Raw genomic sequence first — 54,376 nt, 5'->3', positions numbered from 1 at the left:
GTCGCTCTCACAGGCCTATCTCTCGCCGGCATGAAGGGAGTTGATTATGCTCTCGACAAATCCCGAGCTCGGCTTGCGCTGCGCATCATCAACCTAGCAAACACCGCCGTTTTCGGGGCTGGCCTGCCGGCCAACTCTCCGTCCCTCATTACGAAGCTTCAGGCTTTCGTGTTGAGAGCTGGCGCCAACAAACTCGAGGAGACCTCCTGATGCCATTGCTCTATGACGTTCCCGCTCACCTCGTAAGCTTGGTCAATTCTCAACAAGCTTCAGTCGTCGGGGCCATCATCAAGGACACGGCAACCGGGCAAGTCCTCGGCCATGTTCAGCAGACTTCCGCGCTACAGCAACTAATACAAAGCGCGATTGGCTCAGCCGGTTCCAGCGGGTTCTCACCGCTCAGCGTAGTTTCGGTAGTCCAAAACGAACAGTTGAAGCGCGGCATTGCTGATCTGCAGAACAGCATGGTGCTCATGCAGAACCTTCAATACGGCACGTTGGCACTTTCCGGGCTTGGCCTAGGCGTCTCCATAGCCGGGTTTGCGGCCACCATTGCGAAGCTGAACGCGATTGAGAAGCGCTTGGACACCCTGTCCGAAGAGGTCGCTCTCGTTACAACTGAGCGTCGCGAGGACGACCTGAAGGCGACCTTTGCTGACGTAGGCGCGGACCTTCAAAATGTTGACACGCTGATTGATCGGCGAGATCCCAAGCGCGTTGCAGAACAACTCCAGCTCTCCCTCGCCCGCTCTGCGAGACGGATCGAAGTCCACTTCATGCGCGACGCCGACATAGGGAAACTCGAGTCCATGCCGATGGCGCAGCTCGATCGCATGTGGACGCTCGCTGCCGCAATCCGGCTTTGCCAAGAGGCAGCTATTCAAGCTCTCTTTGCGGCCGACGAACTAGAAGTTGCGCAGAAGCTCGGGCGCTCAGAGCTAGAGCGACAGATGGCGCTATCGGAGCAGCTCAACCCGGACGCTTATAGTCGTCTGATTAGCCGGAGCGCGGGCGAGAATGAGGATATGAGAGCACTTCGCCGCGAAGCTCTGTCGCAAGCACGTCTTCTTACAGATGGGGTCAAGGGAGGCGTGCTCGGCCTTGCCAGCCAGATCGGCATCGCGGAAACGCTTCATCATGAAGGGATCAGCGGGATCGAGTATTTGCGGGCGGCAAGCGAAGCTGACGAAGCGCCGCTGCTTTACCTGACCCCATAGGTGCCGGTGGCCCGAGCGATTTTGATACCGTTAGGTCACTACCGTTGTCCAAAATGCAAGTCGAACGACTTGGTGTGTGTTGACATATGTTGACCTCTGAAAAAGTTGCAAGCCCGCCCAAGACTCAAGCAAATCAAGGCCAAACACACTCGAAACACGGCGAAACTCTAGCGATTTTTCTTTGGGGGGCCTTATGGCGGGTAGCTATCAGAAGCCTCAAATAAATTCATTTATTTCAATTCCATGTGGCGGAGGAGGTGGGATTCGAACCCACGGTAGGCTTTCACCTACGTCGGTTTTCAAGACCGGTGCATTAAACCACTCTGCCACTCCTCCGACGGGTCTCGCTTAGACCGCTTCACGCGATTCTGAAAGTCTCGCGCGCCGATTTCCGCGCGTGGGCGTTGGGGCCGCTTTTCACGGGCTCTGCAAATCGCTAGGATCGCGCGCAAGGCATGGCGCAAGCGGTGCATACGCGCAGGCAAGAGGCGGGCGAACCGCGCGAGAAGGGGCACAGGATGAGTGAGCAGACGGGAATGACGCGCAAGCGTGTAACGGGCTTTGCCCTTATGCTGGGCGCGGGGATCGCGCTGGCGGGCTGTCAGGAGAGCGGCGGCTCCCCGTTCGGGCTTTTCAAGAAGAAGCCGACCGATGAGACCGCGGCGCCCGGTGCGGCCGAGGCCGTCACCGAGAACGGCCAGAAGATGATCGAGCGAGATGTCGAAGCGCCGCAGGTCTTCTCGGTCGACGAGAAGGGCCTGTGGGACGGGCGTCCCTCGCTCGGCGGAGTCTGGGTCGCGCATCCGAACGTGAAGGATCCCGAGCGGGTGATCATCCGCAACCCGTCGAACGGCAAATTCGTGATCGGGGCCCTGTTCAAGCGCGAAAACGACAATCCGGGACCGAAACTGCAGGTCAGTTCCGACGCGGCCAATGCGCTGGGACTTCTGGCGGGCGCGCCGACCGAGCTGTCCGTGGTGGCGCTGCGCCGAGAGACGGTTCCGGTCAAGCAAGACAACCCCGCGCCGCTCGTCGACAAGCCGGTGATCGCGGCCCCCGAGGCGGTGGAACAGAAGTCGCTCGACGAGGTAACCTCGACTGCCGCGGCCGGGATCGCCAAGGCGCAGGGCACGCCGAAGCCCACGGCCAAGCCGGTCAAACCCGCGATCGGCGCGCCGCCTGCCCCGGCACCCGCCCCGGCAGCACCGGTGGCCGCAGCGGCTCCACAACCCAGCACGCCGAAGATGAGCACTGGCGCTGGTTATATCCAGATAGGTATCTTTTCCGCCGAGGCGAATGCGAAACGCGCCCAGAGCCAGATGGCGAAGGCCGGCGTGATCGCCGAGATCGTAAAGGAACAAAGCCATTCCAAGACCTTCTGGCGCGTGATCGCGGGCCCTGCGCCCACGAAATCCGACCTCGACGCGCTCAAGACCAAAATTCACGGGCTGGGCTACCCCGACGCCTATCCCGTCTCGAAATAGGACTACGCAGAAGATATGACCTTCATTCGCCTGATCGCCGCCACACTTGCAGCCTGCCTGTTCGCCCTGCCCGCCGCCGCTTTCGACACCAAGGCTCATGCCGCTTGGGTCTATGACCTCTCGACCAAGACCGTCTTGATGGCGAAGAACGCGGATATCCCGCTGCCGCCGGCCTCGATGTCGAAACTGATGACGCTCGATCTGCTGTTCGAGGCGCTGGAAGACGGTCGGGTGACGATGGACACGACCTTCCCGGTGTCCGAGCATGCGCAATCGATGGGCGGCTCGACGATGTTCCTCAACACGACCGATCGCCCCACCGTGCGCGACCTGATCCAGGGCATCATCATCAATTCGGGCAACGACGCCTGCGTCGTGGTGGCCGAGGGGCTGGCGGGCTCGGAGTCCTCCTTCGCCGATCTGATGACCAAGCGCGCGCATGAACTGGGCATGAAGAACTCGATGTTCGCCAACTCGAATGGCTGGCCCGACCCTGGTCAGCGCATGTCGGTCCACGATCTCGGGATCGTCGCAAGCCGGATCATCACCCATTTCCCGCAATATTATCACTTCTTCAGCGAGACCCATTTCAACTACAAGGATCGCGCCCCGGCCAATGCCGAGAACCGCAATCCGCTTCTGGACATCCGCGCCGCCGACTGGAAGGCCGACGGCATGAAGACCGGTCACACGCAGGAAGCGGGCTACGGCCTCGTGGGCTCCGCCGTGATGGGCGAGCGTCGCATCGTCTTCGTCCTCGCGGGCATGGATTCCGAACAGGCGCGTCGCTCGGAAGGCGAAGCGGTCGCGAACTGGGCCTTCCGTCAGTTCGTGATGAAGGATGTTGCCAAAGCGGGCACCAAGCTCGCAGAAGCGCCGGTGTGGCTGGGCGGGAAGTCGACCGTCGGTCTCGCGCCGAAAACCGATCTGTCGCTGCTGATCCCCGCCGGCGCGAAGGACAAGGTCAGCGCCGAGGCCGTGTTCAAAGGCCCGCTGCAGGCGCCGATCAAGCAGGGTCAGGAGGTCGGCAAGCTGGTGATCACCGTGCCCGGCCTCGACAATGCCAACGAAATCCCGCTAGTCGCCACCGAGGACGTCAAGAAGGGCGGCTTCGTCGTGCGCGTGAAAGCGGCTCTGGCGCGGCTCTCGGGCAAGGCGTTCGAAGCGGCGATGGAACGGGTGAACAGCTAAACGCGCATGTTCATCAGCTTCGAGGGGATCGACGGATCGGGTAAATCCACACAGGCGCGGATGCTGGCCGAAACCCTGCGGGCTGCGGGGCGCGAAGTCGTTCTGACCCGCGAACCCGGTGGCTCCCCGGGGGCCGAGGAAATCCGTCGGCTGGTTCTCGAAGGCGATCCCGACCGCTGGTCGGCCGAGACCGAGATCCTTCTGTTCACTGCCGCGCGCCGCGACCATCTGGAGCGCGTGATCGAACCGGCACTGACCGCCGGAAAGGTCGTGATCTGCGACCGCTTCGCAGATTCGACCCGGATGTATCAGGGCCTCTCGCGCGGGGATCTGCGCGCGGTCGTCGATCAGCTGCACGCCCTGATGATCGGGCGCGAGCCGGACCTGACCGTGCTGATCGACATCGACCCCGCCACCGGCCTCGCCCGCGCCAAGGGGCGCCAGGGCACCGAAGAACGTTTCGAGGATTTCGGCGTCGGCTTGCAGGAAAAGATGCGCGCGGGGTTCCTGTCTCTGGCCGAGGAATTCGCGGACCGCTTCCGAGTGATCGACGGTGCGCGAGAGGCGGATGAAATTGCCGCCGATGTGCTGAGCGCCGTGCAGGCGGAACTGCAAAACTAGGAGCCGAGGGGGTGCGACCCGGGGCTGCTCGCCCCGCGCGATAGCCGAGCCCCGAGCCTTACGCGAAAACCCCGCTGGAAACCGCCCGCGCGCGCATTTAGAGTGCCGCCATGAGCCTCGCCGATCTCCCCGATCCGACCCTTGCGCCCGGTGCGCGACACCCGCGCGACACGCTGCGTCTGGTGGGTCAGGCGCGGGCCGAAGAGGACTTCCTCGACGCGTACAACATGGGACGGCTGCATCACGGCTGGCTGCTGACCGGACCGCGCGGCGTGGGCAAGGCGACGCTGGCATGGCGGATCACCCGCTTTCTGATGACCCAACCCGAAGAGGATGGGCCGGGCCTCTTCGGCGAACCGGAACGCCCCACCAGCCTCGAGCCCGATCCGAACCACCCGGCGCTCAGTCGTATCCACGCCGGATCGGAGCCCGGTATCTTTGTGCTCAAACGCGGGCCCAACGCCACCGAATCCGCGCTGTCGCAGGACATCCGTGTCGACGAGGTGCGCAAGCTGCGCTCCTTCCTGCATCTGTCTGCCGCCGAGGGCGGGCGACGCGTGGTGATCGTCGATGCTGCCGACGAGATGAACACGCAGGCCGCTAACGCGCTCCTGAAACTACTCGAAGAGCCGCCGCCGCGGGTGACATTCCTGTTGATCGCGCATCAGCCGGCGCGGCTGCTGCCAACGATCCGCTCCCGCTGTCGCGAATTGCGACTGGGCACGCTCTCGGCCGAGCAGATGGAAGCCGCGATTGCCGCCGCCGAGGAAGATGGCGAGCCGCCGGACCTCGACCACCACGCGCTGGCCGCGCTCTCGGGCGGCTCCGTCGGCGCCGCGATCCGGCTGATCAATCAGGACGGCATGACGACCTACGCCAAGCTCGTCGACCTGATGGGCACCCTTCCCCGGCTCGACCGTCTGGGCGCGCTGGCGCTGGCCGAAAGCTGCGTGGGCAAGGCGAACGAGAACCGCTTCATCCTCGTGCTCAACCTGATCGACCTCTTTCTCTCGCGTGCCGCGCGCGCGGGCGTGATGGGACCGCCCCACCCCGAGGCCGCCCCCGGCGAGGCACAGCTTCTCGCACGATTGTCGCCCGACGATCAGGCAGCGATGAAATGGGCCGCCCTTCATCAGAGCATGGGCGCACGCGCCGCCCACGGCCGGGCGGTCAACCTTGACCCTGCCGCGCTCGTGATGGATATCGTCTTGGAGATCACAGCCGCCGCCTCCTGATGCGGCGCGAAAGGAGCCGATTTTGACCCTCCCGCCCGAGATCACAGACAGCCATTGCCATCTCGATTTCTCCGATTTCAACGGTGAGCGCGATGACATCATCGCCCGCGCGAACGCCGCCGGCGTGACCCGGATGGTGACGATCTGCACCAAGCTGAAGAACGAGCCCTCCGTGCGCTCCATCGCCGAGGCGCATAAGGGCGTCTTCTACGCTGCGGGCACCCACCCGATGAGCGTGGCCGAAGAACCGATGGCAACCGTGAACGAGTTGGTGGCGCTTGCGAAGCACCCGAAATTCGTGGGTATCGGCGAGACCGGGCTCGACTATCACTACACCGCCGAGAGTGCCGAGGTGCAGAAAACCTCCCTGCGCCTGCATATCGAAGCCGCGCAGGAAACCGGCCTGCCGCTGATCATCCATTCGCGCGACGCCGATGAGGACATGGAAGCGATCCTGACCGAGGGGATGAAGGCCAAGCCCTATTCCTGTGTCATGCATTGCTATTCGTCGGGGCCGCGCCTCGCGCAGGTCTCTGTCGATCTGGGCTTCTATCTCTCGATGTCCGGCATCGCGACTTTCCCGAAAAGCCAGGAAGTGCGCGACATCTTCGCCGCCGCGCCGCTCGACCGGATCCTCGTGGAAACCGATAGCCCCTATCTCGCGCCGCCGCCCTATCGCGGCAAGCGCAACGAGCCCGCCTATACCGCCCACACCGCCAAGGTCGGCGCCGATGTATTCGGCCTGCCGCTGGAGGAATTCGCCGCCGCGACGCAGGCCAATTTCGACCGTTTGTTCTGGAAAGCCGCCGAACATGGCGAACGCGGGAGCGTCGCCGCATGAGCCGGATGCGCTTCACGATCCTCGGCTGTGGCTCCTCGGGGGGCGTGCCGCGCCTTGGCAACAACTGGGGCGAGTGCGACCCGGCGAACCCGAAGAACCACCGGCTGCGCTGTTCGATGCTGGTGGAGCGTGTGTCGCAATCGGGCACGACGCGGGTTCTGATCGACACTACGCCCGACATGCGCCAGCAGCTTCTGACCGCGGGCGTGGGCGAGCTGGACGCGGTGGTCTACACCCATAGCCATGCCGATCACGTCCACGGGCTCGACGATCTGCGCCAGATCGTCTTCAACATGCGCACCCGCCTGCCCGTCTGGGCCGATTCCGACACCGAGACCGCGCTTCTGGACCGCTTCGCCTATGCCTTCGTTCAGCCCTCGGACAGCAATTACAAACCGATCTGCGAGTTGAAATCGATCCATCGCGAGCGGCCTTTCCAGGTCACCGGCGCGGGCGGCTCGATCGAATTTCAGCCCTTCCGGGTCGAGCATGGCAATATCGACGCGCTCGGCTTCCGGATCGGCGGGCTGGCCTATCTGCCCGACGTCTCGGACATCCCCGAAGAGGCGTGGAAACATCTCGACGGTCTGGATTGCTGGGTGCTCGACGCGCTGCGCCGCAAGCCGCATCCGACGCACGCCCATCTGGCCCGCGCGCTGGAATGGATCGAACGCGCCCAACCCGCAAGCGCGGTGCTCACCAACATGCATATCGACCTCGACCACGATGCGGTCGCCAACGAGACGCCCGATCACATCCGCCCTGCCCATGACGGAATGGTTCTGGATTTCGGTCTCTAATGAGCGTCCTGATCAACGTCATCCTGCCGGTCTTCCTCGTGATCGGCTTCGGCTATGTCGTGGCCTTGCGCGGGCTGTTTTCCGAGGGCGCGGTCGACGGGCTGATGCGTTTCGCGCAGAATTTCGCGGTGCCCGTGCTGCTGGCGCGCTCGATCGCGAATCTGGACCTGACGCAGAGCTATAACTGGGCGATGATGGCCGCCTTCTACGCGGGGGCGCTGATCTCTTTCGCGATCGGCATCACCGGCGCGCGCGCGATGGGCCGCAACGGCCCCGAAAGCGTCGCCATCGGCTTCGCCTGCCTGTTCTCGAATTCTCTGCTGCTGGGCGTCCCGATCACCGAGCGCGCCTATGGTACCGATGCGCTGTCGGGCAACTTCGCGATCATCTCGGTCCATTCGCCCTTCCTCTACACGATCGGCATCCTCGCCATGGAGATGGTGCGGTCGTCCGGCACCGGCACGTCGCTCGGGCGCGTCGGCCTCAACGCGCTGATCGGGGTGATCCGGACGCCGCTGGTGATCGGCATCCTGACGGGCTTCGTGATCAAGATACTCACCACATTGACCGGTCAGCCCCTGCCCCATCCTCTGATGGAGGCGATGAACATGATGGCCCGCGCAGCCCTGCCAGCGGCCTTGTTCGGGCTGGGCGGCGTGCTCTATCGCTACCGCCCAGAAGGCGACGCGAAAGCCATCGCGATGATCACCGGCCTGTCGCTGGGTCTGCATCCGGCGATCACCTACGGCCTTGCGCATTTCGGCTTCGGCGTCGACACCGCGTCGCTTCGCTCGGCCACGCTGACAGCGGCGATGGCACCCGGTGTGAACGCCTATCTCTTCGCGAATATCTACGGGGTAGCGCGCAGAGTCGCGGCCTCGGCCGTGCTGATCGCGACGGCATTGTCGATCCTGACGATCTGGGGCTGGCTCGCGATCCTGCCGTGAGATTTAGGGCGACGCAATACAGGGGCTCTGCCCCTCTGGCCTACGGCCATTCACCCCGGGATATTTTCGCCAAGAAGAAGCGGCAATCAGGCCTTGCGGACGCGGATCACGACGTCGACGCGGGTAATCTCGGCGCCTTCCGGGGCTTGCGGGATCGAGGCGAGTTTCAGTTCCTCGGCCGGCGCATCCGACAGGCGATTATCGTCTTCCCAGAAGAAATGCGGGTGATCGTCCATGCGCGTATCGAAATAGCTGCGTGCGCCATCGACAGTGATCTCATGCATCAGCCCGGCATCGCAAAACGCCTTGAGCGTGTTGTAGACGGTCGCGAGCGAGACCTTTTCGCCAGCGTCGCACGCGGCCGCGTAGAGGCTTTCGGCGGTGACGTGACGATTTTCCCCATCGCCCACGAGCAATGTGGCCAGCGCCAGTCGCTGACGGGTGGGACGCAGCCCGCCGCGGGTCAGCCATTCCTGTCCGCGGCGCTGTTCGGTCGAATTCGTCACAGCCATGTCATGTCTCCTCGCTCCCTATATGAGACTTTTCCACTCAGGTTTCAATGCAACCGCGCGAGCGCGGGCCCGAGCGCGCGACCGACGACCGTCGCCCTTGCGCCGCGCGGCCACGCGGTGATAGAGGGATGCAAAAGCACGCCAAAACCGGGAAGGAGCGCCGATGGCTGGGTTTCCGACGAGCTTCGGGAAAGAAGATCTTCTGAAATGTGCAAGCGGGGAGCTGTTCGGCCCCGGCAATGCGCAGCTACCGGCGCCGCCGATGCTGATGATGGATCGCATCACCGATATCTCGGGCGATGGCGGCAAGCACGGCAAGGGTCACGTTGTCGCCGAGTTCGACATCACCCCGGACCTGTGGTTCTTCGAATGCCATTTCCCCGGCAATCCGATCATGCCCGGTTGTCTCGGTCTCGATGGCCTGTGGCAGCTGACCGGCTTCAACCTGGGGTGGCGTGGCTGGCAGGGTCGCGGCTATGCTCTGGGCGTGGGCGAGGTCAAGCTCACCGGCATGGTCCGCCCGGATCGTAAAATGCTGACCTACAAGGTCGATTTCACCAAGGCCGTTCAGACGCGTCGCTTGACCATGGGTGTCGCCGACGGGATCGTCGAGGCCGACGGTGACGTGATCTACGAGGTCAAGGACATGAAGGTCGCGCTCTCCGAGAGCTGACCCCCATAGACAGACAAGACAGGAGGCCCGCATGCGCCGCGTCGTCATCACCGGTTTGGGCATCGTCTCGCCCATCGGCAACAATGCCGAAGAAGTCACCGCCAGCCTGAAGGCCGGCAAATCCGGCATCGTATTCGCCGAGGATTATGCCGAGCGCGGCTTCCGCAGCCAGGTCAAAGGCCAGCCGAAGATTACGCTCGAGGACCATATCGACAAGCGCAACCTGCGCTTCATGGGTCCGGGCGCGGCCTACAACTTCATCGCGATGGAGCAGGCTCTGGCCGATAGCGGCCTGGAAGAGAGCGACATCTCGAATCCGCGCAGCGGCCTGATCATGGGCTCGGGCGGTCCGTCGACCTCGAACTTCTTCGAGGCGCATCGCATCGTCATGGAGAAGGGCTCGCCCAAGCGGATGGGGCCGTTCATGGTGACCCGCTGCATGAGTTCGACGAACTCGGCCTGTCTGGCCACGCCGTTCAAGATCAAGGGCGTGAACTACTCGATCACCTCGGCCTGCTCGACCTCGGCGCATTGCATCGGCAACGGCACCGAGCTGATCCAGATGGGCAAGCAGGACATCGTCTTCGCCGGCGGCGGCGAGGAGTTGGACTGGACGCTGAGCTGTCTGTTCGACGCGATGGGTGCGATGTCGTCGAAATATAACGACACGCCCGAGCTGGCCTCGCGCGCCTTCGACGCGACCCGTGACGGCTTCGTCATCGCAGGCGGCGGCGGCGTCGTCGTGCTTGAAGAACTCGAGCACGCCAAGGCACGCGGCGCGAAGATCTACGCGGAAGTCACCGGCTACGGAGCGACTTCGGACGGCCACGACATGGTGGCCCCCTCGGGCGAAGGCGGCGAGCGCTCGATGAAGCTCGCGGTCGGCACCCTGCCCGAAGGCCGCAAGATTTCCTATATCAACGCGCATGGCACCTCGACGCCCGCAGGCGACGTGACCGAGGTGCAGGCCGTGCGCCGCGTCTTCGGCGAGGAAAACGTGCCGAAGATTTCTTCGACCAAATCGCTCACCGGGCACTCGCTCGGCGCGACCGGCGTGCATGAGGCGATCTATTCGCTGCTGATGATGGAAAACAACTTCATCGCGGCCTCGGCCAACATCACCGAACTCGACCCGGCGATCAAAGCCGCAGAGATCGCGATGGAGCGGATCGACAATGTCGAGTTCGACTCGGTCCTGTCGAACAGCTTCGGTTTCGGCGGCACCAACGCGTCGCTCGTGATGAGCAAATATTTGGACTAACGAATTTATAACGGCGGCAGGGACGGGAATGGCGGAACTGATGAAGGGTAAGCGCGGCCTCGTGATGGGGGTCGCCAACGAGCGTTCGATCGCTTGGGGGATCGCGAAGGCACTGGCCGAGCAAGGCGCGGAACTCGCGTTCTCCTACCAAGGGGAGGCTTTCGGCAAACGGGTCGAACCGCTGGCCGAGAGCGTGGGCTCGAAATTCCTGCTGGATGTGGACGTGAATGACGACGCCTCGATGGACGCCGCCTTCGCCAAGCTGAAAGAGGAATGGGGCTCGATCGATTTCGTCGTCCACGCCATCGCCTATTCCGACAAGTCCGAACTCGCGGGACGGTTCATCAACACCACCCGCGAGAACTTCAAGAACTCGCTGACGATCTCCTGTTACAGCTTCATCGACGTGGCCAAGCGTGCCTCGGAACTGATGAACGAGGGCGGCTCGATGATCACGCTGACCTATATGGGCTCGCAGCGCGTGACGCCCTATTACAACGTGATGGGCGTGGCGAAGGCGGCGCTGGAATCGGCGGTGCGCTATCTGGCAGCCGATCTGGGCCCCGACGGCATCCGCGTGAACGCGATCTCGCCCGGCCCGATGAAGACGCTGGCCGGGGCCGCAATCGGCGGCGCGCGCAAGACCTTCCGCCATACCGAGCACAATTCGCCCCTGCGCCACAACGCGACTCTGGAAGCGATCGGCGGTACGGCGGTCTATCTGCTCTCGGATTATGGTGCCTGCACCTCCGGGGAGATCATCTCGGTCGATAGCGGCTATCACGTCATGGGCATGCCCGCGGCAGAGAACCTGTAAGCTCAGCCAATCGCAAGCAGGGCGCGCGCCGGCCCGTGGGGTGGCGCGGCTCACACTCTGTGCGGCAGCGCTTTATCCAAGCCACATACCTTGAACATGGCTGCGTTTCGCGCGGTTGGCCAACGCGCCAGCCCGCGGGGACGGGCCGGCGCGCGCCCTGCGGCTTCGCCGCGTTCCGGGCGCAGTCTCGTGTTTGAAGCGGACCTCCCTCCCTTCCCCCATCCCCTGCCCCGCGCTAGGCTGCCCCGAACACGCAGGGAGGCGCGCATGGCACTCGATTTCTCCATCGGCATCATCGGCTCAGGGATGCTCGGCGCAGCGATCGCCGACGCGCTTTGGCGCGCGGAACCCAGGTCGCTTCTGATGGCCAATCGCTCCGGCACCGTGCCTGGCATTGACGGCTTCCCACCCCAGAACGTGCTGACCGACCCGCAGGCACTGGCAGAGGCTTGCGACGTGGCGATCCTCTGCGTGCCGCCCGCCGCCGCCCGAGACCTCAGGATCGATGCGAAAGACAAGCTGGTGATCTCCGTCATGGCGGGCGTGCCTTTGGCCGACCTCACCCGCATCAGCGCCAGCCCCCGCGTGATCCGCGCCATGTCGAGCCCCGCCGCCGCAAAGGGCCTCGCCTATCGCCGTGGTTCGCGAGCGACGCCGTGACCGAGGAAGACCGCATCCGCGCCCGCGCCCTCTTCCAGGCCTGCGGGCAGACGGACGAACTGCACGACGAGGCACAGATCGACTTCTTTACCGCGATGACCGGCCCGGTGCCGGGATTCGTCGCCGCCTGCGCGGCTGCGATGGCGCGTCATGCCGAAGATCAGGGTGTCCCGCCCGAGATCGCAGACCGCGCGGTGCGCCAGCTATTTCTCTCGGCCGGAGAGATAATGGCCGAGGGTCCGCCCCCTCAGGCCCATGTGCAGGAGATGATCGACTACGCGGGCACGACCGCCAAGGGCCTCACCACGCTGCGCGACAATGGCTTTGCCGAGCGTCTCGCCGAAGGGCTCGTCGCCGCGACGCAAGCCTCGCGCGACATCTACTGACCCTTGCACCCGACCCCACCGACGCTAGGGTGAAGCTCGGGAGGAAATATCATGTCCATTCAGCTTTGCGTCTTCGACGCCTACGGCACGCTCTTCGACGTCGACGCCGCCGCGCGCAATCTGGCCGCCGAGGAACCGCGCCTGACCGAGATCTGGCCGCGCCTCGCCGCCGATTGGCGTCGCAAACAGCTCGAATATAGCTGGCTGCGGGAGGTGATGGGCGATTACGTCGATTTCTGGCAGCTGACCCGCGACGGGCTCGATTGGGCGATGGCGGCGCAGGATCTCGACGATCCCGATCTGGCCGAGCGGCTGATGGCACTTTACCGCGAATTGCCCGCTTTCCCGGAAGTGCCCGAGATGCTCGATGCGCTGCACCATCGCGGTGTCGGGCGTGCGATCCTGTCGAATGGCGCGCCAGACATGCTGGGGGCTGCGGTTCATGCGGCGGGCGTGGGGCATCTGCTCGACGAGGTGCTCTCGATCCACGAGATCGGCCATTACAAACCGCGCGCCGCCGTCTACGACATGATCGCGCAGAAAATGGGCGTCGAACCGGAGAAGACCTGTTTCATCTCGTCGAATGGCTGGGACGCGGCGGGGGCGGCGAAGGCGGGCTTCCGGGTGCTGTGGGTCAACCGCGCAAACGCTCCGGTCGAACGGCTGCCCTATAAACCCGCGGCGATCCTGACCGACCTGCGCGCGGTGCCCGACCACCTTTGAGCCGCGCTCACTCCTCCATCTCGCGCAGCGCGCGCCGCAGGCGCATCGTCTGCGCCTGAAACCCTTCGGCATCCGTGTATTCCACGAAATCGCGGTAGCGCAGATGCGGCCCCTTCACCCGGTGCGCGTGCTTGATCGGGCACCAGTACTGCTCGGTCCGGCCGGCGATCTCGCGCACATAGCTCAGAAGCCCGTTGCAATAGCCGCAATAGACGCAGTTCAGCTTCTGCAGCGCGTTGAGATAGGCCAGATGCTGACGGTCGACCACGATATGATCGGAGCGCTTCACCTTGGCGATACGGTAGATCGGAAAACAGATTGCCTGATAGAGGCTCACGAAAAGATCGAGCAGCACGAAGGGCACGATTAGCGAATAGATCACCGGAGCCGTCAAAATGACCATCGGGCGCGCGTAGGACAGAAAGCGCAACAGGCCCACACGCGCCTGCCGGTGCGCATCGCGCACGCCCGCCTCGAACACCACCCGGTTATGATCGAGCCGAAACGCCATAGCCTCGCGGCGACGGTCCCATTCCGCTTCGATCTCGTCTTCGAGCGCGCTCAGTCTTTCGTGTAATCTTTCCAGCGTGTCAGCCATGGCGATCTCCCTCTGACGCACTATGATCGCGGACAGGTCAGCAATCCAGAGAGGAGCGGCGTAATGGATTTCTTTACCGCGGATGATGGTGCGAAGATCGCGTATCGCGACAGCGGCAGCGGCGTGCCGATCCTGGCTTTGTCCGGTCTGACGCGGAACACCCGAGATTTCGACTATGTCGCCCCGCATCTGAAGGACGTGCGGCTGATCTGCATGGATTATCGCGGCCGCGGCGAGAGCGACTGGACCGGACAGGAAACCTACACCGTGCCGCGCGAAGCGGCGGATGCGCTCCAGCTTCTCGATCATCTCGGGATCGAGAAGGCGGCGATCCTCGGCACTTCGCGCGGTGGGCTCGTAGGCATGTATCTCGCGCTGACCGCGAAAGAGCGGATGACCGGGCTTGCGCTGAACGACGTGGGCCCCGTTCTCGACGAGACGGGACTGAACAAGATCTTCGACTATATCGGGCGCAACCCGGCGGCGAAGAGCTACGCGGAAATGGCCGAGAAGCTGCCCGAGGCGATGACCGGCTTCGCCGACGTCCCACCCAACCGCTGGGCGATGGAGGTCCGTCACCATTACGTCGAGACCGAGACGGGGCTGAAGATCAATTACGACCCCGCCCTGCGCGAGGCTTTCCTCGGCGCCTTCAAGGGCGGCGTGGAGCCCGCCTGGCCGCTCTTCGAGGCGACCGAGGGGCTGCCGCTCGTCCTGATCCACGGCGCGAATTCCGATCTGCTGAGCGACGCCACCGTCGAAGAGATGCAGCGCCGCCGCCCGGACATGATCTATGCCCGCGTCGCCGACCGCGCCCATATCCCCTTCCTCGACGAGCCCGAGGCGCTGGCCGCGCTGGAAGCGTGGATCGAGCGGATCAAAGGGTGAGCGAGGCCCGCGTCACCCTCATCGCCAGCGCGATCACGCTGATCACGGGCGCGCTTTGGGGGCTTTACTGGCTGCCGGTGCGCGCGCTGGACGGCCATGGTCTGGGGGGCGCCTGGGGCACGGTCGCGATCACCGTGGTCGCCTGCGCGGCAATGGCGCCGGTCGCATGGGCCAAACGCGCCGAGCTTACCACTGCGACGCCCGCAGCGCTGGCCTCGGTCGCGCTCGGCGGTGCGGCCTTCGCGCTCTATTCGATCGGTTTCCTCTATGGCCGCGTCGCGCTGGTGATCCTGCTGTGGTTTCTCACCCCGGTCTGGTCGGTACTGATCGGCCGGTTCGTGATGGGCTGGCCGGTCTCGCGGCTGCGGATGGCTGCGATCGTCGTGGGCCTCTCCGGGCTCGGTCTGATGCTGGGCGCGGGCGGCGGCCTGCCCCTGCCGAGCAGCCTCGGCGAATGGATGACCCTCGTCGGCGGCGTGATCTGGTCGGTCGCGACCACCGGGATGCGCACCAGATCGACACTCTCGCCCGGCCCGGCCACCTTCACCTTCGCGGCTGGCGCGGCCCTCACCGCGCTCTGCCTCGCGCCGTTCCTCGCGCCCCTTCCCGCGAGCGGGGTCGATTGGGCCGCCGCACTCGGGCTGACCATCTCTGCCGGGGTGTTCTGGTGGGGCGCTGCGACGGCAGCTCTGATGTGGGCCACCGTCCGGCTCGAACCGGCGCGGATCGGAATCTTGCTGATGAGCGAGGTCCTGGTCGGCGCGGTCTCCGCCGCGCTGATCGCAGGAGAGCTGCTCTCCGCTATGGAGATCGCGGGCGGCGCGCTCGTACTCGCAGCCGGTCTGCTGGAAGTCTGGCCCGCCCGCCCCGCGCAACGCCCCGCCTGACCTACACTTCCCATCCGTAAACAAAAAAGGCGCCCGGAAGGGCGCCTTTTCTATCAGATCGCTGCGAGGATCAGTCCTTCGCGCGCTCCACATAGGTGGTGTCTTCGGTGTTGATCACGATGCGCGTACCGACGCCGATATGCGGCGGCACCATCACGCGGATCCCGCCGGTGCAGATCGAGGGCTTGTAGCTCGACGAGGCGGTCTGACCCTTCACGACCGGCTCGGTCTCTTCGACCTCGACAGTGACTTTCTGCGGCAGGTCGATCGCGATCGCGTTTTCCTGGAAGGTCTTGAGATGAACGCGGATCCCGTCGCGCAAAAATACCTTCGCATCGCCGATCACGTCTTCCTGAACCGCGAGCTGCTCGTAGGTCTCGGGGTCCATGAAGTGGTAGCCTTCGCCATCCTCATAGAGGAAATCGTATTCACGCTCTTCGACATGGGCGCGCTCGACCTGCTCGGTCGTGCGCCAACGCTCCGACACCTTGGTGCCGTCCGAGATGCGGCGCATGTCGACCTGCGTCACGGGCGTGCCCTTGCCGGGATGGATGTTCTGCGCGGTGATCACGACGTAAAGCTTGTCGTCGATTTCTAGCACGTTGCCCTTGCGGACAGAGGAAGCGATGACTTTCGCCATGAAAGGACCCCTTTGAATTCGGATAAAACAGGCTCTGGCGCCCGGATTGCAGAGCGCCTAAACCATTTGCGCCCCGATTTCCAGCCTGAAAGGCCTTCCATGCCCCCGTTCTGGACGCCCGAGCGCCACGCCGACCGCCGCCCTGCCCTGCTCGCGCGCAACCGCATTCAGGCCGCGATCCGCGGCTGGCTGGCGGCAGAGGATTTCGTCGAAGTCGATCCCTGCGCTCTGCAGGTCTCGCCCGGCAACGAGGCGCATCTGCACGCCTTCGCCACCGACATGATCGGCAATGACGGCGCGGCGCGGCGGATGTATCTGCACACCTCGCCCGAATTCGCGATGAAGAAACTGCTGGCGGCGGGCGAGCCGCGCATCGCCGCCTTCGCCCATGTTTGGCGCAACCGCGAGGCGGGCAAGCGCCATTCGCCCGAATTCACCATGCTCGAATGGTATCGCGCGGGCGAAGACTACACCGCGCTGATGGCGGATTGCGCGGCGATGCTGCGGCTGGCCGCGGAGGCAGCGGGGTCGCCCGTGCTGCGTTATGGCACCGCCGAGTGCGATCCCTTCGCCGAACCTGAGCGGTTGTCGGTGGCCGACGCGTTCGAACGCCATGCCGGGATCGACCTGCTCGGCACCTGCAACGGAGCGGAAACGGACGTGGCGGCCCTGCGCGGGCAATGCGAGGCGATCGGCTTTGCGGTTGCCGATGCGGATAGCTGGTCCGACATCGTCTCGAAACTGCTGGTCGCGAAGGTCGAACCGCATCTGGGCCATGGCCGCGCGATGATTCTGGACCGCTATCCACTAGCCGAGGCCGCGCTGGCCCGCCCTGCCCCGGATGACGCCCGCGTGGCCGAACGGTTCGAGCTTTACGCCTGCGGGGTAGAACTCGCCAACGGCTTCGGCGAGCTGACCGATCCGGCCGAGCAGCGCCGCCGCTTCGAGGCCGATATGGACCTGAAGGAACAGCTCTACGGCGAGCGTTACCCGATCGACGAAGACTTCCTCGCAGCGCTCGAGATCATGCCCGAAGCGTCGGGCATCGCGCTCGGCTTCGACCGGCTGGTGATGCTCGCGACCGGCGCGCCGAAGATCGAGGATGTGCTCTGGGTTCCGGTGGGCGGCGCGACGGGTTGAGGCTCAGCCCTTCCCGCCCTTCTTCTCGGCCGCATGATCGGCCAGCACCTTGAACGGCACCACCCGCAGCGCATCGCGATGGGTCGAGGCCAGCATCACCTCGGGCGCGCAGCCCTCCTGCACCGCCTGCAAAAAGCGCGACGCGCACAGGCACCAGCGGTCGCCCGGCTTGAGCCCCGGAAAGTCGTATTCGGGGCGCGGCGTGCTCAGGTCGTTGCCGAGATATTTCGAGAAGGCGAGGAACTCCGACGTCATCACCGCGCAGACCGTATGCGAGCCGCTATCCTCCCAGCAGGTGTTGCAGCTGCCATCACGGAAAAAACCGGTCCGGGGCTTGAGCGAACAGGGTTGCAAGGGGCCGCCCAGAACGTTGATCGCCTCATACATCTGCATCGCGCGGCCCTCCCCTTTCAGGAAACCTCGGCGATGCGGCGCAACATGGCAAGGTTTTCCTCTTCGACGCCCTCCTCCTTGAAACGCCAGTCGGCGGCGTTAATCGCGATCACCGCGTCGGTCGCGGGGCTGACATAGATATGCTGGCCATAGATGCCGCGCGCGAAATAGTCGCCGCCGTGATCCGCCGTGTCGACGGGCACCCACCATTGATAGCCGTAGCCCTCGCCCTTCGGCGCCTGCAGCGCGGTCGATTTCGTAACCCAGTCCTCGGGCACGATCTGGCGGCCGTTCCAGAAGCCCTTTTGCAGGAACATCTGGCCGAAGCGCGCATAGTCGCGCGTCCGCAGGTTCAGCCCGCCAAGTACGAAGCTGACGCCCAGCCCGTCGGTCAGCATCACGGGCGCGGCCTCCAGCCCCATCGGCACGATCAGCAATTCGCCCATCACCTGCGCCGGGTCGGCCCCGGTCGCGCCCGCAATGACCATGCCCAGAACATGCGTGTCGATCGAGACATAGAGCATCCGCGCCCCCGGCTCCGCCTCGCGGATCTTGAGCGAGGCTGCGAAGGCGTCCATCGACCGCCCCATCGCCAGCACACGACCCATCTTGTTGATATCCGAATGGAAATCCAGATAGTCCTCGTTGAACGCCACGCCCGAGGACATCACCAGCGCATCTCGAATCGTGACGCCGTCATAGCCCGACCCCTTCAGCTGCGGTGCAAAGCGGGTGAGCGGCGCGTCGAGATCGGGGATGACACCCTGATGGTGCAGGATCCCCAGCGTGGCCGAGAGGAAGCTTTTCGCCATCGACCATGAGATCCGCAGATCCTCTGGCGCAGTGCCGCGGAAATAGCGCTCATGCGTGATCTGGCCATGGCGCAGCGTCACCAGCGCGGTGATCCCGCGCCGCTCGATCCAGTCGTCGACACCATCGGGCAGCGCATCCTCCGCTCCGCGGGGCAGGTCCGACACCGGCCCGTCGCCACGCGCAATCTCGCGCGAATGAAACAGCGCGGGCATGTTGGAGAAATTGCCGACGATCCGGTCGGGCTCGAACAGCCGGTTCACCGCGCGCAGCCGCGCGATCTCGTCGCGCTTCCACCAAGCGAGCCCCGCAATCGGCAGCGCCGCCGCCATGCCGACACGGATCGCTCCGCGCATCGCCTTTTGTCCAAGCTGTTTCATCGCACGTCCCCTCACCGCATGTCGTCACGGCAAGCAAGCACGCAGCACGCCGCCGCGGCAAGGAGAACCGGGCGTCATCGCGCAAACGCGACCTGCCCAAGGGTCAGTAGATATAACGGATCTGGTCGGTCCAGTAGCGCTCCATCCGGCGCAGCGTGTGGTTCATTTCTTCCATCGCTTCGAAGGTGATGACGCCGCGCGTCTCCATCCCGCAGGCATGCCGCTCGAACAGGTCCGCGACATTGTCGCGCAAGCCCCGTCCTTTCGGCGTCAGGCGCACCCGGACCGAGCGGCGATCGATCTCGCTGCGCTGATGGTGCATATAGCCCGCCTCCACCAGTTTCTTGAGATTGTAGGAGACGTTCGAGCCCTGGTAATAGCCACGGGTCTTCAACTCCCCCGCGGTCACCTCGTTTTCGCCCACGTTGAACAGCAACAGCGCCTGCACCGGGTTGATCTCGAGGATGCCCAGCCGCTCGAACTCGTCCTTGATCACATCGAGCAGCAAGCGGTGCAGCCGCTCCAGCAGCGATAGGCTGTCCAGATATCCCGCCATCAGCCCCGGGCTCGCCGGGACGGACGTCATGTCGCTTGCAGATTTCTGCACGGTCATAGCACTCTCCGCCAGTTGCGCTGCCCCTCAGGCAGGACAGTGGCGGGAAATGGAAAAGATACCGTTAATCGGGCCGAAATCTCTGAAAATTCGCGGAAAACCCGATGAAATCCGGGGTTTCCGCGCGGTTTTCAGCTTTTGGTAATGTGGCGCTCGCGCGCGAATTGGCCGATTTCGGAGAGCAGATCGAGATATTGCGGCGGGCAAGGCTGCGCGCCGGACACCCACGGGTAGAGGTCCTGATCGTTCTCTTCGAGCAGCTGATCGTAGAGTTCGAGAGTGTCGGCATCCAGCTCGGGCAGCCGCGCATCCGCATAAGGCCCGAGGATCAGGTCCATTTCCTTGATCCCGCGCCGCCAGCTGCGCATCTTCATCCGTTTCAGCCGCGCCTCTCGCGTCTCTGCCATCAACTCTCTCCTGCCACCAAACGCTTCTCCAGCCGCGTCAGCCGAACGTCGAGTTCCTCGAGGCCGGACCGCACTTCCCGGATCTCGCGCACAAGGGCGCGTTCCGCCTTTGCGTCTTCTCCCTGTTCGGGCGGGCCGTCAAGCCCTTCGCCCGACCCGGTGAGCAGCCACATCAGCGTGACGTTGAGCATGCCCGACAGCATCTGCAGCCGGTTCGCGCGCGGCTCGAGCACATCCTCTTCCCAAGCCTGCAACGTCTCGAGCCGGACGCCGAGCTGCGTCGCCAGGTCCTCCTGGCTCAACCCGGCCGCTTCGCGCGCCCCCGCGAGCCGGTCGCCGAATGTTGCGCTCGCCTCGCCATACCAATCGTCGACCATGATCTCTCTCCCGCTTTCACTTGAACGCTCTTGGCCCCAAGCCTAGAAGTTTGCCGAACGAGTTACAAATCAAGGGCGACCCGATGGCATTCCTTTCCGACACGCTTGCGCGGGTGAAACCTTCTCCGACAGTCGCGATGACCGGGAAGGTGGCTGAACTGCGCGCTGCGGGCCGCGACGTGATCGGTTTGTCTGCCGGCGAACCCGACTTCGACACGCCCGAGTCGATCAAGGGTGCCGCGAAAGCCGCGATCGCGGCGGGCAAGACGAAATACACGGCAGTGGATGGCATCGCCGAGCTGAAACAGGCGATCTGCGCCAAGTTCGCCCGCGAGAACGGGCTTCGCTACACGCCCGAGCAGGTCTCGGTCTCCTCGGGCGGCAAACAGGTGCTGTTCAACGCGCTGATGGCGACGCTCAACCCCGGCGACGAGGTGGTGATCCCGACGCCCTACTGGGTCAGCTACCCGGATATGGTGCTGATCGGCGGCGGCACCCCCGTCTTCGTGCAAGGTGATCCCGCGATGGGCTACAAGATCAGCCCCGAGGCGCTGGACGCCGCGATCACGCCGAACACCAAGTGGTTCCTGTTCAACTCGCCGTCGAACCCCTCGGGGGCTGCCTATTCGCGCGACGAGCTGAAGGCGCTGACCGACGTGCTGCTGCGCCACCCCCATGTCTGGGTGATGACCGACGACATGTATGAGCATCTCACCTTCGACGGGTTCGAGTTCACCACGCCCGCGCAGGTCGAACCCGCGCTCTATGACCGTACTCTGACGGTCAACGGCGTCTCGAAAGCTTATGCGATGACCGGCTGGCGGATCGGCTATGCGGCCGGCCCGAAAGAGCTGATCGCGGCGATGCGCAAAGTGCAGAGCCAATCGACCTCGAACCCCTGCACGATCTCGCAATGGGCGGCAGTCGAGGCGCTCAACGGACCACAGGATTTCATCGACACGTTCCGCGCCGCCTTCAAGCGGCGGCGCGATCTGGTGGTGGCCGGGCTCAACGCCTGCCCCGGCATCTCCTGCCCGACGCCCGAGGGCGCGTTCTACGTCTACCCCTCGATCAAGGATTGCATCGGCAAGACCTCCGCAGGCGGGTGCAAGATCGAGAGCGACGAGGATTTCGCCAACGCGCTGCTGGAGGAAAACGACGTCGCCGTGGTCTTCGGCGCGGCCTTCGGGCTTTCACCGAATTTCCGCATCAGCTACGCTACATCGGACGCGGCCCTGACCGAGGCCTGCGCCCGCATCAAGGCCTTCTGCGAAGGGCTGACATAAGGCGGACTATTCAAGGGAGATTGGCGAATGACTGACTTGCCCGAGTATTTTTTCCGGGTGAAGGAGAATGGCGCGACGGTGTTTCGCGTCGATACCGAGAACCGTCAGCGCCGGATCGAGATGGACCCGATCGCCAATATCAACATCCGCAACGGCGAGATCAAACCGCAGGGCGACCGGGTTCTGACCGAGCAAGACCGCGCCGAGATCGAGGCATGGATGGCGCATCGCCGCGAGGTGCTCGCCCAGCGCGATGTCGACGACATCCTGCGCGCGGTCGATCACCTCAATCTCGTCGCGCAATGGGCGCAGTCGAAGGCGACCGATGCTCAGCTCGAAGAGATCACGGATACGCTGTTGCTGACGATGCACGACCTGCGCAGTGTTCTGGTGCGCAAGAAGGCCGAGCGGCTGACGAGCGAGGGCTGAGCCCTGCGGCTCGGGCCCATCGACCTCAGCCTTTCGAGATGAACCCGGTGATCGGATAGACGCGGCCCAGCGCGCCGGGGTTGCTCATGACGCGCACGGCGCTCCAGTCATTCTTCTCGGAGACATCCACCACGACCATGTCGAGCGAAACCTTGTTACGCTCCCAGTTCGCGTGATCGACCCGAATCTGACGCGGCGAGTCGACGCTCGAGACGACCGCGATATGGCCCAGCGGATTGCGACGGGTCGCCGAGAAGGCCATCACCGCGCCGACCTTCGGCTGGTGACCGCGCGCATAGAGCCCCTTCGCCTGCGACCACCACGTCTTGGCATTGCCGCGAATGTCGATACCGGAGGCATTGCGCGCGAACGGCACGCACCAGACCCGCTGGCGCTTGGCGCGCATCTGCTTGGCCACCTCGACCGCGTATGCACGGCGTTCGAGATTGACGGCGCCCGCCTCATCCCGTGCGCTTGCGAAGCCCATCCTGTCGCCGGTGGTCGGGGTACAGGCCGAGACGGTCAGCGCCGCGATCAGAACAAGCGAGAGAGGGGCTGCACGGCCCGCAAGGTCAGAGATGGAGAGCATGGGCGATCACTGTCGATGTCGAATTGTTGCGTCTTCGTTACCTCGTTGCATAGCCCTGAATCAGGCTTTGACCGAAGAAGAAATTCGGCGCAGATCAGCGGGTTGGCGAATATCCGCTTACAGAAATGTAATGTAGGGAACTTTTTCGAGCCTCGCGCGGCGCGACTTCAGCGCCGATGGTCCGAGGAACAACGCGCCCGCAGGTGAATCTCGGCCCACGCGAAGCCCGGATCGATCCCCCGTTCGGCGAGCCATGCCTCCTGCAGGCGATAGGCTTCCGGCTCGGCCGCCGCAGGACAGGGCCAGTCCTTGGCTCGAAACTGAGCGCGATGAATGAGCTCATGCAAAAGCGAGGAAAGCAGCATCGGATCGTCCTCCGACCAAGGCGCGACAAGGAAGATCCGGTCCTCGACAAAATCGTAGGCCGCGCGCAGATCGGCATCGACGAGGATATCTCGCCCTTCATAGGTGATGACCTCTCCGCTCTGGCAAAGGAAAATCGCAGGCGCGCCCTCCGGCGCGGCGTAGCCGCTATGCTCTGTGATCCACGCGGTGAGCGGCGCCATCACCGCCTTTGGCACAGCGATCGGCAGCGGCGCGGGACAGGCCCCGACCGCTGCCGGACATACCAGAGCAAGCCCTATGACGATGGCTCGGATCATCCCGCCTCCTCTGAGCACAGGATAGCAGGTACCGGATGCCCTCGGAAATGACGCCGGTCATTGGGCCGGATCGTTCGAGCCGGCCCCTAGTTCGGCATCATCGGCGGCGCCATCACGATATAGGGTGTCTTGGGCGCCTCCCCCGGCGGCAAGGCCTCTGGCATCGGATCCCCCGGCTCGCCGAGCGACTTGATATACTTGTAAAGCGAGCGCAGATCGCTCTCGGGCATGGCATGCACGTTGTAGAACGGCATCGGCGGCTTCGCGTCGAAGGTCTTCGCGAATTCCACGAAACCGTCCTCGTCCATATCCTTGATCTCGTCGCGCAAATTGACCGCATAGGTCGTGCCCCACGGACCCTGCCAGCCGAGCGGTACGCCCTTGAGCGCCGCCTCCGGATCGATCTTGCCGCCGGATTCGTTGTAACCGGCCGTGTGGCAGTCGTGACATCCCGACGTGATCGAGACCAGTCTGCCTCGTTCGACCGAGACCTCCTGCGCGAGCCCTGCCGAAGACCCGGCCAGCGCGGCGAGCGCGGCCAGAGTAATGACGCGTTTCATGGGTATTCCCCCTCTCCCTTTTGACAGACGACCCTCTCCCGGATCGTTTCTCCCTGTGGTCGGGGCTTGTTGCGAAAGCCACCTGACCTAAGGGAAAGGATGCGCCCGGAGGGGCGAGTCGGGCAAGCGATGAAATGACACCCCCCCCTTCAGCGCCGCCATGGTGACCTGGCATCGACTGCCCCGGGTCGCGCCCATCCTCCCCACGGGAGCGCGCGATTTAGATACCGCGCGAGCATGACCAAAATGCAGGCATCAAAGCGAAAGCAGGAAGCGGCGAAGCTGTCAAAACGCCTATCCGACGCTCGGACGCCGCCCGCCGCCTCAGACGCTCACTACCTCGCGCAGCGCCTCGCGGGTGAGCGTCTCCTTCGTGCCCTCCATTGCGACCGCGCCGCGTTTGAGCACGTAGAAACTATCGCCCAGATCATGCGCGAAGTCGAAATACTGCTCGACCAGCACGATCGCCATATCCCCCTTTTCGCGCAGGTAGGAAATCACCCGCCCGATCTGCTGGATGATGTTGGGCTGGATGCCCTCGGTCGGCTCGTCCAGCAGCAGTAGCTTCGGCTTCATCAGCATCGCGCGGGCTATGGCGAGCTGCTGCTGCTGCCCGCCCGAGAGATCCCCGCCCCGGCGATTGAGGAAGTCCTTCAGGATCGGGAACAGCTCGTAAATCTCATCCGGGATGACATGCTCGGATTTCGGCAGACAGGCGAAAGCCGTCTCCATATTCTCGCGCACCGTCAACAGCGGGAAGATCATCCGGCCCTGCGGCACGTAACCCAGACCCGCCTTCGCCATCGCCTGTGGCGGCACGCGCCCCATCTCCGCGCCATCCAGCGTAACAGACCCGCCCGAGCGCAGATGCGTCCCGGAGATCGCCTTCAGCAGCGAGGTCTTGCCCACCCCGTTGGTGCCCATGATGCAGGTCACCTCACCCGCACGCGCCACCATGTCGATCCCGTGGAGGATCTGGCTGCCGCCGTAATGAAGCGTCAGCCCCTCGGTCTTCAGCATCGCGGGTTTTGTCAGATCAGCGGCCAAGATACACCTCGATCACGCGTTTGTCGGCGGTCACATGGTCGAGCGAGCCTTCCGCCAGAACCGACCCCTCATGCAGCACCGTCACCTTGCAGTTCAGACGGCGCACGAATTCCATGTCATGCTCGACCACGACCACGGCATGATCGCGCGCCAGATCGACCAGAAGCGCGGTCGTCTGCTCGCGCTCGGCCAAGGTCATCCCGGCGGCGGGCTCGTCGACCAGCAGCAGCTTCGGCTCCTGCGCCAGGAGCATCCCGATCTCCAACCATTGCTTCTGCCCGTGGCTCAGCTCGCCCGATTTGCGCGGCAACTGATCGGCGAGGCCCACCTGCGCTGCGATCTCTTCGACGCGTGCACGATCGGCATCCCCCGCCTTCCAGCCCAGCACCGCGAAAGGGCTGCGATTGGCCTTGAGCGCCATCATCAAGTTCTCGGTGACGGTCTGATCCTCGAAGACGGTGGGCTTCTGAAACTTCCGCCCGATCCCGATCCGCGCGATCTTCGCCTCATTGAGCCGCAGCAGATTGGTCGAACTTTCGCCCCACAGCACCGAGCCCTCGTCGGGCCGCGTCTTGCCGGTCACGATATCCATGAATGTCGTCTTGCCTGCCCCGTTCGGCCCGATCACCGCGCGCAACTCGGACGGGCCGATATTGAAGCTGAGATTATTGATCGCCTTGAACCCGTCGAAGCTAACGGAGATGCCCGAGACCTCCAGCAGGGTCTGCGCTCCCGCCCCCGGTTTGACCGCGACATTCATTCCTGCGCCTCCTCTTCCCGGAACGAGCCCTTGTCGGGGCCAAGCGGCGCGCCATGGCGGTTCGGGCGGCGGATGCCTTCGAAGAGATCGATCAGTCCCGACAGCCCTTTCGGTGCGAACAAGGTCACCAGCACGAAGGCGAACCCCAACAGCACCTGCCACCAATCGACCCAGTCGATCGTGTAGAAGCCCAGCGGCAGATCGGGGACGCGGCCGCCGGTGAACCAGCTCGAGACGATGGAGACGAAGGCCGCCCCCATTACCGCTCCATAAAGCCGCCCGCGCCCGCCGATAGCGACCCAGACCGCGAGGTAGATCGAGGCGATGGGCGCCATCTCGCCCGGATTGATGATCCCCGCCTGCGGGTAATAGAGCGCGCCCGCAATGGCCGCGATCACCGCCGTCAGGGTGAAGACGAACAGCTTGTAGCCTTCGACCGAATAACCAAGAAAGCGCACCCGCGCCTCGTCGTCGCGAATGCCCCGAATGACCGAGCCGAACTTGCCCGAGACGATCAGCGACGCCGCGATATAGCCAAGCGCGAGCGCAATCGCCGACGCCCAGAGGAACCAGATCGACAGATGATCCTGCCCCGCGCTCACGCCGGGAATGTTCTGCAACCCCGAAAGCCCGTTATTGCCGCGCAGCCCGCTCTCGTTCTGGAAGAGGTAAAGCGACAGCGCAAGCGTCATCGCCTGCGTCAGGATCGACAGATACACGCCCGTCACACGTGAGCGAAACGCGAGCCAGCCGAAGATCAGCGCCAAGAGCCCCGGCACCAGCACCACGAACAAAAGCTGCATCGGCAGGTTGCCCGCGAAGGTCCAGATCGCGGGTAGATCGGACCCGCCCACCACGCCGAAGATCTGCGTGCCGATCGCGTCATTCACCTCCTGCGGTGTCATCGGGAACTCGCCCGCCGATTTCAGGACGATGTCGCGGGTGCGCTCGTACATCAGCCACATGCCGATCATGTAGCCGCCCAGCCCGAAGAAGGCGAAATGGCCGAGCGACAGAATGCCCGTATAACCCCAGACCAGATCCATCGCGATGGCGATCAGGCACAGGCACAGCGTCTTGCCCAGCGTCTTGACCATCGAGGTCGAGATAGCGCCCGGCCCGTAGGCATGGGAAAGCAAAGTGACGCCCAGCGTGAAGACCGCGAGGATCAGCAGGAACCACAATACGGACGGGTTCTTGGCGAGAAATCCGGCTTTCATGCGCGAACCTCCGATGTTGCGGCGGGGGTTTCGCACCCCCGCGCCCCCGCGGGATATTTGGACCAAGAGGAAGGGAAAGCGGTCTGTCTCATGCTCAATCCCCCGCGGCCCGGCCCTTGAGCGCGATGATGCCGCGCGGACGGAACTGGATGAAGATGATGATGAAGAGGATCATGTAGGTCTGGGCCGCGAGCGTATTCGACGGGTTCAGCCATTCGATGCCCTTCTGCAGCACGCCGATCAGGGTCGCGCCCACGAGCGTGCCGAAGATCGAGCCGACGCCGCCGACCACGACCGTCATGAAGCTCTGAACGATATAGTCCTGCCCCATCTCGGAGGTGACTTTCGCGAAAAGCCCGATGGCCACGCCCGCGATCCCTGCAATACCTGACCCAAACCCGAAAGCCAGCATGTTGATCCGGTCCGGGTTTATCCCCATCGAAGCCGCCATCGAGGGGTTCTGCGTGACCGCGCGAACCTCCAGCCCGAGGCGCGTCTTGCGCATCACCCAGAGATAGAGGGCGAGGAACACCAGCGCGAGCACGAAGATCGCGATCCGGATATAGCTGATCGAGACGACATCGTTGAGTGTCCACGCCCCCTCCAGCCACGGCGGCGAAGTCAGAGGACGGGCCTGCGTCCCGAAGATATTCTTGAACAGCTGCTGCAGCGCGATGGAGATGCCGAAGGTGGCCAGCAGCGTCTCCAGCGGGCGTTTGTAAAGATAACGGATCACCAGCCGCTCCATCGCGACGCCCGCGCCGAAGGTGATGGCGAAGGCCAGCGGCAGCGCGATCAGGATCGATAGCGTGTAGTCGGGCACGAAGAGCTGCACGACATAGCCGGTATAGGCCCCCATCGTGATGAACTCGCCATGCGCCATGTTGATCACGCCCATCACCCCGAAGGTGATCGCAAGCCCGATGGCGGCGAGGAAATAGATCGAGGCGAGCGATAGCGCATCGAGACCGAGATCGACCGTCTGCATCCCAGCCACCGTGCGGCTCACGCGGGTCAGCGCGGCCTCGGCGGCGGCGGTCACTTCCGGGTCTGGCTCGGCATAGATATCGGCGAATTGGTGATCGGCGACCAGTGCCTCGGCCTCGGCATCGGTCAGGCGCTGCGGCACCTCTCCGGCGGCGGCCAGCGTCGCATAGGCTTCTTCGCGCTTGGCGGGATCGGCCATCGCGGCAAGCGGCAGTCCGCCCACCTGACCATCCTTCACATGCGCGGCCAAAGCCTGCTGCATCTCGGAGGCCGAAATCCGCGCCGGCGCCATGTCGGCCGAGACCAGCATCGCATAGGCCTCGTCTTCGGAAATATCGCGGCCCGGCTTGAGCGTCTTGGCGACATTGCCCTCGGGCGCGCCATCAAAGACCTTGCGGGTCGTCGCCACCAGAGGGTTCAGCGTGGCACGGAAATCCAGCCCCAGATCGGCCCCGAAACTGTCGATCGCGGCGACGCGCTCCTCGGCATCCTTGCCGAAGCGGATCGTCAGCAAACGCTCCAGACGCTGCTTCTCCGCCTTGATCGAAGGGTCGGGCTCGTCGGGGATCGAGGCGCGCAGGGGCTCCAGATGCGACGCCTCGCCGTTGCGGTCGATCGCGATCAGCGCCTCGCGGCGTTTCTTCGGATCGGGATCGCTGAGCAGGAACCGCACCAGCGCCACGCCGATCTCGGCGCGCACGCCGGAATTGGGCTTCACCTCGTCGATATCGGATTTCGGCGCGGTGCCGGCAGGCTCTCCGGTGACCGGATCGCTCAGTTGGTATTCGCTGCCGGATTTCTTCACGATGAAGAAGGAGCCGTCGCTTTCGCGCAGCCCGACGCGCTTGTCGGCCCAGGCCTGCAGGAAGCGCGAGGCCCCCTCGCCCGAAGCAGCGATTGCCTCGATCACCGGGCCGATGGTCCGGCGCGACGGCTTGGCGACCTGCTTGGCATAGTCCTGAAGAACGGCGCGTAGCCCGAACGTCCCGCCTTGCGTGGCCTCCGCCTGCGGCGCGCTGCCCGCGTCCTGCGCCAGCCCGGGCACGGCCAGTGCCAGAACAATCCCGAGCGCGATCAAAAACTTGCGCATCCCGTCCCCTTAGGATGAAACGGCCGGGAGAGGCGCAGCCCTCCCGGCCAAGACACGATCAGTAGTTCGATTTCTTCTGAACGCAGGTTTCGGTCTCGGTGTTGTACATGCCGCAATCGAGCCCCGGCCAATCAGACTTGAGTACCGCCGATTCCGGCAGGAAGTCGGTCCACGCGTCGCCCGGCACCGGATCGGTCTGGCTGATGATGTCGAACTGACCGTCTTCCTGAATTTCGCCGATCAGTACCGGCTTGGTCAGGTGGTGGTTCGGCAGCATCTTCGCTGTGGAACCGGTGAGGTTGGGGAACTCCTGTCCCGGCATCGCAGCGATGACCTTGTCGACATCAGTGGAGCCGACCTGCTCGACCGCCTGCACCCACATGTTGAAGCCGATATAGGTGGCTTCCATCGGGTCGTTGGTCACGCGGCTGTCGTCGCCGGTGAATTCGTGCCACTGCTTGATGAAGGCCGCATTCTCGGGCGTATCGGCGCTCTCGAAGTAGTTCCAGGCGGCCAGCTGACCGACAAGGTTCTTGAGATCGGCGTCGCCGAGACCGGACAGCTCCTCTTCGCCGACCGAGAAGGCCACGACGGGGATATCCTCGGCGGTGATGCCGGAGGCTGCGAGTTCCTTGTAGAAGCCGATATTCGCGTCGCCGTTGATCGTCGAGATCACGCCGACCTTCTTGCCGTCCGCGCCGAGCGCCTTCACGTCGGAGACGATCTTCGACCAGTCCGACTGACCGAAGGGGGTGTAGTTCACGAAGATATCTTCCTTCGCGATGCCCTTGTCCTGCAGGTAGGCTTCGAGAATGTTGTTCGTGGTGCGCGGATAGACATAGTCCGTGCCCAGCAGCGCGAATTTCTCGACCCCAAGCTCTTCAAGGAAGTAATCGACCGCCGGGATCGCCTGCTGGTTCGGGGCAGCGCCGGTATAGAACACGTTGCGCGAGCTTTCCTCGCCCTCGTATTGCACCGGGTAGAACAGCAGGCCGTTGAGTTCCTCAAGGACCGGCAGCACCGATTTCCGCGACACGGACGTCCAGCAGCCGAAGATCACGTCGACCTTGTCCACGGTGATCAGCTCGCGCGCTTTTTCCGCGAACAGCGGCCAGTCCGAGGCCGGGTCGACCACGACCGCCTCGAGCATCTTGCCGTTGATGCCGCCTTTCTTGTTCTGCTCCTCGACCAGCATCAGGACCGTGTCCTTGAGCGTGGTTTCCGAGATCGCCATCGTGCCCGATAGCGAGTGCAGGACGCCCACCTTGATCTTGTCGTCTTCCTGCGCGAAGGCGAGGCCCCCGCTCATCGAGATGGCCCCGGCCAGCGCCGCGGACATCATCAGTTTACGCCGATTGATCATTTCATTTCCCTCGTTCACGTCAGCCCCGCGCGGCCCTTCAAGGGCTCATTCTGCGGGTGCCGAACCTCCACTATTGCCACCGGTCTCGGGACATCCCATCGACCCCGCGCCACACATCAAGGCGCCTCCGACATCCAAACCCTCACGCTGCAGCGCGGCAAAAAATTCCGGCACCGCGCAGCAAAAAACCCGCCGGTTGGGCGGGTCTGCCGAAGTTTTCGCACAAATTCTGACTTTTCGCCCAATAGATGGGCGAATGTTTCGCGGTCAGGCTGGAATCGGCTTCAACGCCAATCCGCCCTCACGCTCGAGAAACGCGACGACCTCGTCGATGCCCGCGCCTTGGCGCAGCCGCGCCATGACATAAGGCTTCGACCCGCGCGCGCTTTGCGTATCCGCCTCGAGCTGCGCCAGATCGACGCCCACATGCGGCGCGAGGTCCACCTTGTTCACCACCAGAAGATCAGACTTGGTCAGCCCCGGTCCGCGTTTGCGCGGGATATCCTGCCCCGCCGCCGTGTCGATCACGTAGATCGTCAGATCGGCCAGTTCCGGCGAGAAGGTCGCGGCCAGATTGTCGCCGCCGCTCTCAATCAGCACCAGTTCCAGATCGGGGAGCTTCGCGGTCAGATCGGCGATGGCCGCGAGGTTGATCGACGCATCCTCGCGGATCGCCGTATGCGGGCAGCCGCCCGTCTCGACGCCGCGAATACGCTCGCCCGGCAGCACCTGCGCGCGCATCAGTGCCTCTGCATCCTCGCGCGTATAAATATCGTTCGTCACCACCGCCATCGACACGCGCGCGGCCAAGGCCCGCGCCAGTTGCTCGGTCAGCGTGGTCTTGCCCACGCCCACCGGTCCGCCAATTCCCACGCGCAAAGGTCCGTTGCCCATATCTTCACCTCAAGTCTTGAAGAGACGCACATCGAGCGTCTCGTGTTTCATGGCCGAAACCTCGGCGCGAAAGGCGCTGAAGCTCAGGTCCGTCAGTTCCGCCTGCGCCGCACGTGCCGCGATCTCGGCGATTTTTCCGTGCAGGTCGCTCAAGACCGTCTGCCCGGCGATTTGTCCCAAAGGGACAAGTCTGACCGCTGCGGAGACCAGGTTCGACGCGAAAGAATGTTGGAAAAGTGAAATCACCTGCTCCGCGGGAAGGTCCAGATCGCGCGCCGCCTCGGCCACGGCGACCGGCAGCACTCGCGGCGGCAGTTTGACGCCCCGCAACCCCGCCTGCGCCAGCGTGAAGGCGGCGCCCTGCTCCGCCGTCTCGCGCAGCCGCTCGGCCGAGCCCGCCATCGCACGTCCCAGCGCATCCAGCTCGTCGAGATCGCCGCCGCGCAACCCGCAGGCCAGCAGCACCGCATCCGACCAGCCCGCGCCATGCTCCAGCACATCGCCCAGCCAAATCGCGAACGCCGCCGCATCCCCGATCTCGCACGCGGCCACTGCCTGCTCAAGCCCGTGAGAATAGGCGAACGCCCCGGTCGGAAAGGCCGGGGAGAGCCATTGCATCAGCGACAGGGGCGCGGTCGGATCAGGCATGGTCGTGATGATGGTCATGGCCGTGCGAATGGTCGTGGTCATGCGAATGGGAATGCCCATGGCCATGCGAATGCCCGTGTTCATGCCCCATCGTGCGCCCCATCCCATAGGCGCCACCCTCGGGCTGGAAGGTCTCGACCGCGGACGCGACCTCGGCCCCCAACTGCTTCAGCATCGCCTCCAGGACGTGATCGGCGCGGATCACCAGCCGGTCCGCCTCGATCTGGCACGGCGTGTGACGGTTGCCGATATGCCAGGCCAGCCGCGTCAGATCGCCCGTCACCACCAGCACCGGCTCCAGCGCCGGGCGCACCTCGATGAACCGCCCGTCTTCGAGCACGAAGGCCTCGCCGCCCGTCAGGTTCGTCACCTCCGGCAGGTCCACAAGAAACCCCGCGCCCGAGCCTGCGACCAGCCGCTTGCGGCGCAGGAAACGCCCCTCGTAATCCAGCGCCACATGGTCCACCGCCGCCTGCCACGCACCCTTGGGCGCCACTTTTTCAGCCTTGGGATAATCGCTCATTGTCTTGCACCTTTTAACGATTTCTCAAACCTCCCGCCGCAGCATGCTCGCAGCGAAGGAGATTTCGATGTTCCATCATTGCTTCGACCCACGCGCCCCCGCGGACGAGCTGGCCCGGATCCGCGCCCAGATCGCGCGATTGCGACGCCGCGAGGCCGAACTGCGGGAGGCTTACCTCACCCGGCCCGACATGCCCTGCCTCGGCCGCTGGACGAAGGTCGAGATCGTCACCAGCCGCCGCAAAGTGTTCGAACCGCGCCTCCTGCCCCCCGAAATCCGCAACGATACGGCCTTTCAGCGCGAGAAGGTCACCCGCAGATTGCAAACGTCGCCGCACGAACCGGCGAGTTGCCTGCTCCCGGAACTCGTCGCGGAAACGCCTGCCGACGCCGGGCTGCGCCTCGTATCCAGCCGCTGACCCCATCCTCAGAACAGGAAATACCGCTGCGCCAGCGGCAGAACCTCCGCCGGTTCGCAGGTCAGCAATTCGCCATCCGCACGCACTTCGTAAGTCTCGGGATGGACGTCGATCTCGGGCGTCGCAGCGTTGTGGATCATCTGCGCCTTGCCGATGCCGCGCGTGCCCTCGACGGCCAGCGTCTGTTTCTGGAGCCCAAGTCTCGCAGCCAGCCCGTTGGCTTGCGCCGCCTGACTGATGAAAGTGACCGAGCTTGCGTGCCGCGCCCCGCCAAGCGCCCCGAACATGTTGCGCGTGTAGAAAGGTTGCGCCGGGATCGAGCCGTTCGGGTCGCCCATCTGCGCCGAGACGATCGAGCCGCCAATCAGCACCATGTCGGGCTTCGCGCCGAAGAAGGCCGGGCTCCACAGCACCAGATCGGCGCGCTTGCCGACCTCGACCGAGCCGATATGCTGGCTCATACCGTGGGTAATCGCCGGGTTGATCGTGTATTTCGCGATGAACCGCTTCACCCGCACGTTGTCATTGTCGCCCTGCTCTTCCCGCAGACGCCCGCGCTGCTTGCGCATCTTGTCCGCCGTCTGCCAGCAGCGGATGATCACCTCGCCGACGCGCCCCATCGCCTGACTGTCCGAGCTGATGATCGACATCGCGCCCATGTCATGAAGGATGTCCTCCGCTGCGATCGTCTCTTTCCGGATGCGGCTTTCCGCGAAGGCCACATCCTCGGGCACCTTGTTGTCGAGGTGGTGGCACACCATCAGCATATCGAGATGCTCTTCGATCGTGTTGCCCGTATAGGGCCGCGTCGGATTCGTCGACGACGGGATCACGTTCGGCGCGCTCACCACCTTCAGGATGTCCGGCGCATGACCGCCCCCTGCCCCTTCGGTGTGGAAGGCGTGGATCGTCCGGCCCTTGATCGCGGCCAGCGTATTCTCGACGAAGCCGCTCTCGTTGAGCGTGTCGGTGTGGATCATCACCTGCACGTCCATGTCGTCGGCCACCGACAGGCAGCAGTCAATCGCGCCCGGCGTCGTGCCCCAATCCTCGTGCAGCTTCAGCGCCGCAGCGCCGCCCTCGACCATCTCGACCAGCGCCTCGGGGCGCGAGGCATTACCTTTGCCCGACAGCGCGAGGTTGACCGGCAGCGCATCGAAGGCCTGCAACATCCGCGCGATATGCCACGGCCCCGGCGTGCAGGTCGTGGCCAGTGTGCCATGCGCAGGCCCCGTGCCACCGCCCAGCATCGTCGTGATGCCGGAGGCCAGCGCATCCTCGATCTGCTGCGGGCAAATGAAGTGAATATGAGCGTCGAACCCGCCCGCGGTCAGGATTTTCCCTTCCCCGGCAATGACTTCCGTGCCCGGCCCGATGATGACGTCGACATTCGGCTGGGTATCCGGATTGCCAGCCTTGCCGATCGCCGCGATCTGCCCATCCTTCAGGCCGACATCCGCTTTGTAGATCCCCGAATGATCCACGATCAGCGCATTGGTGATCACCGTATCGACCGCGCCGCCCGCGCGGGAGACCTGGCTCTGCCCCATGCCGTCGCGGATCACCTTGCCGCCGCCGAACTTGACCTCCTCGCCATAGGTGGTCAGGTCGCGCTCGACCTCGATGATCAGATCGGTGTCGGCGAGCCGCACCCGGTCGCCGGTAGTGGGGCCGAACATATCGGCATAGGTGCTACGCGAGATCGAAGCCGGCATCAGAGCGCCCCCATAACTTTCTGATTGAATCCATAGACTTCGCGCGACCCGCGATAGGGCACCAGCCGCACTTCGCGGCTCTGGCCCGGCTCGAACCGCACCGCCGTTCCGGCCGCGATGTCCAGCCGGTAACCGCGTGCGGCGTCCCGGTCGAACTCCAACCCCGGATTGGTCTCCGCGAAATGGTAATGCGAGCCAACCTGCACCGGGCGGTCGCCGGTATTGGCGACCATCAGCGTGATCGCCTCGCAGCCCTCATTCAGCGTGATCTCGCCCAAAGCGGGCAGGATTTCTCCGGGGATCATCGGCTCACTCCTTGTTGCGGCGCAGCGCGCGCGCCAATTCCGGTCCGACATAGGCGACCACTGAGAGCGCAAGCAGCCCGATCAGCGGACCGTCGTGGAAAAACCATGTGCTTCCGGCGCCGTGGCCGGGATGGGCCAGTGCGGCGGTGGGGGCGAGGACGGCGAGTGCAGCTACAAATTTCATCGGACGGCCTTTCATTAGCAAAACTTATTTTGGATCGGTCTGTATAAGCTGAACTTATCTCAGCGGATCGGATGATGGACGGTGACGAGCTTCGTCCCGTCCGGGAAGGTCGCCTCGACCTGAATGGAATGGATCATCTCGGGGATGCCCTCCATGCATTGATCGGCCGAGATCACCCCTGCCCCCGCCTCCATCAGATCGGCGACGGAGCGGCCCTCGCGGGCTCCCTCGACGACGAAATCCGAAATGATTGCAATGGCTTCCGGGTGATTGAGCTTCACGCCGCGTTCCAGCCGGTTGCGCGCGACCATCGCGGCAACGCTGATCAGCAGCTTGTCCTTTTCCCTCGGTGTCAGGTTCATCGTATTTCCTCAGATCTGCCACACGCGCGGCGCCGCTTGGTCGCGCCGCAACGCATTGAAAAGTCGTAGAATTTGTCGCCGCATCGGCCAGCCGTCCTGCGCGAGCAGACGAATGACGCATTTGCCGTCGAAGCCCGAAGCCGCTCCCTCGACGCCCGGTTCATCGAGCACCGCGCGAAGGGGCTCCACCGCGTCTTCCGCGCCTTGCCGACACAGAACGAGCGTCGCAAAAGCACGGGCCTCTCCCAGAACGGCGCTTCGGCCCCCCTTTGCCAAAATGTCGGAATTCAACAAGAAGGGCTCGAAAAACACTGGCTTTCCGGCGCGTTCGATCCGGCGCATGTCGAAAAACTGTAAGTCCCGCACCTGCTCGCCCATCGCGGCCCGGCCCAGCACCACTGCCTCGAGCATCAGGCAGGACGCATTGGAGGCCAGCGAGATCGTCGTGTCGCGGGCCAGCTTCGCGCGGTCGAAGAGGATCGTCTCCTGCGGCAGCCAATCCAGATGGCAGCCGGAGCCGACACTGTGCCGCACCTCAACCTGCGCAGGCCCATCGTCGGCGCGATAGGCTCGCTCGGCGGCTTGTGTCGTCGCGACGAGCATTGCGCCCGCGTCCAGTTGGGTTTCGTAGGACAGCGTATCGCCAGAGGTCAAACCACCGGAAGTATTCAGGAAAACCACCTCCGGCGAACCGGGAACGCGCGGCAGAATGGCCTTGGCAGACCCGCTTTGGTGCAATCCGGTCAGCCGCGCGCCGGTAAAGCCGGCCCGCGCCGCGCCGCGCGAACGCTGCATCCGGACGGCAGGTTTGGTCTGAAGCTTCGCGTCGAACATCGGTCCCTCCGCTTCGATCCAAGACCGCGGCAACGGGGCGGTCCATGCCCTGCACGCGCAGATCTTGCTTTGATCGAAGCGGAACGACGGCCGTGCCTATTTGCCGCGCAGTTCGCCCTTTATTTAAGCGAACATGAATCAGCCCAACGGGCCGGGGCGGCGTTCCTCGCTGAGGAGCACATTCGCCTCCACCTGACCGACCCCGGGCAAGGTCATGATACGACGCCGCAGGACCCGCTCAAAGTCAGGCAGATCACGGGCGGTGACGCGTAGCCGGTAATCAAAAAGCCCAAGGACGTGTTGCACGAGCTGCACCTCTGGGATCGCGGTGACCGCGCGCTCGAAATCCTCGAGGCTGACACGGCCCTTCGCCGCCAGTTTCACGCCCAGAAACACCGTCACCCCGAAGCCAAGCGCCTCGGGATCGACGATTACGCGCCGGCCGGCGATGACTCCCGCCTCCTGCATGCGACGGATTCGCCGCCATGTCGCGGGCTGCGAGAGGCCAAGCTTGCGGCCCAGAGCGCCCGCACTTTGCGTGGAATCGCGACTCAGCGCGCGCAGCAACTGGCGGTCCAGATCGTCGAGATCGAGGCTCATATCGGCAGCTCCGCGCTGGACTTGATCGTCGCGATGAGCATCAGCGCGTCGAGTTCGGAGATATGCGGCAGGGTCAGGATGCGATTGCGGTAAATCTCCTGATAATGCGCCATGTCGCGGGCGATCACCTGCAGGCGCATATCGGTTGAACCGAGGAAGCTCTGGATTTCAATGACTTCCGGAACCTCGCGCGCGGCGGCGATGAATTCGTCGAAGGCGCGCGGATTGGTTTTGTCCAAGGTGAAGCGCAGAGACACCTCGACCGCCCAGCCGAGAGCGTGCCAGTCGATCAGCGCCTCTTCGCCACGGATCACGCCCCCTTCGCGAAGCTTCTCGATCCGGCGCCAACAGGTCGCGGGCGTCACGCCTGCGCGTTCGGCCAGTTCGGCAGAAGGAAGCCCCGGCTCCGCCATTATCTGACGCAATATCCGGCGGTCCGTATCGTCAATCTGCATGATTTTTCCGATATTGTCTGATAGTGCGAATGAATTTTATCCGCATTGGCGGATATTCTCAACTTCTGAACGCATACTCGCGAAGAACCTCCTATTCTCACACTCAAACAAAAAGGAGGAACGCCATGCGCGTCTATTATGATCGCGATTGCGATGTGAACCTGATCAAGGACAAGAAAGTCGCCATTCTCGGCTACGGCTCGCAGGGCCACGCACACGCGCTGAACCTGCGCGACTCGGGCGCGAAGAACGTGGCCGTTGCGCTGCGTGACGGCTCGCCCTCGAAAGCGAAAGCCGAAGCCGAAGGCCTGCAGGTTATGGGCATCGCCGAAGCGGCTGCCTGGTGCGATGTGATCATGTTCACCATGCCCGACGAACTTCAGGCCGAGACCTACAAGAAGTATGTCCATGACAACCTGAAAGAAGGCTCGGCGATCGCGTTCGCCCACGGCCTGAACGTTCATTTCGGCCTGATCGAGCCGAAGCCCGGCATCGACGTGATCATGATGGCGCCGAAAGGCCCGGGTCACACCGTGCGCGGCGAATACACCAAGGGCGGCGGCGTGCCCTGCCTCTTCGCGGTTGAAAACGACGCGACCGGCAAGGCGCAGGACATCGCGCTGAGCTACTGCTCGGCCATCGGTGGCGGCCGCTCGGGCATCATCGAGACCAACTTCCGTCAGGAATGCGAAACCGACCTGTTCGGCGAGCAAGCGGTTCTCTGCGGCGGCCTCGTAGAGCTGATCCGCATGGGCTTCGAGACCCTCGTGGAAGCCGGTTACGAGCCGGAAATGGCCTATTTCGAGTGCCTCCACGAAGTGAAGCTGATCGTCGACCTGATCTATGAAGGCGGCATCGCGAACATGAACTACTCGATCTCGAACACCGCCGAATACGGCGAGTATGTCTCGGGTCCGCGCATCCTCCCCTACGAGGAAACCAAGAAGCGCATGAAGGACGTCCTGACCGACATCCAGACCGGCAAGTTCGTGCGTGACTTCATGCAGGAAAACGCGGTCGGCCAGCCCTTCTTCAAGGCGACCCGTCGCATCAACGACGAGCACGAGATCGAGCAAGTCGGCGAGAAGCTTCGCGCCATGATGCCCTGGATCTCCAAGGGCAAGATGGTCGACAAGTCGCGCAACTGAACTGCACGGCTACCACGAAGTCGAACCCCCGGCCTAAGTGCCGGGGGTTCTTTTTTGGTCGGATTACACCCAGTAGCTCGCGCCATTGGCCATGTTCATCGTCACGCCCCAGGCGAGGTAGAAGAGCCACGCGCCGGTCAGGAGCTGGAACACGCCGCCGGTTTTCTCCGCCGCCTCGCTATTGGTCCAGCGGGCGCCCAGCTCGGCGAGATAGATCAGCATCAGGCCGATGAAGAGAATCGCGGCCGGGATGTCGCCATTGCCCCAGAACGAGATGGTGCCCATCGCGCTCAGCCCGAACAGCGGAATCGCCATCCACGCCTCCGGCCCGGGATCGGAATGGGTGTAGCGTCGCAGGCCGATGACGAACCAGTGGATGCCGTAGAGCGAGAACGCGACGGCCGCCATGTAAAGCGGGGCCGCGTTGGCGAAGACCGGGAACCAGGTCAGGCCGATCATCAGATAGATGCCGGTCAGAAGCTGCCCGAAGCCACCGAGGAAGATGCCCCAGAGGCCCAGGGTTCGTTCCTGCGCCAGCGGGTCACCCGACCAACTCGGCCCGTTGGCGACGGCCGCGCCGCCCTGAACGAAATAGTTGATCGAGAGGGACAGGAAGCCGACTGCGAGCGGCCAGAAATCGGATGTGGGAAATAAGGACGATTGGTCCATGACGCGCCTCCATAAATTTCGTCCCTCCACTGCCCCAAGGCGGCGGAAAGCCTTGAAGTTCAGTCACGTTTTGGTCACTTCAGGCGCGACCGCGGCAGCGCGCCGCCTTGCGGGGCCACGGCGTTCTTGTCACAGTTCCGCGAATTGAAAGGGAAGCAGATGGCCGGACCCGACCACGACGAACTCGAAGCGATCTTCGAGGAGCGCGCAAAATTCTTCACCCCGAAATGGTTCGGCGATCTCTTCGCCGGACGGCTCGCGCCGGGAGATACGTTCTGGGCTGGCAATTACGGACCCGCGCTGGTGGTGGTGCCGCTGATCGTGATCCTGGCATTGTTCACCGCACTGATCTCGCCGGGCCATCTTGGCGGGTTCTTCGGAAGCTTCGCCGTGGCGGCCGGGATCTACCGGATCGCGGTGCTGGTCGGGCTCATCCGTTCGGTCTGGCGCGCGGAGGCGGGTCCGACATTCTGGCGGTGGGCGGGCGTGCTCTGGACCGTGTTCGAAGCGGTTGCCCTGATCTGGCTGGGGCTGGACCTCTTCGGCCAGTAAGCAAATGGGGGCGCGACGCCCCCCCCCCTAATTCGCTCTTCCAATATATCCCCGGGGGGCGGTCGCAGGCCGGGGGCAGTCCCCCCCCTTAGGCGGTTTCGGCCTCGACGGCGGCGACGATGCTGTCGACCGTCGCTTCCAGAAGCGTTTCGTCCTCGCATTCCGCCATCACGCGGATCAGCGGTTCGGTCCCCGACTTCCGGATCAGCAACCGGCCCTGACCGTTCAGGCGGGTCTCCGCATCCAATATCGCTTTTGCAACATTATCGGCGCTCAAAGGCTCCTGCCCCGCCTGATACCTTACGTTTTTCAACATTTGCGGCACGGTCTCGAATTGCCGCACAAGGTCGGAAGCGCGCTGACCGGTCTCGACCATCGCGGCGAGGAATTGCAGTCCAGCCATCAGCCCGTCGCCTGTCGTGGCGTAGTCGGTCATCACGATATGGCCCGACTGCTCGCCGCCCAGGTTGAAGCCGCCCTCACGCATCCGCTCGACTACATAGCGGTCGCCGACCTTGGTGCGCTCGAGCCGCAGCCCCTCGGCCTCTAGGAAGCGCTCCAGCCCGAGATTGGACATGACGGTCGCCACCAGCGCGCCGCCCGAAAGCTGCCCCGACTGCGCCCAGCGTTTCGCGAAGAGCGCCATGATCTGATCGCCATCCGCGACATGGCCGGTTTCGTCGATGATCATTACCCGGTCGGCATCGCCGTCGAGCGAGATCCCGAGATCGGCGCCATGCGCCACCACGGCCTCGGCGCAGGTGCTGACATGGGTCGAGCCGCATCCGTCATTGATGTTGCGCCCGTCGGGCGAGACGCCCACGGGGATCACCTCGCAACCCAATTCCCAAAGCACGTCCGGCGCCGCACGATAGGCCGCCCCGTTGGCGCAATCGACGACCACTTTGAGGTCGGGTTTGCGCAGTTTCGGGAAGGTGGTCTTGGCATATTCGACATAGCGCCCAAGACCATCGTCGATCCGCTTGGCGCGACCGATATTCTCGGGGCGCGCGAGCCGGATCTCGGTGTCGAGCATCGCCTCGATCTCGGTCTCGGCCTCGTCGCTGAGCTTGAACCCGTCGGGGCCGAAGAACTTGATCCCGTTATCCTTGGCCGGGTTGTGGCTGGCGGAGATCATGATGCCCATATCCGCGCGCATCGAGCGGGTCAGGTAGCCCACGGCGGGCGTCGGCACCGGGCCGAGCAGCAGCACGTTCATCCCCGTCGAGGTCAGGCCCGCGGTCAGCGCGTTCTCGAACATGTAGCCCGAGAGCCGCGTGTCCTTGCCGATCACGACGCGGTGGCCGCGTGAGTCGTCCTGCCGGAAATAGCGGCCCGCCGCAGCGCCCAGTTTCAGCGCCATCTCTGCGGTCATGTGTCCGGAATTGGCCTCGCCGCGCACACCATCGGTACCGAAAAGCTTCCTGCTCATTCCTCGAATCCTCTCTTGATCGCGTCCCAGAGACGGATGCCTTGGGCGATCTCGGCCACATCGTGGACGCGGTGAATCTGGATGCCTTGATCGAGCCCGGCGAGTGTCACGGCCAGCGTACCGGGTGCGCGCTGATCGGCCTCTTCCGCGCCGCCCACGGTCCCGATGAAGCGTTTGCGCGACACGCCGAGCAGGACAGGGCAGCCCAGCCCGTGAAACAGGCTGAGGCCACGGATCAGGGCAAGGTTGTGCTGCGCGGTCTTGCCGAAGCCGATGCCGGGATCGGCGATGATCGCCTCGCGTGCGATGCCGTAATCCTCGGCCAGCGCGATGCGGTCCTCGAGATAGTCGTAGACGTCGAGCAGCACATCCGTGTAGCGCGGATCGTCCTGCATCGTCTCGGGCAGGCCCTGCGCGTGCATCAGGCAGATCGGCGCGCCGGAGGCCTGCGCGACCTCGACCATCGCCGGATCGAATTCCATCGCGGAGACGTCGTTGAGCATCGCGGCCCCGGCCTCCAGCGCCTGATCGGCAACCAAGGATTTGCGGGTGTCGATGGATATCGGCGCGTCGAAATCTGCATCGCGCAGCGCGGCGATCACGGGTGCGGTGCGGGCGATCTCTTCGTCCTCCTCCACCTCCGTCGCGCCGGGACGTGTCGACTCGCCGCCGATATCGAGAATGTCCGCGCCCGACTTGCGCAAGTCGAAGGCGCGTTCGATCGCGGCGTCCTCGACGTCGAAGCGCCCGCCATCGGAGAAGCTGTCAGGCGTGACGTTCAGGATGCCCATGATCCGCGGCGCATCGAGCGTGATCCCGGCGACCGAGGTGCGCGGATTGCACAGCCGCTCCCTCACCTCTTCGGGCAGATGGGCCGCGGGAATGATCTCGGGCTCGCCGTCGCGGCGCAGAAGCTCCACCTCGTCGAACCAGCACCACCCCCCCGCGAGGGTCAGTGCCGTGTCGGGACGGGCGGAGTCGGTTCGGGCGATCGGGCGATAGTAGAGCTTCTCCATACGCTCCATTCACCCGATTGCGTGCGAGAGTTCAAGACGTTCAGAGCGGGCGCGTCTCTACCGGCACGCGGCTTCCTGCCGGGGCTGAAACAGTCCCGTGAAGTTCCAGCCGGGTCGCGGCCATCTGCTCGGCCAGCCAGAGCGCCAGCGCCATCGCGTCGCGGGCGGGGCTTTTCGGACCGTCGGTTGCGTCCAGCACTATCTTGGAGGGCGCCCAGACGACCATCTGGCCGTGGCGCATCGCCCAGTCGATCTCGGTGCGCGTCGCCACCACGACGCAGCGCGGATCGCGCGCAGCAAGACGCCAGGCGTTCTGCTCGATCGCGAGGAGGTCGATGCGGCGCTGCGTTGGTCCCTGCCCGCTTTCGGGAACCTCTCCGTCAGGGAGCCCCACCGCGAGGATGACCGGGTGGCCCGCCTCCTGCAGCACGTCGAGCCGCGCCGACAGGTCCGGCGAGTCGATGGCCGCGTTCGAGAGATAGGCGACGATCGGGTGCAGGCTTTCCTCCACCCCGCTCGCGTCGATGCTTTTCACCGGGACGGAGGCGCGGGAGCGCACGATCTCGACGCCGAGCGCGCCGGGGCCGCGGTCGAGCTTCTCGATCCGCACGAAGACGCGCATCGCCTGCGGGCTCGCGAGGATGCGCTCTGCCACGCCGGCGGCGAGCGTCTCCAGCAGGTTCACCCGCTCTTCGGCCAGCTCCGCCGCGATCGCCTCGGTGATACGGTCGTAGGACAGGATGCGGTCCACATCATCCTCGAGCGGCTCCGGCGTCGGCCGAACCTCCACCACGACATTGAATTGCAGACGTTGCGTATGGCCGCGCTCCTGCTGGAAGGCGCCGATATCGGCCTCCACCACATGGTCGCGCAGCGAGATGCGATCCCGGGGATCGGTGGGCGCAGATGCGGCCGCCCGCGCTTCGGGATGCGAGAAGGCGAGGGAAATGTCGGAACTCATGCGCGCCTCGGGAATTTTTCAGTCATGTCGAGCAAGTCGAGCATAGGAAAAGGGCGGACCGAAGCCCACCCTCAACCGTCGTTTCATCGCCTGCCCGCGACTCGGGCCTCCGAAGACGCGGCCTCAGTTCGAGGCGGTGCGCACCGGGTTGGCGTAGAAGATGTGATGGCCGATCGACGCGGTCTTCGCAAAGCGGCGCGACCAGCTCGGGCGTACGGCGCGGGTATGGAAGTACGTCGCCCCTTCGGTCAGCGAGCGCGGCGCGCCGTCGATCATCGCCCGGGCGACTTTCGCGACCTCGGCGAAGGCCCCCTTGTTGTGGACCGTATCGGCGCGACCGTCGCAGTACCAGCTGAACTGGCACGCGCGCGAGTTGCCCTGATGGACGACGCCGCAAATCGAGCCGGGGAAGCGCGGATCGTCGACACGGTTCAGGATGACCTCGGCGACGGCCTGCTGGCCCTTCACGCTTTCTCCACGCGCCTCGAAGTAAAGCGCCTGCGAGAGACATTCGAATTGTTTGTCGCCCTTCGCAGCGGGTTGCTCGGACAGCCATTTGGCAGAAAGGACATCCGGCAGAGTGGCATGCTTCTTGGACCGGGCCGGCGCCATCGTGAGCGCGGTGACCCGTCGTTTGTCGATCGCGCTCATCGCGGAGCGCTCCGTCCACAGGACCGACATCAGTCCTTGTTCGGCGACCTCAGTGGGGTCGTTCGACTGGCTTACCGTGACTTCGGCACGCAAGCCTCCGGCGAGGGCGAGGAGGATGACAGCACCCCCCGTCCAGCTTTTCAGCAGTGACATGGTTTTCTTCCGATAAGAACAATCGCCGCGCACCCCCCATTGAGCCGCGACGGCGCATCGCTTACCCGAGCGAGCTACCCATGTCTAGGTTTTCACGCAAATATGCGCAGCCCCCTGCGGAGCCACGGCGGATTCTTGCCAAAATGCACGGTGATTTGCGTGCTATGTCCCTCGTCAGTCGCATACCGCGATGAGCGCCGATTTGCCAATGGTATTTGAGAAAAACCGCCGAAATTCCGCCTCTGTGACATTACCTTTACGGAAAGGATCGTCCGCGCGGCGCCAAGAGTGCGAAATGGGCAGCGGCGAGACGGGCGACCGGCACCCGGAAGGGCGAACAGGAGACATAATCGAATCCCGCGGCCCGGCAGAAGGCGATTGATTCGGGGTTTCCGCCATGCTCTCCGCAGACCGAGATCGTGACATCGGGCCGGGCCGAGCGTCCGCGCGCGGCCCCGATCAGCAGCAACTCCCCCACCCCTTCGACGTCGAGAATGTGGAACGGGTCTTCCGCGTAGACCTGCTGGTTGACGTAGGTCGACATGAAGCGCCCCGCGTCGTCGCGTGAGAGGCCGTAGGTCATCTGTGTGAGGTCATTGGTCCCGAAGGACAGGAAAGCCGCGTGCTCGGCGATTTCTCCAGCGCGGAGCGCCGCCCGGGGCGTCTCCACCATCACGCCGAGGCGGTAGGTGAAGTCTGCCTTGGTCTCGGTGCGCACGGCGGCCGCCACGGCGTCGATGCGAGTCTTCACGATCTCCACCTCGCGCGAGGCGGAAACGAGCGGAATCATGATCTCCGGCACCACCTCGGCGCCCCGGCGGAGCGCCTCCACGGTCGCCTCGAAGATGGCGCGAGCCTGCATGTCGTAAATCTCGGGCACGGTCACGCCCAGACGCACGCCGCGCATCCCCAGCATCGGGTTGAACTCGGACAATGCCTCCACCCGGCGCGTGACCTCCGACAGCGGGCGATCCAACGCCTCGGCCAGTTCGCGCATCCCCTCGCGGTCATGCGGCAGGAATTCGTGCAAAGGCGGGTCGAAGAGGCGGATGCAGACCGGCTCGCCCTTCATCAGCTCGAACAGCGCCCCGAAATCTGCCCGCTGCATTGGTAGCAGCCGTTCGAGAGCGGCGCGGCGATCCTCCGGCCCGTCGGCGAAGATCATCTCGCGCATCACCGTCAGGCGGTCTTCGTCGAAGAACATATGCTCGGTCCGGCACAGCCCGATCCCGTCGGCCTCGAACATCAGCGCGGTGCGCGCATCCTCGGGCGTGTCAGCATTGGCGCGGATACCGATGTCGCGCACCAGATCGGCCCAACTGAGAAGCGTACGGAACCCGTCGTCGAGCGCCGGCGCCAGCATCTCCGCCGCACCCACCAGCACCTCGCCATTGGTTCCGTCGAGCGTGATCGTGTCGCCCTCGCGGAACAACCGTCCCTTGGGGCCGCGGAACTGGCGCTCGCGGCTGTTGATCTCGATCTCGGCGCCGACAATGCAGGGCAGCCCCAGGCCGCGCGCGATCACCGCCGCGTGCGAGGTCATCCCGCCGCGCTCGGTCAGCACGGCGACGGCCGCATGCATCCCGCGAATATCCTCGGGTGAGGTTTCGCGGCGCACGAGGATACAGGGCTCGTCGCGCGCAGCAGAGGCCTGCGCAGCCGCCGCAGAGAACACGATCTTGCCGGTCGCCGCCCCCGGAGAGGCCGCGATCCCGCGCGCGAGCACGTCACGCGGCGCGCGCGGATCGACCTGATAGTGCAGAAGCTCGGTGATGGCGCGCGGCTCGACGCGCAGCAGCGCATCCTCGCGCGAGATCACGTCGTCATTGGCCAAGGCCACCGCGATGCGAACAGCGGCGCGCGACGAGCGCGGCACCCGCACCGCGTCGATCACATGGACCTTGCCGCTCTCGATGGTGAACTCGATCTGCATCTCCTCGCGCAGCTTCACCCGGCAGCGCGCGCCGTAATCCTTCAGCGTGTCGAACACGCCGCTATCTGCCTCTTCCAGCGAGGCGCCGCGCGGGTCGCGCGTGAGATAGAGCGTCTCCACCGCGCTGGTGCGGCCCTGGCTCTGGCCGCGGAACCGCCCGGTGATCTGCGGCGCGCCGGTCACGCTGTCGACGAATTGCATCGTGCCCGAGCCCGACAGGCCCGGCCCTATCCCCAGCGCCATCTCTTGCACCAGAAGGCCCAGCACGGCGTCGGGCGGCGCGCCCTTGGCCTGCCGCAGGAGCCGCGCCGTCGTGCCTTCCCAGGCCCGCGCCATGGAGCGCAGCACCTCGGCCAGTTGCCGCGCGCCCGATTGCGGAAACCGCTCGTCGGTTTCTTCCTCATAGGCGTCCAGCGCCGCTTCCAATGCGCCCGGCCCCGGCTCCTGCTGGAACATGTCCGGGTCGAGCCGCGCGACATGGATCGAGTAGAGCTGCACGAAGCGAAGATAGAGCGCGTCGGCGGCCTCGGAGCCGTGCGTATTCGACAGCACCGCATGCATGTCATCATTCATGCCGACATTGAGGACCGTGCCCGGCCCGCCCCATTCGGGATTTTCGGGGCTCGGTCGGACCGAGACCAGCATCTCCGGCCCGAAGCACTCCGCGATCGCGGTCATGTCGAAAACCTGCCCCGACGCGATCGCGCGCACCGTCTCGGCGGGCAGCGCGACGGTTTTCGGGACGGGAAGATCGAGCCGGATCAGCCGCTGAAGGCATTTCGCGCGCCAGCCGTGGCGTGCCTTATCGACCGACGCCGACGGCGCAAGGGTCACAAAATCAGCGTTTTCAACGGGTTTCTGCATCGCAGCGCGCCTTCTCTCTCGACGCAGGATAGGCTGATTCCCGCCTCTCGCAAGTGTGACATTCGGACAGAGGACGCTGCGTCACAGGACCACCCTGTTTCGGCCTTGCGACAGTAGGCGCCGTGCGGGCGCCTCCGGCGGGGATATTTACATCAAGAGGAAGGATCAGCCTTCGATCTTGGTGAGGTCGGCCACATCGAGACAGATCTGCCGGATGCGCGAAAGCAGGTTGAGACGGTTGCGCCGCAGGATCGGATTGTCGGCGTTGATCTGCACCGCCTCGAAGAAGGCGTCGATCGGCGCCCGCAAATCGGCCATGGCGGACATCGCAGCGGCGAAATCCTCTGCCTGCATTGCGGGGGCGATCTTGGCTTCGGCGGCGTCGAGCGCGGCGAAGAGGGCTTTTTCCTCGTCGGTTTCCGCGAATTTCGGATCGGCGCCGAAGCTGTATTCCACCCCGTCCTTTTCCTCGGCCTGCGTGAGGATGTTGTTCGCGCGCTTGAAGCCCTGAATCAGGTTCTCGCCGTCGTCGGTCTTGAAGAAGTCCGACAGCGCCTCGGCGCGCTTCACGACGAGGGTGAGATCGTCAGAGCCCGGCATGGCGAGCACGGCGTCGATCACGTCGTGGCGGATGCCCGCATCGCGCAGGTGGACCTTCAGGCGGTCGTGGAAGAAGGAGAGGAGGTCGTCTCGGGTAGTCACGGTGTCAACTGCGGCGTTCAGCGCGAGGCCGACACAGATCGTTTTGGAAACCTCAATTCGCAGCCCATTCGCCAGCACCAACCGGATCACACCCAGCGCCGCGCGACGCAGCGCGAAGGGATCTTTGCTGCCCGTGGGCTTCTCGTCGATCGCCCAGAAGCCGGTCAGCGTGTCGATCTTGTCGGCGAGCGCCACGGCGACCGAGACGGGCTCGGTGGGCACGTCGTCGGACGGGCCAAGCGGCGCGTAATGGTTGCGACAGGCATCGGCAACGGCGTCCGACAGCCCCGCCTTTTGAGCGTAGTAGCGGCCCATCACGCCCTGCAGCTCCGGGAATTCGTAGACCATTTCCGAGCGCAGATCGGATTTGGCGACGCGGGCGGCCTCGGCGGCGAGGTCGGGCTTCGCGCCGACCAAGGGCGCGATTTCGCGCGCGAGGTTTTCGATCCGGCGGATACGGTCGCCTTGGCTCCCGAGCTTGTTGTGGAAGGTCACGGCGTCGAGCCCCGCGCCCATCCCTTCGAGCCCGTGCGCCTGAACGGTGCGCAGGTCGTTTTCCCAGAAGAACTTGGCGTCCGACAGACGCGCCGAGAGCACCTTCTGGTTGCCCGCGAGGATCGTCGCGCCGTGATCGGCGGTCTCGCGGTTGGCGACGGTCACGAAGCCCTCGATCCGACCGGTCTTGGGGTTCTTCACCGAGAAGAATTTCTGATGCTCTTTCATCGAGGTCTGCAGCACCTCGGGCGGCAGGTCGAGGAATTCGCCGTCGATCTCGCCCATCAGGGTGACAGGCCATTCGACGAGGCCCGAGACCTCGGCCAGAAGGCCCTTGTCCGGCACCACTTCCCAGCCCTTGGCGAAGGCCATTTGCGCGGCGTCGTGGTCGATCGCCTCGGCACGCTCATTGGGGTCGAGCATGACCTTGGCGGCTTTCAACTGCTTGGCGTAGCTCTCGTAGCCCGAGACCTGAAGCATATCGGGCGCCATGAAGCGGTGACCGCGCGTGGTGTCGCCGGCCTTGATGCCGTCCACGTCGAGCGGCACGACGGTCGCGCCGGCCTCGTCGGTCAGGATCGCGAGGATCGAATGCAACGGGCGGACCCAGCGCAGGTTGCCCTCGCCCCAGCGCATCGATTTCGGCCAGGGGAAGTTGCGGATCGTCTTCTCCAGCACCTCGGCCACGATCTCGGTCGCGGGACGGCCGGGCTTTTCGATCACCGCGAAATAGACCTGCCCCTTCTTGTCGTCGCGCGCCTCGAGCTGATCCATCGTCAGCCCGGTCGAGCGCAGGAAGCCCTCGATCGCCTTCTCCGGCGCGTCGGTGCGCGGGCCCTTGCGCTCTTCGCGCAGGGTCGGCGAGTTGGCAGTCAGCCCCTCGACGGTCAGCGTCAGGCGGCGCGGGGTCGAGAAAGCGCCGGCGGAGGCATAGGTCAGACCCGCCTCGACGACGCCATCGGTGATCAGTTTCTTCAGATCCTCGCGGGCCTTGGGCTGCATCCGCGCGGGGATTTCTTCGGAGAACAGTTCAATCAGAAGATCGGGCATGTCATTTCTCCGCTTCGTCGTTCAGTTGGTGCCAGACATAGGCCCGGCCATCGGGATAAAGAGCCACGACCCGGTCGACGCCGGGGTGGATGTTGTGTTGCGACAGGAAGGCCACCGCGCGGCCTGCCTCGAGGTCGGCGCCGATGGTTTTCGCATCGTAGCAGTCGAACCATTTCGGGCCGATCAGCGGGGTCGGTCGGTCATAGACCTCATAGGTCTCGGTCGCCGTTGCGATCGACAGATCGGTGTCGAAGCAGGCGCGGTAGCGCAGGGGCGAGCTGTCCGCGTCGATCCCTTTGTAGCCTTCGGCGTCCAGCGGATCCTGCGTCGTGCCGTCCAGCTCCATCAGCGAGACTTTCGCCGCGTCGGAGCCCGGCGCGATCTCATCGTAATAACCGTATTCCTGCGAATAATAGACCACCGCGCCGAAGACGAGCGCGATCACCACGATGCCGCCTCCGATGAGTTTACCATTCACGCGACGGCCTCGCCGGTTTCGGTTTGGGAGGCCCCGCCTGCTTCGGTGAGCACGAAAGCGTCGGCGCACGCCTTCGCCAGCGCACGGACGCGGCCGATATAGGCCTGACGTTCGGTGACCGAGATCACGCCGCGCGCGTCGAGCAGGTTAAAGAGGTGGGACGCCTTGATGCACTGGTCATAGGCCGGATGCGCCATGATGATCTTGCGGCCCGCGTCGTCGGTTTCAGGCGAGGCGAGGATGCGTTCGCATTCGGCCTCGGCATCCTCGAAATGGCGCAGCAGCGTCTCGGTATCGGCCACGTCGAAATTCCAGCGCGAATATTCCTGCTCTGTCTGGCGGAACACGTCGCCGTATTTCAGCGCGATCGGCGCGGACGGGTCGTTATAGGGCATGTCCATGACGTGATCGATGCCCAGCACATACATCGCCAGACGCTCGAGCCCGTAGGTCAGCTCGCCCGAGACCGGCTTGCAGTCATGGCCGCCGACCTGCTGGAAATAGGTGAACTGGCTGACTTCCATCCCGTCGCACCAGACTTCCCAGCCAAGCCCCCACGCACCGAGCGTCGGGCTTTCCCAGTCGTCTTCCACGAAGCGGATATCGTGCAATTCGGTGTCGATCCCGATCGCGCGGAGCGAGCCGAGATAGAGCTCCTGCAGGTCCGGCGGGCTCGGCTTGATGAGCACCTGATACTGATAGTAGTGCTGCAGGCGGTTCGGGTTCTCGCCATAGCGGCCATCGGTCGGACGGCGCGAGGGCTGGACATAGGCGGCCGCCCACGGCTTGGAGCCGAGCGCGCGCAGCGTCGTCGCCGGGTGGAAGGTGCCTGCCCCCACTTCCATGTCATAGGGCTGCATCACCGCGCAGCCTTTCGAGGCCCAATAGCTCATCAGGCGCAGGATGATTTCCTGAAAGGATTTCGGGGCGTCCGGGTTTGCCATATTTCGCACCTTCCGTTGAAGCGCCTTCTCTCTAGGCAAGGGGCGCGGGGGCGTCAACGCCCTGCAAGGGTTCGGGCAGGCGATCCGCGACATGCGGCGCGCAAAGCTGCGGCCCCTGCCCCACACCGGCGGATTTCGTGATCCGAACGGGGGCGTTTGGGGGGTGACCTCGGCTCGCGTTGCGCTAAGTTCGGGGGAAAAGCTTATATCATCGGGGAGTGGCAATGCGGGCAATTTCACGGACAGTTTCGATCGTCGTCGGGGCCAGCCTGACCGGCATGGTCTGGACCGGCACGGCCTGGGCCGAGGCCTGGGTACAGATCGAGGCGAAAAGCTCGCTTGCCCAAGCCGAAGCGCGCGCCCGCGACTGGGCGGGCATGTTCCCCGACACGACCGGGTTCCGGCTCGATTCCGGCTGGTACGCGATCGCGCTTGGCCCCTTTGCCGACGATGCGGAGGCGAATGCGCGGCGCCGGGTTCTGCGCCGCGAGGGTCTGATCCCGCGCGACAGTTTCGTGGCCGATGGCAACAACTTCCGCCAGCAATTCTGGCCGGTGGGCGCGACATTGAACACAGCCCCGCAGGCGACCCAGCCCGCCCCGCAGGCCGATACGCAAAGCGACGTGCGCGGCGCGCCGATGCCTGCGCCGATCGACGTGGAGCCGCTGGACGGTCCGGATGAGACGGCGCAATCGAGCGATCAGACCACGCCACCGGATGCGATGGCGAGCACACCCGATACGTCTGCGCAAGATACCACCACCGCGCCCGAAGCGCTGAACTCCGACACCACCGCGGCGTCTGACGCACCGGCCCTGCGGGACGTCACCCCAGCCCCGCAAGAGGCTACGCCCGCGCCCGAGCCTGTGGAGACGCTGGCGGAGTCGCGCCGTCTCGAAGCCGCCCTCGATCCGCAGACCAAGCGCGACATCCAGACCGCGCTGGAATGGGAAGGCAGCTATCAGGGCGCGATCGACGGGATTTTCGGCCGTGGCACGCGCGGCTCCATCGCCGACTGGCAGTCGAAGAATGGCTACCAGCCAACAGGCGTCCTGTCCTCGACCCAGCAGGCCGCACTTCTCGACAAGGTCGCCTCCGAGCGCGCGGCGCTGGGGCTGCAGACCGTCACCGAGCAGGAAGCCGGGATCCGGATCGAGCTGCCGATGGGGCTGGTGAAATTCGCCCGCTACAACGCGCCGTTCGTCAATTACGCACCCAAGGACGACAGCGGCGTGCAGGTTCTGCTGATCTCTCAGCCCGGCGACACGGCGCGGCTGCGCGGGCTCTATGACGCGATGCAGACGCTCGAAATCGTGCCGACGGGCGGCGAGCGCAACATCGGCGGCAACAGCTTCACCATCGAGGGCGAGAATACGGCGGTCCATTCCTACACCCATGCGGAGCTCTCGAACGGGCAGATCAAGGGCTTCACGCTGGTTTGGCCCGCCGGGGACGACAAGCGAATGAATCGCGTGCTCGACGCGATGAAGAGAAGCTTCACGCCGATCGGCTCCAAGACGCTCGACGCGACGCTCGGTCAGCCGATGTCGGTAACGCGGGCCGCCCTGATGGCGGGGATCGAGAAACGCGCACCGGTCTTCTCGCGCTCGGGCTTCTTCATCGATGCGGACGGCCATGTGCTGACCGCCGCCGAGGGGCTCGACCAGTGCGGCCGGATCACGATCGAAGACCATGCCGCCTCGCTCAGCTTCGACGGCGGCGCCAAGGGTTACGCGGTTCTGACGCCGCAAGACACGCTCGCCCCGAGGGAAGTCGCGAAATTCAATCCCGACGCGCCGCTGGCCGGGGCGAAGGTCGCGGTGGCGGGCTTCTCCTACCCCGAAGCGCTCTCCGCGCCGGTGCTGAATTTCGGTACGCTCTCGGCGCTCAAGGGGCTGGAAGGACAAGACAATCAGGCTCGGATCGAGGCGCAGACCCGCGCGGGCGACGTGGGCGGGCCGGTGCTCGACGGGACGGGCGCGGTCGTGGGGATGTTGCTGCCCGCGAGTGACGACGCGAACCGGGTGCTGCCCGACAATCTGAGCGTCGCGCTGCAAAGCAAGGCAATGACGCCGGGGCTGTCGGACAAGGGATTCACGCCGAAAGAGGCGGGCATCTCGGCCAACCGCGCGCCGGAAGACCTGCAGCAGATGGCCGACGGGATGGTGGTGCAGATTTCCTGCTGGAAGTGATCAGCCGCGCCAGAAGCGCGGCAGCAGCAGCACGAGCACGCTCATCAATTCGAGCCGCCCGAGACACATCGCCGCGCTCATCAGCCACTTCGCGCTGTCGGGGAAATCCGCGACCGAGCCGTTGGCGGTGATCTCGGGCCCCCATGCGGGGCCGATATTGGCGATCGAGGTCCAGGCGGCGGTCATCGCCGTCTCGGTTCCGAGCCCGGTGAAGGTCAGCGCGATGATCAGCATCCCGAAGATCAGGATGAAGAGCGAAAAGAACGCCATCACCGAGTTGACCACGCTATCCTCGACCGGGCGCCCGCCATATTGCACCTTCAGCAGGCGGTGGGGCGAGTAGAGCCGCTGGATTTGCGCCTTGATCGCCTCCAGCAGGATCAGGTAGCGGAACACCTTGACGGAACAGGCGGTGGAGGCCGTGCAACCCCCGATCAGTCCGGAAATCAGCAGGATCGTGAAGGCCAGATGGCCCCATTGGGTCACGTCCTCAGAGGCATAGCCGGTGCCGGTGAAGGTCGAGACCACGTTGAACGTCACCTCCCGCAGCGTCGGCCAGAAAGAGGCCTCGTGGCGGATCATGCGGTAGAGCACGATGATCGCGATCGCGTAGCCCATCCAGCGCAGGAAGGCGCGCACCTGCGGGTCGCGCCACAGTGGCATCGTATCGCCGCGCATCACCTGAACGAAGCGGATGAACGGCATCGCGGCCAGCGCCATGAAGACCGAGGCCGCGTATTCGGGTGCGCCCTTATAAACGGCGAAGCTGGCGTCGTAATTCGAGAAGCCGCCCGTGCTCATCGTCGTAAGGGCGTGCATGATCGCGTCGAACCCCTTCATGCCGAGACCGATATAGGTCAGCGCGCAGGCAATCGTCAGCCCGACATAGATGCGGATCAGCGCGGTCGAGATATCCATTGCGCGCGGCAGGATTTTCCCAAGCGTGTCAAACCCTTCCGAGCGGAAGAACTGCATCCCGCCGACCTTCATCACCGGAAGGAAGATCATCGCGACGATGATGATCCCCAGACCGCCCAGCCATTGCAGCAGTCCGCGCCACAGGTTCACCCCCGGCGGCAGCGTATCGAGTTGCGGAATCGCGGTGGTGCCGGTCGTGGTCAGCCCTGACATCGCCTCGAAATAGGCATCGACCAGAGACAGATGCGGCACACCCAGCATGAAAGGTAGCGCCCCGAAGAACGGCAGCGTCAGCCAGACGAGCGAGGTCAGCAGAAAGCTTTGATGGATCGAGAGCGTCCGCGCCAGCCCGTCGCGGGAGGCCAGCGCCAGCAGCGCGCCTGCCGTCGTCGTCAGCACCGCGCTTTCGACGAAAACCAGCCAATGCGCTGCACCATGGCCCAAATCCACCGCCGCCGGGATAAGCATCGTCAGCCCCAGCACGGATGTCAGCATTCCGATGATATATCCAACCGGGCGCAGATCGATCATGCGCCCCACCTTGCCCAGAGCGTCAGTCTAGTCAATCCCGGACCGGACCGGGACAGGCGCGCATCGGTGCGGATCGACTTTGCAAACTCTCGCACATTGGTCAGTAAATTTGCCCAAGTTTGCAGGTAGGCCCTTGCGCTGCGGCGCGGCAACTGTACCGTAGCGGCCACTTTCGACAACAGGGAGAACGCTATGTTCAACAAGATCCTCGTGGCCAACCGTGGCGAGATCGCCATCCGGGTGATGCGCGCCGCC

61 protein-coding genes and 1 tRNA gene (1 of these 62 cut by a window edge) are annotated in these 54,376 nt (G+C 64.5%); 25 read left to right on the top strand and 37 right to left on the bottom strand.

From position 1 onward, the window contains the following. Both DEM26_RS16545 and DEM26_RS16540 read left to right on the top strand, forming a co-directional pair. Positions 1 to 210: the 3' end of a hypothetical protein gene (locus tag DEM26_RS16545; RefSeq protein WP_109172861.1), read on the top strand. It extends 495 nt beyond the left edge of the window; 210 of the gene's 705 nt are visible here — the last part of the coding sequence; its start codon lies beyond the left edge, outside the window; its stop codon occupies positions 208 to 210. Then, the gene (locus DEM26_RS16540) at positions 210 to 1,217 is read left to right on the top strand and encodes a hypothetical protein (RefSeq protein ID WP_109172860.1); all 1,008 of its coding nucleotides are present in this window, start codon (positions 210 to 212) and stop codon (positions 1,215 to 1,217) included. The genes DEM26_RS16545 and DEM26_RS16540 overlap by 1 nt, the downstream gene beginning before the upstream one ends. Before the next feature lie 246 nt (positions 1,218 to 1,463). Here DEM26_RS16540 and DEM26_RS16535 read toward each other — a convergent pair. After that, a tRNA-Ser gene (locus tag DEM26_RS16535) sits at positions 1,464 to 1,553 on the bottom strand. Between the two features lie 182 nt (positions 1,554 to 1,735). Between DEM26_RS16535 and DEM26_RS16530 the strand changes: the two genes are divergently transcribed. The 7 genes from DEM26_RS16530 (at position 1,736) to DEM26_RS16500 (ending at position 8,336) form a co-directional block, all read left to right on the top strand. Next, positions 1,736 to 2,701: an SPOR domain-containing protein gene (locus DEM26_RS16530; RefSeq protein WP_233243154.1), complete on the top strand. Its 966-nt coding sequence runs from the start codon at positions 1,736 to 1,738 to the stop codon at positions 2,699 to 2,701. A gap of 15 nt (positions 2,702 to 2,716) precedes the next feature. Beyond that, complete coding sequence (locus DEM26_RS16525; protein ID WP_077701284.1) at positions 2,717 to 3,892, top strand: D-alanyl-D-alanine carboxypeptidase family protein; 1,176 nt, start codon at positions 2,717 to 2,719, stop codon at positions 3,890 to 3,892. A 6-nt stretch (positions 3,893 to 3,898) separates the two neighbouring features. Continuing rightward, positions 3,899 to 4,513 carry a dTMP kinase gene (gene tmk / locus DEM26_RS16520; RefSeq protein WP_109172859.1) on the top strand — a complete coding sequence of 205 codons (615 nt, stop codon included), beginning with the start codon at positions 3,899 to 3,901 and terminating at the stop codon, positions 4,511 to 4,513. A 110-nt stretch (positions 4,514 to 4,623) separates the two neighbouring features. Beyond that, entirely contained in the window at positions 4,624 to 5,748 is a 1,125-nt protein-coding gene (locus DEM26_RS16515) for a DNA polymerase III subunit delta' (RefSeq protein WP_109172858.1), read from the top strand. Between the two features lie 22 nt (positions 5,749 to 5,770). After that, positions 5,771 to 6,589 (top strand): TatD family hydrolase, encoded by an 819-nt coding sequence (locus DEM26_RS16510; RefSeq protein WP_166504629.1) that lies wholly within the window; start codon positions 5,771 to 5,773, stop codon positions 6,587 to 6,589. Further along, complete coding sequence (locus DEM26_RS16505) at positions 6,586 to 7,389, top strand: MBL fold metallo-hydrolase (RefSeq protein WP_075776911.1); 804 nt, start codon at positions 6,586 to 6,588, stop codon at positions 7,387 to 7,389. The genes DEM26_RS16510 and DEM26_RS16505 overlap by 4 nt, the downstream gene beginning before the upstream one ends. Next, entirely contained in the window at positions 7,389 to 8,336 is a 948-nt protein-coding gene (locus DEM26_RS16500; protein WP_109172857.1) for an AEC family transporter, read from the top strand. The genes DEM26_RS16505 and DEM26_RS16500 overlap by 1 nt, the downstream gene beginning before the upstream one ends. 86 nt (positions 8,337 to 8,422) lie before the next feature. Here DEM26_RS16500 and irrA read toward each other — a convergent pair whose 3' ends face one another. Further along, positions 8,423 to 8,848, bottom strand: coding sequence for an iron response transcriptional regulator IrrA (gene irrA / locus DEM26_RS16495; RefSeq protein ID WP_075776913.1), 426 nt, complete (start codon positions 8,846 to 8,848; stop codon positions 8,423 to 8,425). Between the two features lie 163 nt (positions 8,849 to 9,011). On the opposite strand from irrA, the gene fabA reads away from it, so the two are divergent. The 6 genes from fabA (at position 9,012) to DEM26_RS16470 (ending at position 13,368) form a co-directional block, all read left to right on the top strand. Then, positions 9,012 to 9,521 (top strand): bifunctional 3-hydroxydecanoyl-ACP dehydratase/trans-2-decenoyl-ACP isomerase, encoded by a 510-nt coding sequence (gene fabA / locus DEM26_RS16490; protein WP_109172856.1) that lies wholly within the window; start codon positions 9,012 to 9,014, stop codon positions 9,519 to 9,521. 31 nt (positions 9,522 to 9,552) lie between these two features. Next, positions 9,553 to 10,782 carry a beta-ketoacyl-ACP synthase I gene (gene fabB / locus DEM26_RS16485; protein ID WP_109172855.1) on the top strand — a complete coding sequence of 410 codons (1,230 nt, stop codon included), beginning with the start codon at positions 9,553 to 9,555 and terminating at the stop codon, positions 10,780 to 10,782. 28 nt (positions 10,783 to 10,810) lie between these two features. Continuing rightward, positions 10,811 to 11,599 (top strand): enoyl-ACP reductase FabI, encoded by a 789-nt coding sequence (locus tag DEM26_RS16480; protein ID WP_075776916.1) that lies wholly within the window; start codon positions 10,811 to 10,813, stop codon positions 11,597 to 11,599. A 267-nt stretch (positions 11,600 to 11,866) separates the two neighbouring features. Further along, positions 11,867 to 12,259, top strand: coding sequence for a pyrroline-5-carboxylate reductase family protein (locus tag DEM26_RS20720; protein WP_233243152.1), 393 nt, complete (start codon positions 11,867 to 11,869; stop codon positions 12,257 to 12,259). Continuing rightward, positions 12,256 to 12,645 (top strand): pyrroline-5-carboxylate reductase family protein, encoded by a 390-nt coding sequence (locus DEM26_RS20715; RefSeq protein WP_233243151.1) that lies wholly within the window; start codon positions 12,256 to 12,258, stop codon positions 12,643 to 12,645. The genes DEM26_RS20720 and DEM26_RS20715 overlap by 4 nt, the downstream gene beginning before the upstream one ends. 51 nt (positions 12,646 to 12,696) lie before the next feature. Beyond that, positions 12,697 to 13,368 carry a haloacid dehalogenase type II gene (locus DEM26_RS16470; protein WP_088722514.1) on the top strand — a complete coding sequence of 224 codons (672 nt, stop codon included), beginning with the start codon at positions 12,697 to 12,699 and terminating at the stop codon, positions 13,366 to 13,368. A 7-nt stretch (positions 13,369 to 13,375) separates the two neighbouring features. Here DEM26_RS16470 and DEM26_RS16465 read toward each other — a convergent pair whose 3' ends face one another. Then, complete coding sequence (locus tag DEM26_RS16465) at positions 13,376 to 13,966, bottom strand: hypothetical protein (RefSeq protein WP_075776919.1); 591 nt, start codon at positions 13,964 to 13,966, stop codon at positions 13,376 to 13,378. Between the two features lie 63 nt (positions 13,967 to 14,029). On the opposite strand from DEM26_RS16465, the gene DEM26_RS16460 reads away from it, so the two are divergent. Next, a complete protein-coding gene (locus DEM26_RS16460) occupies positions 14,030 to 14,854 on the top strand; it encodes an alpha/beta fold hydrolase (protein WP_075776920.1) in 825 nt (274 codons plus the stop codon). Further along, complete coding sequence (locus DEM26_RS16455; RefSeq protein ID WP_109172854.1) at positions 14,851 to 15,741, top strand: DMT family transporter; 891 nt, start codon at positions 14,851 to 14,853, stop codon at positions 15,739 to 15,741. Before DEM26_RS16460 ends, DEM26_RS16455 begins: the two co-directional genes overlap by 4 nt. Positions 15,742 to 15,811: 70 nt before the next feature. Here the strand turns inward: DEM26_RS16455 and efp are convergent, their stop codons facing one another. Next, positions 15,812 to 16,381: an elongation factor P gene (efp, locus tag DEM26_RS16450; RefSeq protein WP_075776922.1), complete on the bottom strand. Its 570-nt coding sequence runs from the start codon at positions 16,379 to 16,381 to the stop codon at positions 15,812 to 15,814. 99 nt (positions 16,382 to 16,480) lie between these two features. Here efp and epmA point away from each other — a divergent pair, with 99 nt between their 5' ends. Continuing rightward, complete coding sequence (gene epmA, locus DEM26_RS16445) at positions 16,481 to 17,521, top strand: EF-P lysine aminoacylase EpmA (protein ID WP_109172853.1); 1,041 nt, start codon at positions 16,481 to 16,483, stop codon at positions 17,519 to 17,521. Positions 17,522 to 17,524: 3 nt separating this feature from the next. Here epmA and DEM26_RS16440 read toward each other — a convergent pair whose 3' ends face one another. The 5 genes from DEM26_RS16440 to DEM26_RS16420 all read right to left on the bottom strand — a co-directional run bounded on the left by DEM26_RS16440 (position 17,525) and on the right by DEM26_RS16420 (position 20,501). Then, the gene (locus tag DEM26_RS16440) at positions 17,525 to 17,914 is read right to left on the bottom strand and encodes a DUF2237 family protein (RefSeq protein WP_088720113.1); all 390 of its coding nucleotides are present in this window, start codon (positions 17,912 to 17,914) and stop codon (positions 17,525 to 17,527) included. 17 nt (positions 17,915 to 17,931) lie between these two features. Further along, positions 17,932 to 19,104 (bottom strand): serine hydrolase domain-containing protein, encoded by a 1,173-nt coding sequence (locus DEM26_RS16435; RefSeq protein ID WP_109172852.1) that lies wholly within the window; start codon positions 19,102 to 19,104, stop codon positions 17,932 to 17,934. 103 nt (positions 19,105 to 19,207) lie between these two features. Then, positions 19,208 to 19,717: a MarR family winged helix-turn-helix transcriptional regulator gene (locus DEM26_RS16430; RefSeq protein ID WP_075776926.1), complete on the bottom strand. Its 510-nt coding sequence runs from the start codon at positions 19,715 to 19,717 to the stop codon at positions 19,208 to 19,210. A gap of 131 nt (positions 19,718 to 19,848) precedes the next feature. Next, entirely contained in the window at positions 19,849 to 20,124 is a 276-nt protein-coding gene (locus DEM26_RS16425; protein ID WP_075776927.1) for an FAD assembly factor SdhE, read from the bottom strand. Next, positions 20,124 to 20,501, bottom strand: coding sequence for a helix-turn-helix domain-containing protein (locus DEM26_RS16420; RefSeq protein WP_109172851.1), 378 nt, complete (start codon positions 20,499 to 20,501; stop codon positions 20,124 to 20,126). The genes DEM26_RS16425 and DEM26_RS16420 overlap by 1 nt, the downstream gene beginning before the upstream one ends. 83 nt (positions 20,502 to 20,584) lie before the next feature. Between DEM26_RS16420 and DEM26_RS16415 the strand changes: the two genes are divergently transcribed. Both DEM26_RS16415 and DEM26_RS16410 read left to right on the top strand, forming a co-directional pair. Further along, positions 20,585 to 21,787, top strand: a complete 1,203-nt coding sequence (locus DEM26_RS16415) for a pyridoxal phosphate-dependent aminotransferase (RefSeq protein WP_088722509.1) — start codon at positions 20,585 to 20,587, stop codon at positions 21,785 to 21,787. Positions 21,788 to 21,814: 27 nt separating this feature from the next. Next, entirely contained in the window at positions 21,815 to 22,216 is a 402-nt protein-coding gene (locus DEM26_RS16410) for a hypothetical protein (RefSeq protein WP_075776930.1), read from the top strand. 25 nt (positions 22,217 to 22,241) lie between these two features. Here the strand turns inward: DEM26_RS16410 and DEM26_RS16405 are convergent, their stop codons facing one another. The 11 genes from DEM26_RS16405 to DEM26_RS16355 form a co-directional block, all read right to left on the bottom strand. Beyond that, the gene (locus tag DEM26_RS16405; protein WP_109172850.1) at positions 22,242 to 22,805 is read right to left on the bottom strand and encodes a CHAP domain-containing protein; all 564 of its coding nucleotides are present in this window, start codon (positions 22,803 to 22,805) and stop codon (positions 22,242 to 22,244) included. 167 nt (positions 22,806 to 22,972) lie between these two features. Then, the gene (locus DEM26_RS16400) at positions 22,973 to 23,467 is read right to left on the bottom strand and encodes a DUF6647 family protein (protein ID WP_109172849.1); all 495 of its coding nucleotides are present in this window, start codon (positions 23,465 to 23,467) and stop codon (positions 22,973 to 22,975) included. An 86-nt stretch (positions 23,468 to 23,553) separates the two neighbouring features. After that, positions 23,554 to 24,027, bottom strand: a complete 474-nt coding sequence (locus DEM26_RS16395; protein ID WP_109172848.1) for a c-type cytochrome — start codon at positions 24,025 to 24,027, stop codon at positions 23,554 to 23,556. Positions 24,028 to 24,351: 324 nt separating this feature from the next. Beyond that, positions 24,352 to 25,047 carry an urea ABC transporter ATP-binding subunit UrtE gene (urtE, locus tag DEM26_RS16390; protein WP_075776995.1) on the bottom strand — a complete coding sequence of 232 codons (696 nt, stop codon included), beginning with the start codon at positions 25,045 to 25,047 and terminating at the stop codon, positions 24,352 to 24,354. Positions 25,048 to 25,063: 16 nt separating this feature from the next. After that, the gene (urtD, locus tag DEM26_RS16385) at positions 25,064 to 25,834 is read right to left on the bottom strand and encodes an urea ABC transporter ATP-binding protein UrtD (protein WP_109172847.1); all 771 of its coding nucleotides are present in this window, start codon (positions 25,832 to 25,834) and stop codon (positions 25,064 to 25,066) included. Then, complete coding sequence (gene urtC / locus DEM26_RS16380; RefSeq protein ID WP_109172846.1) at positions 25,831 to 27,054, bottom strand: urea ABC transporter permease subunit UrtC; 1,224 nt, start codon at positions 27,052 to 27,054, stop codon at positions 25,831 to 25,833. The genes urtD and urtC overlap by 4 nt, the downstream gene beginning before the upstream one ends. 94 nt (positions 27,055 to 27,148) lie before the next feature. Next, positions 27,149 to 29,131 (bottom strand): urea ABC transporter permease subunit UrtB, encoded by a 1,983-nt coding sequence (gene urtB, locus DEM26_RS16375; protein ID WP_109172845.1) that lies wholly within the window; start codon positions 29,129 to 29,131, stop codon positions 27,149 to 27,151. Positions 29,132 to 29,189: 58 nt separating this feature from the next. After that, a complete protein-coding gene (urtA, locus tag DEM26_RS16370) occupies positions 29,190 to 30,494 on the bottom strand; it encodes an urea ABC transporter substrate-binding protein (protein ID WP_199224684.1) in 1,305 nt (434 codons plus the stop codon). A 267-nt stretch (positions 30,495 to 30,761) separates the two neighbouring features. Further along, positions 30,762 to 31,388, bottom strand: a complete 627-nt coding sequence (gene ureG, locus DEM26_RS16365; RefSeq protein WP_075776938.1) for an urease accessory protein UreG — start codon at positions 31,386 to 31,388, stop codon at positions 30,762 to 30,764. 9 nt (positions 31,389 to 31,397) lie between these two features. Then, the gene (locus DEM26_RS16360; RefSeq protein WP_075776939.1) at positions 31,398 to 32,036 is read right to left on the bottom strand and encodes an urease accessory protein UreF; all 639 of its coding nucleotides are present in this window, start codon (positions 32,034 to 32,036) and stop codon (positions 31,398 to 31,400) included. Further along, positions 32,029 to 32,559 carry an urease accessory protein UreE gene (locus DEM26_RS16355; RefSeq protein WP_075776940.1) on the bottom strand — a complete coding sequence of 177 codons (531 nt, stop codon included), beginning with the start codon at positions 32,557 to 32,559 and terminating at the stop codon, positions 32,029 to 32,031. The genes DEM26_RS16360 and DEM26_RS16355 overlap by 8 nt, the downstream gene beginning before the upstream one ends. A gap of 67 nt (positions 32,560 to 32,626) precedes the next feature. Here DEM26_RS16355 and DEM26_RS16350 point away from each other — a divergent pair, with 67 nt between their 5' ends. Then, positions 32,627 to 32,977 (top strand): hypothetical protein, encoded by a 351-nt coding sequence (locus DEM26_RS16350; protein WP_109172844.1) that lies wholly within the window; start codon positions 32,627 to 32,629, stop codon positions 32,975 to 32,977. A gap of 8 nt (positions 32,978 to 32,985) precedes the next feature. Here DEM26_RS16350 and ureC read toward each other — a convergent pair whose 3' ends face one another. From ureC to DEM26_RS16315, 7 genes are all read right to left on the bottom strand, one after another. Further along, positions 32,986 to 34,692, bottom strand: a complete 1,707-nt coding sequence (gene ureC, locus DEM26_RS16345) for an urease subunit alpha (RefSeq protein WP_109172843.1) — start codon at positions 34,690 to 34,692, stop codon at positions 32,986 to 32,988. Then, complete coding sequence (locus tag DEM26_RS16340; RefSeq protein WP_075776943.1) at positions 34,692 to 34,997, bottom strand: urease subunit beta; 306 nt, start codon at positions 34,995 to 34,997, stop codon at positions 34,692 to 34,694. Before DEM26_RS16340 ends, ureC begins: the two co-directional genes overlap by 1 nt. Positions 34,998 to 35,001: 4 nt before the next feature. Then, on the bottom strand, positions 35,002 to 35,181 hold the full coding sequence (locus DEM26_RS16335) for a hypothetical protein (RefSeq protein ID WP_109172842.1): 180 nt from the start codon (positions 35,179 to 35,181) through the stop codon (positions 35,002 to 35,004). A 59-nt stretch (positions 35,182 to 35,240) separates the two neighbouring features. After that, positions 35,241 to 35,543: an urease subunit gamma gene (locus DEM26_RS16330; protein ID WP_075776945.1), complete on the bottom strand. Its 303-nt coding sequence runs from the start codon at positions 35,541 to 35,543 to the stop codon at positions 35,241 to 35,243. A gap of 9 nt (positions 35,544 to 35,552) precedes the next feature. Then, a complete protein-coding gene (locus tag DEM26_RS16325) occupies positions 35,553 to 36,377 on the bottom strand; it encodes an urease accessory protein UreD (protein ID WP_109172841.1) in 825 nt (274 codons plus the stop codon). A gap of 138 nt (positions 36,378 to 36,515) precedes the next feature. Beyond that, a complete protein-coding gene (locus DEM26_RS16320; RefSeq protein WP_075776947.1) occupies positions 36,516 to 36,977 on the bottom strand; it encodes an Lrp/AsnC family transcriptional regulator in 462 nt (153 codons plus the stop codon). Further along, on the bottom strand, positions 36,974 to 37,432 hold the full coding sequence (locus tag DEM26_RS16315; protein WP_109172840.1) for an Lrp/AsnC family transcriptional regulator: 459 nt from the start codon (positions 37,430 to 37,432) through the stop codon (positions 36,974 to 36,976). Before DEM26_RS16315 ends, DEM26_RS16320 begins: the two co-directional genes overlap by 4 nt. A 29-nt stretch (positions 37,433 to 37,461) precedes the next feature. Between DEM26_RS16315 and ilvC the strand changes: the two genes are divergently transcribed. Continuing rightward, a complete protein-coding gene (ilvC, locus tag DEM26_RS16310; RefSeq protein WP_255415041.1) occupies positions 37,462 to 38,580 on the top strand; it encodes a ketol-acid reductoisomerase in 1,119 nt (372 codons plus the stop codon). A gap of 63 nt (positions 38,581 to 38,643) precedes the next feature. On the opposite strand, the gene DEM26_RS16305 is transcribed toward ilvC, so the two are convergent. Continuing rightward, positions 38,644 to 39,249 (bottom strand): hypothetical protein, encoded by a 606-nt coding sequence (locus DEM26_RS16305; protein WP_088720095.1) that lies wholly within the window; start codon positions 39,247 to 39,249, stop codon positions 38,644 to 38,646. A 159-nt stretch (positions 39,250 to 39,408) separates the two neighbouring features. Here DEM26_RS16305 and DEM26_RS16300 point away from each other — a divergent pair, with 159 nt between their 5' ends. Beyond that, positions 39,409 to 39,801 carry a hypothetical protein gene (locus tag DEM26_RS16300; RefSeq protein WP_088722497.1) on the top strand — a complete coding sequence of 131 codons (393 nt, stop codon included), beginning with the start codon at positions 39,409 to 39,411 and terminating at the stop codon, positions 39,799 to 39,801. Between the two features lie 88 nt (positions 39,802 to 39,889). Here DEM26_RS16300 and glmM read toward each other — a convergent pair whose 3' ends face one another. The 8 genes from glmM to DEM26_RS16260 all read right to left on the bottom strand — a co-directional run bounded on the left by glmM (position 39,890) and on the right by DEM26_RS16260 (position 50,480). After that, positions 39,890 to 41,233 carry a phosphoglucosamine mutase gene (gene glmM, locus DEM26_RS16295; protein WP_088720093.1) on the bottom strand — a complete coding sequence of 448 codons (1,344 nt, stop codon included), beginning with the start codon at positions 41,231 to 41,233 and terminating at the stop codon, positions 39,890 to 39,892. After that, positions 41,230 to 42,249, bottom strand: coding sequence for a dihydropteroate synthase (gene folP / locus DEM26_RS16290; protein ID WP_109172915.1), 1,020 nt, complete (start codon positions 42,247 to 42,249; stop codon positions 41,230 to 41,232). Before folP ends, glmM begins: the two co-directional genes overlap by 4 nt. 40 nt (positions 42,250 to 42,289) lie before the next feature. After that, on the bottom strand, positions 42,290 to 43,210 hold the full coding sequence (locus DEM26_RS16285; protein WP_075776953.1) for a dihydroneopterin aldolase: 921 nt from the start codon (positions 43,208 to 43,210) through the stop codon (positions 42,290 to 42,292). A gap of 123 nt (positions 43,211 to 43,333) precedes the next feature. Then, a complete protein-coding gene (locus tag DEM26_RS16280) occupies positions 43,334 to 44,014 on the bottom strand; it encodes a cell wall hydrolase (RefSeq protein ID WP_075776954.1) in 681 nt (226 codons plus the stop codon). A 256-nt stretch (positions 44,015 to 44,270) separates the two neighbouring features. Next, entirely contained in the window at positions 44,271 to 46,811 is a 2,541-nt protein-coding gene (locus DEM26_RS16275) for a putative PEP-binding protein (RefSeq protein WP_088720091.1), read from the bottom strand. Between the two features lie 165 nt (positions 46,812 to 46,976). After that, positions 46,977 to 49,058 (bottom strand): glycine--tRNA ligase subunit beta, encoded by a 2,082-nt coding sequence (glyS, locus tag DEM26_RS16270; RefSeq protein WP_109172839.1) that lies wholly within the window; start codon positions 49,056 to 49,058, stop codon positions 46,977 to 46,979. 1 nt (position 49,059) lies between these two features. Further along, on the bottom strand, positions 49,060 to 49,536 hold the full coding sequence (locus tag DEM26_RS16265) for a DUF6446 family protein (RefSeq protein ID WP_088722494.1): 477 nt from the start codon (positions 49,534 to 49,536) through the stop codon (positions 49,060 to 49,062). Further along, positions 49,533 to 50,480 carry a glycine--tRNA ligase subunit alpha gene (locus DEM26_RS16260; RefSeq protein ID WP_088722493.1) on the bottom strand — a complete coding sequence of 316 codons (948 nt, stop codon included), beginning with the start codon at positions 50,478 to 50,480 and terminating at the stop codon, positions 49,533 to 49,535. Before DEM26_RS16260 ends, DEM26_RS16265 begins: the two co-directional genes overlap by 4 nt. Before the next feature lie 224 nt (positions 50,481 to 50,704). On the opposite strand from DEM26_RS16260, the gene DEM26_RS16255 reads away from it, so the two are divergent. Then, the gene (locus DEM26_RS16255) at positions 50,705 to 52,672 is read left to right on the top strand and encodes a trypsin-like peptidase domain-containing protein (RefSeq protein ID WP_109172838.1); all 1,968 of its coding nucleotides are present in this window, start codon (positions 50,705 to 50,707) and stop codon (positions 52,670 to 52,672) included. Here the strand turns inward: DEM26_RS16255 and DEM26_RS16250 are convergent, their stop codons facing one another. Next, a complete protein-coding gene (locus DEM26_RS16250; RefSeq protein WP_075776959.1) occupies positions 52,673 to 54,121 on the bottom strand; it encodes a TrkH family potassium uptake protein in 1,449 nt (482 codons plus the stop codon). A 192-nt stretch (positions 54,122 to 54,313) separates the two neighbouring features. On the opposite strand from DEM26_RS16250, the gene DEM26_RS20900 reads away from it, so the two are divergent. Further along, the coding region (locus DEM26_RS20900; protein WP_146194477.1) for a biotin carboxylase N-terminal domain-containing protein at positions 54,314 to 54,376 on the top strand (63 nt) is incomplete at its 3' end.

The organism is Thioclava sp. NG1, from assembly GCF_003122275.1.
In the GTDB taxonomy this organism is placed as follows: domain Bacteria; phylum Pseudomonadota; class Alphaproteobacteria; order Rhodobacterales; family Rhodobacteraceae; genus Thioclava; species Thioclava nitratireducens.
Note: the sequence above shows the minus strand (reverse complement) of the source record. Positions and strands in the feature narration are given on the sequence as shown.

Bases quoted from the DNA above. Each gene is read 5' to 3' on its own strand.
- DEM26_RS16540 (WP_109172860.1), top strand. From the start codon at position 210: ATGCCATTGCTCTATGACGTTCCCGCTCACCTCGTAAGCTTGGTCAAT.
- DEM26_RS16530 (WP_233243154.1), top strand. From the start codon at position 1,736: ATGAGTGAGCAGACGGGAATGACGCGCAAGCGTGTAACGGGCTTTGCC.
- DEM26_RS16525 (WP_077701284.1), top strand. From the start codon at position 2,717: ATGACCTTCATTCGCCTGATCGCCGCCACACTTGCAGCCTGCCTGTTC.
- tmk (WP_109172859.1), top strand. From the start codon at position 3,899: ATGTTCATCAGCTTCGAGGGGATCGACGGATCGGGTAAATCCACACAG.
- DEM26_RS16515 (WP_109172858.1), top strand. From the start codon at position 4,624: ATGAGCCTCGCCGATCTCCCCGATCCGACCCTTGCGCCCGGTGCGCGA.
- DEM26_RS16505 (WP_075776911.1), top strand. From the start codon at position 6,586: ATGAGCCGGATGCGCTTCACGATCCTCGGCTGTGGCTCCTCGGGGGGC.
- DEM26_RS16500 (WP_109172857.1), top strand. From the start codon at position 7,389: ATGAGCGTCCTGATCAACGTCATCCTGCCGGTCTTCCTCGTGATCGGC.
- irrA (WP_075776913.1), bottom strand. From the start codon at position 8,848: ATGGCTGTGACGAATTCGACCGAACAGCGCCGCGGACAGGAATGGCTG.
- fabA (WP_109172856.1), top strand. From the start codon at position 9,012: ATGGCTGGGTTTCCGACGAGCTTCGGGAAAGAAGATCTTCTGAAATGT.
- fabB (WP_109172855.1), top strand. From the start codon at position 9,553: ATGCGCCGCGTCGTCATCACCGGTTTGGGCATCGTCTCGCCCATCGGC.
- DEM26_RS16480 (WP_075776916.1), top strand. From the start codon at position 10,811: ATGGCGGAACTGATGAAGGGTAAGCGCGGCCTCGTGATGGGGGTCGCC.
- DEM26_RS20720 (WP_233243152.1), top strand. From the start codon at position 11,867: ATGGCACTCGATTTCTCCATCGGCATCATCGGCTCAGGGATGCTCGGC.
- DEM26_RS16470 (WP_088722514.1), top strand. From the start codon at position 12,697: ATGTCCATTCAGCTTTGCGTCTTCGACGCCTACGGCACGCTCTTCGAC.
- DEM26_RS16465 (WP_075776919.1), bottom strand. From the start codon at position 13,966: ATGGCTGACACGCTGGAAAGATTACACGAAAGACTGAGCGCGCTCGAA.
- DEM26_RS16460 (WP_075776920.1), top strand. From the start codon at position 14,030: ATGGATTTCTTTACCGCGGATGATGGTGCGAAGATCGCGTATCGCGAC.
- efp (WP_075776922.1), bottom strand. From the start codon at position 16,381: ATGGCGAAAGTCATCGCTTCCTCTGTCCGCAAGGGCAACGTGCTAGAA.
- epmA (WP_109172853.1), top strand. From the start codon at position 16,481: ATGCCCCCGTTCTGGACGCCCGAGCGCCACGCCGACCGCCGCCCTGCC.
- DEM26_RS16440 (WP_088720113.1), bottom strand. From the start codon at position 17,914: ATGCAGATGTATGAGGCGATCAACGTTCTGGGCGGCCCCTTGCAACCC.
- DEM26_RS16435 (WP_109172852.1), bottom strand. From the start codon at position 19,104: ATGAAACAGCTTGGACAAAAGGCGATGCGCGGAGCGATCCGTGTCGGC.
- DEM26_RS16430 (WP_075776926.1), bottom strand. From the start codon at position 19,717: ATGACCGTGCAGAAATCTGCAAGCGACATGACGTCCGTCCCGGCGAGC.
- DEM26_RS16425 (WP_075776927.1), bottom strand. From the start codon at position 20,124: ATGGCAGAGACGCGAGAGGCGCGGCTGAAACGGATGAAGATGCGCAGC.
- DEM26_RS16420 (WP_109172851.1), bottom strand. From the start codon at position 20,501: ATGGTCGACGATTGGTATGGCGAGGCGAGCGCAACATTCGGCGACCGG.
- DEM26_RS16415 (WP_088722509.1), top strand. From the start codon at position 20,585: ATGGCATTCCTTTCCGACACGCTTGCGCGGGTGAAACCTTCTCCGACA.
- DEM26_RS16410 (WP_075776930.1), top strand. From the start codon at position 21,815: ATGACTGACTTGCCCGAGTATTTTTTCCGGGTGAAGGAGAATGGCGCG.
- DEM26_RS16405 (WP_109172850.1), bottom strand. From the start codon at position 22,805: ATGCTCTCCATCTCTGACCTTGCGGGCCGTGCAGCCCCTCTCTCGCTT.
- DEM26_RS16400 (WP_109172849.1), bottom strand. From the start codon at position 23,467: ATGATCCGAGCCATCGTCATAGGGCTTGCTCTGGTATGTCCGGCAGCG.
- DEM26_RS16395 (WP_109172848.1), bottom strand. From the start codon at position 24,027: ATGAAACGCGTCATTACTCTGGCCGCGCTCGCCGCGCTGGCCGGGTCT.
- urtE (WP_075776995.1), bottom strand. From the start codon at position 25,047: ATGCTGAAGACCGAGGGGCTGACGCTTCATTACGGCGGCAGCCAGATC.
- urtD (WP_109172847.1), bottom strand. From the start codon at position 25,834: ATGAATGTCGCGGTCAAACCGGGGGCGGGAGCGCAGACCCTGCTGGAG.
- urtC (WP_109172846.1), bottom strand. From the start codon at position 27,054: ATGAAAGCCGGATTTCTCGCCAAGAACCCGTCCGTATTGTGGTTCCTG.
- urtB (WP_109172845.1), bottom strand. From the start codon at position 29,131: ATGCGCAAGTTTTTGATCGCGCTCGGGATTGTTCTGGCACTGGCCGTG.
- urtA (WP_199224684.1), bottom strand. From the start codon at position 30,494: ATGATCAATCGGCGTAAACTGATGATGTCCGCGGCGCTGGCCGGGGCC.
- ureG (WP_075776938.1), bottom strand. From the start codon at position 31,388: ATGGGCAACGGACCTTTGCGCGTGGGAATTGGCGGACCGGTGGGCGTG.
- DEM26_RS16360 (WP_075776939.1), bottom strand. From the start codon at position 32,036: ATGCCTGATCCGACCGCGCCCCTGTCGCTGATGCAATGGCTCTCCCCG.
- DEM26_RS16355 (WP_075776940.1), bottom strand. From the start codon at position 32,559: ATGAGCGATTATCCCAAGGCTGAAAAAGTGGCGCCCAAGGGTGCGTGG.
- DEM26_RS16350 (WP_109172844.1), top strand. From the start codon at position 32,627: ATGTTCCATCATTGCTTCGACCCACGCGCCCCCGCGGACGAGCTGGCC.
- ureC (WP_109172843.1), bottom strand. From the start codon at position 34,692: ATGCCGGCTTCGATCTCGCGTAGCACCTATGCCGATATGTTCGGCCCC.
- DEM26_RS16340 (WP_075776943.1), bottom strand. From the start codon at position 34,997: ATGATCCCCGGAGAAATCCTGCCCGCTTTGGGCGAGATCACGCTGAAT.
- DEM26_RS16335 (WP_109172842.1), bottom strand. From the start codon at position 35,181: ATGAAATTTGTAGCTGCACTCGCCGTCCTCGCCCCCACCGCCGCACTG.
- DEM26_RS16330 (WP_075776945.1), bottom strand. From the start codon at position 35,543: ATGAACCTGACACCGAGGGAAAAGGACAAGCTGCTGATCAGCGTTGCC.
- DEM26_RS16325 (WP_109172841.1), bottom strand. From the start codon at position 36,377: ATGTTCGACGCGAAGCTTCAGACCAAACCTGCCGTCCGGATGCAGCGT.
- DEM26_RS16320 (WP_075776947.1), bottom strand. From the start codon at position 36,977: ATGAGCCTCGATCTCGACGATCTGGACCGCCAGTTGCTGCGCGCGCTG.
- DEM26_RS16315 (WP_109172840.1), bottom strand. From the start codon at position 37,432: ATGCAGATTGACGATACGGACCGCCGGATATTGCGTCAGATAATGGCG.
- ilvC (WP_255415041.1), top strand. From the start codon at position 37,462: ATGAATTTTATCCGCATTGGCGGATATTCTCAACTTCTGAACGCATAC.
- DEM26_RS16305 (WP_088720095.1), bottom strand. From the start codon at position 39,249: ATGGACCAATCGTCCTTATTTCCCACATCCGATTTCTGGCCGCTCGCA.
- DEM26_RS16300 (WP_088722497.1), top strand. From the start codon at position 39,409: ATGGCCGGACCCGACCACGACGAACTCGAAGCGATCTTCGAGGAGCGC.
- glmM (WP_088720093.1), bottom strand. From the start codon at position 41,233: ATGAGCAGGAAGCTTTTCGGTACCGATGGTGTGCGCGGCGAGGCCAAT.
- folP (WP_109172915.1), bottom strand. From the start codon at position 42,249: ATGGAGAAGCTCTACTATCGCCCGATCGCCCGAACCGACTCCGCCCGT.
- DEM26_RS16285 (WP_075776953.1), bottom strand. From the start codon at position 43,210: ATGAGTTCCGACATTTCCCTCGCCTTCTCGCATCCCGAAGCGCGGGCG.
- DEM26_RS16280 (WP_075776954.1), bottom strand. From the start codon at position 44,014: ATGTCACTGCTGAAAAGCTGGACGGGGGGTGCTGTCATCCTCCTCGCC.
- DEM26_RS16275 (WP_088720091.1), bottom strand. From the start codon at position 46,811: ATGCAGAAACCCGTTGAAAACGCTGATTTTGTGACCCTTGCGCCGTCG.
- glyS (WP_109172839.1), bottom strand. From the start codon at position 49,058: ATGCCCGATCTTCTGATTGAACTGTTCTCCGAAGAAATCCCCGCGCGG.
- DEM26_RS16260 (WP_088722493.1), bottom strand. From the start codon at position 50,480: ATGGCAAACCCGGACGCCCCGAAATCCTTTCAGGAAATCATCCTGCGC.
- DEM26_RS16255 (WP_109172838.1), top strand. From the start codon at position 50,705: ATGCGGGCAATTTCACGGACAGTTTCGATCGTCGTCGGGGCCAGCCTG.
- DEM26_RS16250 (WP_075776959.1), bottom strand. From the start codon at position 54,121: ATGATCGATCTGCGCCCGGTTGGATATATCATCGGAATGCTGACATCC.